Genomic DNA, 50216 nt, shown 5'->3' with positions numbered 1-50216 from the left:
CCCTGAGCACGGACAGCCAGACACGGGTGACCCGCTATCAGTACGATGCCCGGGGCCAGACCATTCGCCAATCCCAGCGTCTGATGGTGGGCAATACCGAAACCTGGATCACGGAGACCTATGCTTATGACCACCAGGGTAACCGGATTGCGGTGACCGATGCCCGGGGCAACACCACGACCTTTGCCTATGATGACAACAACCGCCTGATCACCAAACTAACCCCCAGAGACTCGGTGGATGATGGTCAGGTGGCGGCTGCAGACCGTCAAGGCTATGTGATCCGCTACCGCTATGACAGCTTCGATAACCTGCTGAGCGAAACCCATTACACTACGGCGGTCTCTGTCTATGAGAAAACCGCGGCGGATTATGTCAGCAGTGGTGTCACCCTGAACAACGATGCCCAGGGCGGAGATCGCACCACCCGTTATGAATACGATGCGCTGAACCGTCAGGTACGTATTTATACCCCGGAGGTGAACGGCGAGACCCTGGTGACCCGCAAGGATTACGACCGCTTCGGCAACGTGGTGCAACTGGTCAGCGGGGAAGGGCTGAGCAATGCCCAGATCAGCACGTTCGAATTCGACGAACTGAACCGGGTGGTTCTGGAAACCAAAGCGGCCGGGACCGCTGAGGCCAGCACCACCGGCTATGAATACAACGGCTTTGGTCAGATCACCCGGGTGATTGATCCACGTTATTATGAATTGACTACGAACCTGTCAGAGTGGACTAAAGAAGAGCTACTTCGTCTGCGGACACTGGCGTTGAACTATGAGAATGGGCAAGATGGTTTGTGGTTTTCTCATCAGGCCAGCTGGCTTCCTAAGTATGCTGTTACCTTGAAAAACCTGCTACCGGACTCTTTACCAAGAAGCTCGCAAGCGGAGGTGCTGAAGGATATCTTCAGCGCCACCCAGGACTTTGATCGTCGCGGTCTCAAGATCAGTGAAACCGATGGAGAAGGCTACACGACCACCAGTGACTACGATGCGTTCGGTAACCTGATTCAATCCACCGATGCCGAAGGCCATACCGGCCACTTCTTCTACGATGCCCTCAATCGCCTGACTCTGCAGGTGGATCCGGCAGGCTATGTGCAGAGCTATGCCTACAACGCCAGTGGTCAGGTAGTGTCGAAAACCGCCTGGAATACCCCGATCAGCACCAATCTGAGCGGCAAGACCCTGGCCCAGGTGCAAAGCCTGCTGGTTAGTGATGCCAGCCATGACCGTCAAACGGCCAGCGTGTTCGACACCCTGGGCCGGGTGGTGGAAGAACAGGCCCAGAAAACCAGCAGCACCGTGGTCAGCGATCAGTTTACCTACGATGCGGCCGGTAACCGCCTGAGCTGGACCAACCGGGAAAACCAGGTGACCCAGTACCAGTACGATGCCCTGGGCCGTCGCACGGCGACGATTCAGCCCAGCACCACCGTGGTGTTCAATTCCGACATCAATAACACCGCCGAACGCCAACTGGCTGAACAGGTGCGCTACGATGCCTTTGGCAACAAAGTGGCGGTCACCGAAGGCAGTTACTGGGATGCGTCCAGCCAGAACTTCAAGACCATCAGCGGTCAGACCCGGACTACAGAGTTTGTGTTCGACAAACTGAACCGGGAAGTGGCGGTATATTCCGACAAAACCGACTTTGCCTACTACAGCAGCACCGGTAGCCTGAGAAGCTACAGCAATGTGCGTCAGGTGACCTCGCGGGAATTTGACCTGTTCGGCAATCGTCTGGTGGAAGTGGTCAGAGCTTATGAGACTGATGAAAACGGGACTCTGACCACCGCGCTGGACCCGAAACTGAAACAGCTCTTCAGCTACGATGCCCTGAACCGATTAACGGCTCAGGTGAATACGACCGGTGGAGTGACCACCTATGCCTACGACGATCAGGGCAATCGCATTCTGGAACGTCAGTACGGGGAGGAACTCGCTAGCGTCAGCACCAATTTGTTGGCCGACTTCTTAAGTCAGGAAACCGACGACTATCGGGAACTGATCTCAGTCTATGACCTGAATAATCGGGTGATTGAAACCCGCACCCGAGAAGAGGTGCACTTTGATTTGGCGCTTGACGTACAGGACCTGTCTGAGCGGGCGAAAGGCGTCCAAAGCTCAGGTGAGTCAGAGGAACAAACTGGAGGCCTCTACAGCACAGCATATACACTACCGGAGGCCATCAGTACCTTTAAGCTGTATGACAAAAATGGGCAACTGATAGCCGAAAAAGACAGCCGGGGGGAAAACGGTAATATCATTCGCTATTTCTATGACCAGCGTGGAGAGAGAATTGCGCAGTTGGACGCCGGAGTTTCCCGCTTCAATAAAATAACCAACGGAAGCGGTGAAGAAGTGCTTGAGTTAAGCCGTCACCATGCGCTGACGACCTGGAAGGTTAATGGTTTTGGGCAGATCACGGAAGAATACCGTTATGCTTATGAGGCCAGGAATCCGTCTACAACCGACACGTTAGAAACACTGAAAGCTGATATTGCTACCCTGCGCTCAGCGGCTGAAGATAAAGCGTTGACTCTGGCTAGCCAGGATTTAGCCGATCTGGCCAATGAAGATGTCCTGGCCAGTCAGGTGCAGGCCGATCGTCGCACTGTGGCGGAGTATGACCAACTGGGTCGTAAGATCCGGGACATTGTCTATAACGTGACAGATTACAGCCTGAGTGGCAACGCCCCGGTGAAGACCAGTGCGTCCACCCGCACCACCGAATACACCTACGATGATCTCGACCGTCTTCGCACCACCATTGCGCCAGGGGATGGAGCGGTGCTGGGGCGTACTACCGAAATCCGCTATGACGAGTTGGGCCGGGTGAGCACAGAACTCGGTCAACAGTTTACTGATTATCGCGGTCAGTGTCCGGGCCATGACCACCTACGGCTACGATGCCCTGGGACGGGCGGTCAGTACCACTCGCCACGGTTCAGTGGATACCGAAGACCAGACCCGGAAAGTGGTATACAACCTGCTGGGCTATGTGCAGTCCGAGGAAGATGCCACCGGTGCGGTGACCCACTACAAGACCGACCTCTTCGGCAACAGTGTGGAGAAACAGTGGACTCAGACCCAGGCGGACAACACCGCAACCTCCTACAGCTACCAGTACTGGTATGACGCCCAGAACCGGGAAGTCAAACATGTGGACACCACAGGATTGAGCCACGAAACCCGTTACAACGGTTATGGGGATATCGAGGCCAAAGGGGTCAATGGTCAGTACCAGGAACAGTACAAATACGACAAAGTTGGTCGTCTGTTCAGCACCAACAAAGAAACCGGTGCCCCTCAACTGTATCTGTATGACCAGAACGGCAATGCCACAGCGGAATTTATTCTGGTTAGCGAGGATCTGGTTGACGATCAAGGTAATCCATTGAATGTTGATTTCAGTGCGATTAACGCACCTGCCGATCTAAAAGGCATGTCAGCATTAAATTCCCAGATGAAAGTCAGTATTTACGATGAGCGTAACCGCCTGACGAATGTCTTCGAGGCCCCTCACGATTATCAGCAACTGAATGCAGATATTATAGAAAGCATTACAGATACAGGCTGGGTGTCTGAGATTGATTATGATAACTGGTCACTAACCACGTCGGATGTAGAGTCGATGACCTTTACCAATGGGAATGGAGTCCCGGTGTTCGAAGGCGAAGACAATCCAAACCCTATTTCCACGAGTGAAAACAGTCCGACTACTTCCGGTTATACCTACGTGTCTGCTCTTCCATCGACAACCTCCTCTTATGAGCCGCAGGACTTCAACAGTTTTTCGTTGAGTGAAGTTCAGGAAGCACTTGATTTAGCTGAGGGGCTAACCGATGTGGATGCATTCTACTCAGATATCACTCTGACAAGTGACAATAATAGCTATAGTTCTGCCTGGAAACGAGAAAAGTTGGTTTATTCTGGAGAGGATGAGAATGCCAACGAAACTCTGTTCACTAAGACTATCGTACGGGTTTGGCGAGAGCATGATGCAACGAGTGGAAAATACTATATCTACAGAGATATTGAGAAACAGGCATATGCATTTACAGCTGACAACATTCCAAGCGCCGATGAAATTCAAGATGTGTCTTTCGAAACCATTGAGAACGATGAAAGTACAGGTAGCGATGACATAAGTATTGTAACCCTCACATCCACCAAGGATGGGGTCATTGAGGTTGAAGGTGGGCCGATAGTTACACATGAGATGCAGCGTGCATTTGTGCAGGTTAAAAACGCTCAGACATACGCTAAGGTAGGTGCAGGAGAGTCTGGTTCTGGTACGGTGTCTTCACTTGGTCGAGGTTCTGTTTCTGTTAATGTAGCTAAAAAGAATATTGGCGTTCCACCTAGAGCGGATAGTGACGATCGATGGGATAACACATATTTTCATGTAGAGATGAGTTTTAAAGTTAATATCCCACAAGAATTGCAAGACCTGGGTATCCCCCTGGAAGTAAGCGTCTACGGCGGGCATTATTCCAGTCGAGAGTATATGGATTCTGAGCCAGTTTCTGCTGGGACAGATTTGACTGAAATAAAAGTCACGAATTCTGTGCATTACTCTAGAGGAGCGTACTACTACCAGATAATGATTCGTGTGCCATCTTTAGGAAATAAGCTCGTATTTGATAAAACGCATTCGATAAGTCATATCTGGAGTCCTGATAGCACTACAACAATTAACGGAACAACAACGTCGGGATTTGTTGTCATTGAGGAAAAAAGCACTAGTCCTGATGAAAAGATCTATGCAACGTCTGGAGGAATCGATTTAAGCGCTGCTACGAGAAAGGGAGTGCGCTACATTCTCGCTGTAAGTGACGGTACTCATAAGATTAACTATAAAACACTCAATTTCGGTGGTGCTTTATTAAACGATGCCAAGGCAACAGTCAAAGTCGGGTTGGGTGTTAGCACTAAAGCTTCCGCAAGTAACTATGAATATAAAGCGAGTTACAGTAATACCCATACTCGTGAAGTTTCGCAAGGTGTATACAGTTCTGACCCAGAACAAGGAACTTTGGACGATGCATGGAAAGTGGAGAATGATTTACAACGGACTGTAACCCAAGCGTACACAGCGAGTTATTTATTGGGAATACATAATAGTCGATACATGATTCACCGCAGTCAGCGTTATAACGCTTTTGGTGAAGTTATTGCGGAAATTGATGGAAATGGAAATGAGAGGCACTTGTTCTATGACACACTAGGACGCGTGACTCATAGAGTGGACCCTAAAGTTGAGGTGGCCCTGGATTATGCCTCAGCGGACGGAAATCTAAAAGAAATCGAGGCTCATCCGATTACCCGGTATTACTACAATGCTCAGGGGGAGACGGTGGCGACTGATGACGCTAATAGCTATCTTAATGCTCAGGGTGAGGACTATTCATCAAAATGGGACATGGGAGCTTTTTATCGCACTCAGACTTTTAATGGGGGATTGTTGACTAGTGAGAGTGATGCTTTAGGTAACACGACAACCCATAAGTATGATGCTTTAGGTAACCGGCGGGTGATGGTTCGTGCAGACGGTCAGTATCAAAGCTATACCTATGATATGGCCAACCGTCTAACCGAAAGTCGATATTTCGCTTCATTGTCGACATATGCAACAGGAACTCGGGAAGCGGCCTACTCCTTTGATGCCTACAGTTATGATGAGCTGGGGAACCGTCTCACCCATACAAACGTTCTTGATAATGTTGAAAAGTACAGATATGACGGTGAAGGTCGGGTTATCAAGCATACAAGTTTTGGCAATCGTGATGTCAGTTATAGATACGAGTACGATGAGAGCATTGGTGTAAATCTGGGTGGGTTCATTAAAGAGACGACAACCGGTTTAAACACCGAGACTGACGGAAGCTATAAGGCTGGTTATGAATTGCGTGATGAAGTGGATTACTTCGGCCGTATCCGGAAACATAGGGATTTAGGCGGACATTGGTTTACGTATGAATACAATCAAGCGGGTTGGTTAACATCACAGTCAGGAACAACTGCTTTCTCGTATGGCGAAAGCGAGATTCCCAGCAGTATAGGATTTAGGGAAGAGTTACGTGATCGGCAAAGCCAAAATATAAAATATGAGTACTACGCTAATGGGCGTATTCGTCGTATTAGTGATGAAGGTATTAATAGCTATGCTGATTTTAGGTATGACGCTAATGGAAATGTAGTCGATGAGACCTATAGTGACGGCTCATTTACTAGCTCAGATACGTCAGTTCCATATCAAAATGTGCATGCGACTTATGATGCATTGGGTCGCGTTAAAACCATAAAGGACTCTGATCAGTACGAATTAGTGTATTCCTATGACGCAGTGGGTAACCGGCGGCGTGTTTGGACCAAGTATGACAACTACGTCATATCGGAAAATCAGCGAGATCAGAATTCTCAGGAGCAGGATTTCTACTACAGCTATGATATGGAAAGCCGCTTTACGGTCACCATGGGAGAGCTGAATGATAGTGGCGTCATAGATGAAGGTCATACCGGATATAGTCTGAAGTATGATGTTATGGGCAATAGGAAAGGTAGTAAAAGTGCTCATCTGGGATCAGATGGCCAGGCCAAGGTTGTAGATGAAAAGTATTACTATGATGACTATGGGCGACTGGAGTCAGTATGGCTTTACGATAGTAATTATGAGAATAAAACTGGTACCGGTATTCAATATAACGCCAATGGTGACTTTATTGGAAAAGGATTTATTCAAGTTGCCTATCGTAAAAACGATGAGTTAGGTCGCACCACAGAGCATTACATCTATGACTACCGGCAAGAAAGCTCTGAGCAATATATACGTAGTAAGAAAATATATAGCTATGATGCAGATAACCAGGTAATTGTAGAAAAGACCTATAAACAAGAGGAAACGGAAGAAGAGTCAGTTTTAACAGGCACATTAAAATATGCATATCTTAATGACGGAATGACTCTAAAACAGACGAGACAATATGTTTCAGGCTCCGATGTAGAAGATATAAATGCAGCGGATGTTACAACAGACTACTTCTACAATACGGCTGATCGATTTGATAGTTATAAGGCAAGTAAAGTGGTGGTTACCGGAAGCCTGGAGGGGCAAGATCCTGGTACTTCATACTATGCCTATAATTCAAATGGACATAACTTATTTGTTCACGATTACGCAGCGAAGCGTTCGCTGACTTATATCAATAATCATCGAGGACAGATTATCCAGCGTGATGAGGTCGATTGGACTCCAAATGATGAGAATAAGCCGATCCGGCGTAAGTTCTATTATTTGGATGGGATCGTTCGCGGGGATATGGGTAATGACAACGTCCCTTCTCGCACTGATTATGTTCAATATTTAGCCAGCGAAGGTGATCAGAGCTATGTCGTTGGGTCTTGGACTTACACTACCCGGTCAGGCAATGGAGATAATCCTCGGTATAACACTCGAACGAGCGATATTGTAGAAAAGATCGGTTATTCGCGAATGAAGCGAATAATTCCCGTAACATCAGCGGACTTCGATCAGAACTTTCAGCCCATCAACCCTGATTATCCTGGCAAAGCTTCTGGCTATTACACCACCGCAGAGGGCGACACTCTTCAGGCGATTGCCGCCAGCCAGTGGGGAGACAGCAGTCTGTGGTACATGCTGGCCGATGCCAATGGATTATCCGGTGCCGAGACGCTGACAGCCGGCTTGAATCTGGTGATCCCGAATGTGGTGACCAACGTTCACAACAATGCGGGGACTTTCCGGCCGTATGATCCGGGCTTGGCGATTGGGGATACTACGCCGACTTTGCCAGAGCCGCCACCGCCGCCCAATGGTGGTAAGTGTGGTGGGGCTGGGATGATTGTGATGGTTGTTGCCATTGCTGTGACAGCAATTGTGGCACCTTATGCAGCCGGAGCGATTGCCAATTCAGCTAGCGCAACGGTGTCTTTAACTGCTGGAACTGGAATTGCGGGAACAGCTGGTCTCGGTACTCTAGGGGCTGGTACGTCGATTGCTGCTTCGGCAGCAGGATATGCTTCTGTGGCAGCTGGTGGATTTATTGGCGGTCTTGTCGGCAGTACAGCGTCACAGTTAGTTGCCAAAGGGTTGGGAGTTCAGGATCACTTTTCTCTGCGAAGTGCCATCAGGGGTGGTTTAACTTCTGCCGCGACAATGGCAGTGGGGGCATATACGAATAACGCCGTCGCAGCGGCAAAAGCAGTGGACGCAGACGCGATTAAGAACGCAGGTAAGTTGGCTGAACTTGGTAAATGGACAAGAACAGCAGCCAATGCCATCACTACAGCAACGGCGGTAGGAGCGAACTATCTTGCTGGTGGGATTACCAACACACCAAGATCATTCCGCTGGCGTGATGTTGCTACCTCGTTCCTGTCTACTACCGCTTCCACGGGGTTAGGTGAAGGGTTCACTGGCAATGCGTTGCTGGATGGTGGACTCAGAGGCGCTTTGAACTCCTCATATTCGTCACTGAGGAATGGCAGTCTGGGAAGTGAGACAATTCACGGAATTGCTGCGGGTACGCTGAGTGAAGGGATTCGAGTGGCAGTATACGATAGTGAGGACTATCGCCCGGATTATGTGAGTATGATGGCTGGCGTGCTGGGGAATACGATTGGATCACTAGCCTTGGCGGGGATTGCTGGGGGGAGTGGGCGGAGTAATGCTCGGACTGTTGAACAGGAAGAAATGGGAAGCCCTGTGCCAATGGTAGGAGAAGATCGTGTCATTGGCAATGGCTCATCTTTTGAAACTGCAGGCTGGACTTTAGATAAGGTTTCAAGTGAACCTCAGGTGGGGGAGCTCTATTTAGAGGCTGTAGAATATGCTTCGATGAATAATGAAGAAGGGGGGCACAAACTTCTCGGGTTATATGAACAGTATGGAGATCAGTTTATTGAGGCCTTAGAATCAGGAGGTGGCGGACAGTTTGGGAAATATTATTCTATTCCTAAAGACCGAGTTCTCATTTTGCTAGGGAGTGTAGGAGCTATGCTGGATGGAAGTCCTGAGGTGTTAAGGAACTTACATAGTGAGTTGCAAGGCTTAGCAAAACTCAGTGGCGATAAATCATATTCCTATATGGCAAACCATGCCACCTTAGGAATTGAAGATATGCGTAGTGTTTTTCACTATTCTGCTCCTAGGATATTAGAGCTGGAGTCTATGATTGTTGATGGGACTGCTGGATTGATTGGGCATCAATCAATTTCAAGGATTGGAGCAATCGGAACTAATAGCAATGTTCCAAACAGTGCGGTCTCTGATGAAATTGCAGCACTTCATCGAATAAAAGCAAATTCCGAAAGTAACCTAACTTTGAATCAGCGTATAAATCTCAAAGGGGCTGTTATTGATGAATATGCATCTTTGACTGAGGGATTGAGCATTCGCCAAACCCGTAAACAAGTTGGTCCAGTCTTAGCGGGTGTAATGGATTCGAAAACAGGAGACGTTTTCTTTGGTTTGAACTCTGGGCCTGGCGGAAAACTTCCTGACAATCTTACGCCGTTATTGAGTGATCGAATTCCTGATGCTAGTAAAATTGACTACATTAAAACTCAGGGAGCTGGAAGTCATGCTGAGATTCACGCGCTTAATGATGCATTCATAGCTCGCCCCAACGCTGATATTTCAGATTTTCTTCTCTATACCATCAATTCTGGGCAAAAAGGATCAGCGGCCAAGTTTGGAACCCCTGTGCCTAGATGCCCGCATTGCGAATTTATTACTGATGGTGTGCAATATTTTCCAGAGCCCTTGAAATATGGTAAATAATTATGAGTGCTGATGATCAAGAAAGGGTCGATGAGGAATTATTTGACTCAGATGGTGATTTAACTACCTATAAAGGTTCACCCTTTACGGGAGTTGGTTTTGACCCCTTTCCAGATGGGGAGGGGATTGAGTATGAGACCGAATACAAGGACGGCCTCCCAAATGGCTTAGCGAGAAAGTGGTATTCGTTAGGCCGACTTGCTTTTGAGGTTGAATGTAAAAATGGGTTGACTCACGGGAAAGAGACTTATTGGTACGAGAATGGGAATATGAAGTCAGAATCATTTTTTGAGTACGGTATTAAAACCTCTTCACGGAGCTGGAGCGAAAGCGGTGAGCTAATAGAGGAATTCTCCATTGATGTCGGCTCAACAAATTACAAGTTGTTGCAAGAACGTAGAAAGGAGGAGCCGTGACGTGGCCTAATAGAACTGACCAACCCAGTTAAGAACAGAAAAAGGACATCCACAAACCAATTGACTACGCTGTACTCAACTTGTAGTCTTTTGGCTGTTTAAATATCCAGTATTAAGGTTCAAGGATGACCCGTGCCAGAAAGGAACTCATTTCCCTCTCCGATACTCGTTATTATCATTGTGTTGCCCGTTGTGTTCGTCGTGCTTTCCTTTGTGGTCAGGATGAATTCTCAGGGCAATGCTATGAACATCGTCGCCAATGGATAGTCGACAGGCTCTTCTTTTTATCAGAGGTCTTTGCAATTGATGTGGCCGCCTATGCGGTGATGAGCAATCATTATCATGTAGTCCTGAGTGTGGATGTTGATCGGGTTAAGAGCTGGACGGATGATGAGGTAATTGAACGTTGGTGTCGTCTGTTTGGTGGTCATCCATTGATCGCCCGATATCGAAAAGGCGAAAAACTTGATAAAGGTGCTTTGTTAAAGATCGCGGAAATTGTGACTGAATGGCGAGAGCGTTTAACGTCCATTAGCTGGTTCATGCGTTGCCTGAATGAATATATTGCGCGCAAAGCAAACGCGGAAGACGGATGCAAAGGTCGTTTTTGGGAGGGACGATTCAAGTCTCAGGCATTGCTGGATGAAGCAGCACTGTTGACCTGCATGACTTATGTCGATCTTAATCCCATTCGTGCCGGTATCGCAAAGTTGCCGGAAACCTCTGATTACACGTCGGTCCAGGAACGAATCGAAGATCTTCGAACGTCGAAGAAACAATCCCGCTTAGTTCAATTGATAGGCAATGAGCGAAAAGATTCGGAAGGCAATGGCATATTCTTTCATCTGCAAGATTATCTTGAACTGGTTGATTGGACGGGCAGGGCAATTCGAGAAGACAAGCGCGGTGCCATTCCTGACCATGTACTACCGATTCTGAGGAGGCTTAACATTGATCCGTCGGAATGGACTGAAAGTATCAAATATTTCAGTTGCAGATTTCCACGGCTGGCCGGCAGGCTGGATCGATTGGAAAAAGCCGTCGCGCAGCTCGGACAGCGTTGGTGCCAGGGACGAATCCATTCTCAAAAACTATATCTGACTTAGCCATCATTTCAATCTCGTTTTGGCATATCAACTGAAAAGTTGAGACATGCATGTGCCGAAATCTCACAAACCTACACTCATTTGCCGTATTGAGCGCAGTTGTTGATCATCAAAATGGTTAATTGTTGGCGGGAATGCCGCGATAATCATCGTGGTATTTCAATAAGTTGATTCCTGCTCAGGGAATTTAGGTGGGTGTCCTTTTTCTGTTTTTCTGGTTTAAGTTAAAAACGTTACCCAAGGCATCGAATTCTGGGCCTGGAGCACGATACCCGTCAATGGCGGATAATGTCGTGATAAGCTATCCATAAATGGCGATAAGCCTATGTAGTCGATGGAGTTAGTATAAGAGTGGCTAGACCCGAAATTTATGTCAGCACAGATGTTGAAGCCGATGGACCCATTCCCGGACCACATTCAATGTTAAGCTTTGCCTCTGCAGCCTATACGGCAGATAAACAATTGGTTAGTACATTCTCTGCGAATCTGAAAACACTGCCAAATGCAGAAGCTCACCCTGACACCCAAGCCTGGTGGGAAAAGAATCCTGAAGCCTGGAGCTTATGTCGAAAAGACCTTCAGCCACCGGAGCAGGCAATGACTGATTATGTCACTTGGCTGAAACAGTTGCCCGGGAAACCTGTATTTGTGGGTTATCCAGCCGCTTATGACTTTATGTTCGTTTACTGGTACTTGATGCAATTTGCAGGAGAGAGCCCATTTTCACACTCGGCTCTGGATATTAAGACCTTTGCGATGGCGGTGCTTAATACAGAGTTTCGTGGAACGACCAAACGAAAAATGCCAAAATGCTGGTTTGATCCTCTACCTCATACCCACGTAGCGCTTGATGATGCCCTAGAACAGGGGGCGATGTTTTGTAATATGTTGGGGGAGCGTGGTAAGTCGTCCCAGAGATGAATCTGACTGTGGGAGCTTAACGGCGAACTGTTTATGAGACTATTTTGTTTTTTAGTTGTTATGGTGATTGTATTTGGGGTGGGATTCTTGCTTTATCCCAGAATTATAGATTGTCGTTCTCTGAGTTTAGAGGAGGAGGCGGAGATCAATATTAAAATTTACAAGAACGTTGTTGAAGATATAAAAAAAGATATCGGACATTACCCTGAATCGCGGTATGGTCTGAAAATGGTTTATCAGAACCTGTCTGGAGATGATAATTGGAGAGGGCTCTATCTTGGGAGAGTCGTTGAGCCTCTGGATGGATGGGGGAACAATTTAATATACCGGTACCCTGCCAAGTGTTTTCATTATGAAGAAAGTTACGAATTATATTCAACTGGGGAAAATGGTGTTGATGAATGCCAAAGTGGCGATGATGTGACTTTTGAATAGATTGTTGATATTTGCAATTCTTGCTGAGAATAATGCCCCTGTGCAGCAGAGGAAGGACATATCTAAACACGATCCCGGCAATCGTCATTGTTCTTGACACTGGGTAGGCATCCCTATATGTCCTTTTAGTCTATACATCCAATCGATTAACTTGGTCGTAACTAAGTGCTGGCAACCGCGTCTTATGCAGGGTTGTAAGGCGGCCAGCAGTAGTCGCGTGCAGTCTTATGTACGTTTGGCAGCTAGGCCTGTTCATTACACATACTGAGTATAATCAGCACAATGAACGCACTAATTGATTTTCGACATCTTTTTCGAAACGCCGATCCTTTCGCTATTTTAGAATTGGTGTTCAGCCAATGTTATGATGCGGTTGTGATCACACGAGCCGATCCAGAGAATCATGAAATTGTTTATGCGAATCCTTGCTTTTGCAGGATGACAGGTTACGAACTGAATGAGCTTAAAGGCAAGCAAACCTCGATTCTAAAAGGACCAAAAACAAACCCCAGCGTCATAGAGCGGCTTAAACAAAACCTCAGAGACCATACTCCATTTAAAGGTAGCGCGGTCAACTACCGTAAAGATAAAACTGAATATCACGTGGAGTGGAATATACATTACATTACCGATACGGAAGGAAATCCGCAGTATTATATTTCCATTCAGCGTGATTTGACGAGCCTGAAATCTACGCTTTCGCGCTTAAAAGCCTCTAACGACCAATTCAAAGTTTTTTTAAAAAATCTGACCGAAGAGAGGCCATCAGCAGAAAAAATTAACGAGCTAAAGGAGAAGGCCAGTTCGCAGCTTGTTGATGACGCAGGATTGTTTTCCGGCGCCTTAAGAAGTGCGTCCAGAAAAGAGCATTTTGATGACACCGAGCTATTTGGTTTTGAGGATGGCGAAAAAGGTGTTTTACCGTCGACAGAACACAAAGCGGCGATGTCAGCTTGGGATTACGCTGAAAAAGTGTGTCTCTCAGATTATGAGCTGGATAACTTGTCTACCATCATCAACGATCTTTCAACATCGATTGCTTTGCTTGGTGTTACGCAAAATACATCGTCGGCTATATCGAGCATTACGGCGGATTTTCAAGAACTCGCGAATGCTTTATTTTTCGTAGAAGAATTCGTGGAGTTATCAACAGTATTCAGCGAACTCTCGTTGCAATTGACCAGGCATGATGTCCAGAATAAAGAGCTGCCGGAATTTATGATCACGGTTTTTGAAACCCTGGTGAAAGAACTAAAAAACTGGTTTAACTCAGTGTTTGTTGAGAAAACATCCGAGAATATTCACGCGGAAGATGCTAGCTTGCTCGCGTCGGCAAAACAAATCCTGGAATTTGTAAAGCTCATGTGAGTTAGGAAAGAATAAGGACATCCATTGAGTGGTAGTGCCTGAGCGTAGGAATGTAAAAGAGGGGTCCCACAAACCAATTGGTTAAGCTATAGTCAGCTTGTGGTCTTTTGTCTGTCTGAATGTCCAGTGTTAAGGTTCAAGGATGATCCGCGCCACAAAGGAACACATTTTCCTCTCCGATACCCGCTATTATCATGGAATTTAGGTGGATGTCCTGCATTCGTGCATTCGCTTGATGCCCCACACTCGCTGGCCAAACCCCCCGTCTGTATTCAGGTTTCACTCGTCCTACATCTATTCTGGAATACAAATTTTATACTTGTCCAATGGCCTAAATTGCGGGTGTGATGTTGGTTGTATTAACTTGTGGGTGTCCCAAATCACCCTTGGAGATGATTGAATAAAGATGAAACAGTATTATGGTCTTTTGCTCATATTAGTATTTGTTGGTGGCTTCTCCTATGCGGAAGAGGAGAGCGTCAGGTTTACTTATTCAACAGCTTTGACTGGTGATGAAATTCCGGTGGATGACATGGATGCAGAGGACTTTCATTTATTACTCAAGTCCTATGATCTAATGGCAGGAGAGCCTTGTATGGAAGAAAAAGCAAAACATCATTTGGAAAGCGATGATGTCAAAAAGGTAGCTGCTTTATACAGGAAAGCTCTGCTTGAGTGCCAATGTGACCCGGTTGTATGGGAAGGCCTGAAAATGATGAGCGCGGTGATTGGCAGACATCCGAACTGGGATGGGCAAAGGTTGATCTTACAAAAGCCAGACAATGAGGAAATAGTTTTAGATAATAATTTATATCAAGAAATGCAGGGTGCGTTGAATTCAATGTGTCCTCGAGAATAGAGAATAAGGACATCCATTGATTGGCTCCTCAGGATCAAGCGAGAAAGAGGATGGCCGATATCAATGGATGTCCCAAATCACCCCAAGTCTGACACGAAACGCACTCCAGATGGATTTCCAAGATGCACTAGAATGCTTTTGCTGATTTCAATACAGAAAACAATCAGCGTCACTACAAGTAAATCTTGGTCTATAGGGGAAGATGCATGTTCAGTCATGTCATGATTGGTTCGAATAATATCGAGCGCTCGAAGCGTTTTTACGATGCTGTGCTTGGAACTCTCGGAGCAAGTGAGCCTCTGAAACTTCAAGCGAATTCTGGTCATACAAGAATTTTTTACCGGCATGAGGGAAATACATTCTGTGTTACTGAGCCAATCAACGATGAAATGGCGACGTTTGCCAATGGTGGCACTATCGGTTTTAAGTGCGCCTCACCTGAGCAGGTTCAAGAGTTTCATGACATTGCGGTTTCAAACGGTGGTGAGTCAATCGAAGAAAAGCCAGGGATACGTGAAAGTAGTTTTGGCAATTTGTACATAGCCTATGTCCGTGATCCCGACGGTAATAAACTTTGTGCTATTTATCGCGTTAAGTAGAGGTCTTGATTCGGTGGCTTTGAAGCTTGTTCAAGGATTGTGGCGAGTCGAGAGAAGCTGGATATCGGTGTCAGGCTTAATTTTCAGAGCCTGACACCGGGTGTCGAAGTCATGCTAGGAGCGAGCGAACCAGGCTTGATCCAGGTTCGTCATTTTGGCAACTTCATGATGCAGTTTATGGGGAAGTGGTAATTCAACAGCGCAGTAAACCGCAATTGCAAGAAAGATCCCGCTGGCCCACCAATTCTGGATGCTGACAGGTTTCAGGGCTGTGCCGAAGGATCGTTTAATTTCCATGTCTGAAAGGTTCACCGCATAGCATTCGTCAAGGATCAGATGAACGAGGTAACCGGCGAATACCATGCCACCGAGTGCCCATGCGAAGTCGATACCTTGTTCAATGAAGCGCCAACATAGAAATGCGGAGCCCAGTCCAAAGCATACTGCCGCCAATAGTGAGTGGAACGAGCCACGGTGCTCTGTCAGGTAGGCGAAAATCTCCAACACTCCGATGCGTATGGTGAGAAATGCCGCCAGCATAGCACCCCATAGATAAAGCAACGGCAGATTCGGGAATGTGAAAAGTACCGCGAAAGATGCGATGACTCCAAGTGCGCTAAACATCCCTTTGAGAATAGCGGTGGTATCCGCATCCAGATCTGGTGCCAAGCCTGCAATCGTGCCTGCCACCCATAAGGCCATACCCTGTCCTGGGGTAAACAGGCCGGTCATGAGTAATGTTGAAGTCAGCACGCCGGAAGCGGCGGCACCTCCCACAAGATGTGTATTAAAATTAGCCATTTAGCGATCTTTTCCTTCTTCTGGCCGGCCATGCTATAACAAAATAGGGTGAAAGGTCATATTAAAAACGGTTAGCTGAATGGCGCCTGACCATACGTCTGTCTTTACGCCTGACTTTATGTCTGACTTTGCGTCGGCCTATATCTCAAAGGTGTTTTAATAACGAAATATTATAGTGGCCTCAAAGATTTTGTCTGATGCCAACACCGGCTTGCCAAACTTCCTTGAACGCGTATATTCACTCCCTGGACAAGTCTTTTTATATGTACAGGAAGTATCATTTTATGCAGCCTTCTTTGCACTGGTGGACCGTTAATCCAGAGCATCGCGCAGAATCCATTCTGTTTATACACGGTGGTCCGGGAAGTCATTCCCAGTATTTTAAACAATGGGTTCTTCAGCATGAACGTTTTACCCGGAACTATGGTTGGGTGTCCTATGATCAACGGGGATGCGGTTATTCAGAATCGGCGGACCAATACAGCCATGCCCGGAATGTGGATGATTGTCTCTCGATGCTGGATAGATTGGCGACGGAAGGGGTTGTCATAACTGCGATTGCAGCTCACAGCTATGGGGCAAAGCTGATTTACGATGTTTTACAGGTGAATCCGGGGATTGATCAGAGTATCGTTTTACTCGGGCGTTCGTTGAGGGCGGATATTCCTGCCAAGAGGAACTTTATGATCGATATGATCCTCTTGAAGTTATTCCAGACTGAGGACTATAAAAGCCTGACATTGACGGCCGACTATGATGTCAATGATCCTGCCAGTCTATGGGATATCAAGCAAAAGTTAAGAGAAACTCTGACGAATCGGGATATTCGAGGCCTGTTTAACTGGCATAACCTGGCAGCGATGGATAAGTTGGAAAACATCAGAGCTCAATGCAGCGTTTCAGATAATGATGACGTGTTCAAAGCCGTGGTGGGCAGTATTCATCAAAAGGCTGCCATTGTGCCAGACTATGATTTTGGGGGGCTGAGGCAGCGGGTTCTGCATATTATGGGAAGCAGTGATTTTGTCATGGCCGGAGATCTTTTTGTACCGGAAGATCGGCATAACTATAGGTCCCGTGTGTTTTCCCATTCCGGTCACTATCCCCATTTTGAAGAGCCCGATAGATTTATTGAGACTGTGGAAGCGTTTCTATTATCCCCCGATGCGGACTGATTGATGACACGGACTGTTTGGTGGCAGGCACAAATCAACTTGTACCAGTTGATTTGTCAGACAATATTAGATGAGAAAAACAGATGCTGAGTGAAGAACAAAAACAACAGTTTGAAGAAATGGGATATCTGCTGCTGGCTGATATGGTCACTGAAAGAGAGCGTCTGGCGCTCATTGAGCGGGCATATCAATTTATCGAGGAAGATGATCTCAGCCAGGCAGGTCAGTTTTCCACTACAGATCGTTCCCGAATTGATAACCGTTATTTCCTGGGGTCAGCGGAAACGATTCGATGCTTTTTCGAAGAAGAGGCTTTCGATGAAGGTGGAGAGTTAAGGCAAGCCCGATCCCAGTCCATTAACAAGATTGGGCACGCGTTACATGATCTCGATCCTCTTTATAGGCAATTCGCCAGGCGTCGTGAATTCGGTGCTGTTGCTAGAGACCTCGGAATCTCGCAACCGTCGCTCTATCAGACCATGGTGATCTTCAAGCAACCGAGAATTGGGGGCGAGGTTACTTGGCATCAGGACGCCACTTTCTTTTATACCGAGCCTACCAGTGTGGTGACCTATTGGTTCGCTCTGGAGGATGCCACGCTGGAAAATGGGTGTCTCTGGCTTGAACCTGGTGGGCACAAGGGCCCTCTTCGTGAGCGTTATTTCTGTGAGCAGGGGCTCCTGCGTATGGAGCCTCTTAGCGACCTGCCATGGCCGACCGAGAATGGACAAGCCATGCCGGTAAAGGCGGGCAGCCTACTGGTATTTCACGGCCATCTTCCCCATTACAGTGCGCCTAATCGATCTGACCGATCCCGAATCGCGTTGACGTTTCATGTGGTCGACGCTGCCAGTGAGTATGCAGAGGAGAACTGGCTACAACGTCCAGGTCTCGGTCATTTTGTGATGTCTTCCGATTGAGCACATTGATGTTATTGATGAAATATTTGTCAGTTTGTGACGATGGGCCTCAGGAATTGCTATCTTACGGCGTATGAACTTGTAAAAGGTTAAACAAACTTTTTGAATACCTCCGGCACCAGTGTCGACGGCTTCAGGATGGGTTCATCCGGCAAGTCGTAAACTGAGGTTTTCTCGATACATGGTAGGAGCATGCAGCAGTCCCAATTTCCCGTCATTCTGGCCGGGCCGATATTACGACGAATCACCCCTGAGCGCGTAACAATCTGGTTGGCCTCATCTTGTCCGATTCACATCAAGCTGTCGCTGCATCCTGAAGAGGGCACAGAGTCGGTGCCAGCGCCAGGGCACCAGCAGTCGTTTTCAACTGACGAACTCTGCAAACACTCGACTGTGCTAAAAGCCGGTCAGTCCCTTTATTTTTATCTGCTCGACATACCGGTTAACCAGCCGTTACCCCGTGATGCCTGGATTGGATATGATCTGCAGATCAGTACTGGTAAATCAGATGGGGAAGAAGGAAGCAGTAATTGGAAGAGCTGGCGGGAATGGGCCCCGGATATTTGTTATCCCGGTCGTACCATGCCCGGGTTTGTCATTCGTTCGAGCCTGGATCGTATACTTCATGGCTCCTGTCGTAAGCCGCATCACCCCGGAGGCGATGGTCTGGTAAGGGCAGATCAGGTGGTCTCGGAACAACTTGGTAATCCTGCGCAGTGGCCTTCTGCGCTGGTGATGACCGGTGATCAGATTTATGCGGACGATGTAGCCGGCCCCATGCTGGTGGCTATTCACCGTCTGATTGCGCAGCTTGGGTTACCCAGTGAGCACTTGCAGAAATGTGAAGTGGAAGAGTCTGACCTGATTCATGGTGCGAAGGCCAATTATTATCAGCGCGAATCATTGTTGCCAAAGACAGAAGCCGGAAACAATATCAAGGATTTGATCTTTGGCGGAGCGCGTAAACCGGTTTTCACTTCTGTCAATGCTCACAACCATCTGATAACGCTGGCGGAAGTGCTGGGGATGTATCTGTTGGTGTGGTCCCCGGCGTGCTGGGCGTTCACGGATATGACTCCCCCCGAGTCTCTGACGCAGGAAGCCCGGGATTTGTATCTGCGCGAGCTTGCCGTGATTGAGCAGTTTCAGACATACCTGGATGTCGTGCGGAGGGTAATGGCTCATTTGCCTGTGGCGATGATATTTGATGATCATGACATTACTGATGATTGGAATTTGACGGCTGGTTGGGAGCAGGTTGCCTATGGCCATCCGTTGTCCCGCCGAATCATCGGTAATGCACTGTTCGGGTATCTGATCTGTCAGGGGCTGGGAAATGCCCCTGAGAACTTCCCGGCGGAAATGATGGAGCATGCCCAGTCAGCTTTGCTGAATCCCGGGACGGAGCATCATGATAACTTTATCGATGAGCTCTATCGCTTTTCCCACTGGCACTATATCTGGGATACAGAGCCTGCTCTGATCGTGATGGATACCCGGACGCATCGCTGGCGTTCGGAAAGAAGCCTGAATCAACCTTCAGGTTTGATGGATTGGGAAGCGCTGACGGAACTGCAACAGGAATTGCTGGATCATAAAGCGGTTGTGCTGGTGTCTCCGGCGCCCATGTTTGGGGTGAAACTCATTGAAACCATTCAGAGAGTGTTTACCTGGTTCGGACACCCGCTGGTGGTGGATGCCGAAAACTGGATGGCGCACTCCGGGGCGGCCTATGCACTGATGAACCTCTTCCGACATTCCCGTACTCCCCAGCAATTCATTATCCTGTCCGGTGATGTACATTACTCGTTTGTCTATGATATCGAGCTACGTGGTCATACCCGCGGACCGGATATCTGGCAAATTACCAGTAGTGGGATTCGTAACGAATTTCCCAAATGGTTGCTGGAAGTGTTTGACCGTCTGAACCGCTGGTTATACGCGCCTTGGTCACCTTTAAACTGGTTTACCAAGCGACGCGGGATGCGGGTGATTCCCCATAAACCCGTTCCCGCTGCCGCAGGGGAGAGGCTGGTGAACGCCTCAGGGATCGGCTGGGTGGAGCTGAAGCCTGATGGCAGTCCTGGCAAGGCCGTGCAGCTCTGCGCTGATGGTCAGGACATAACGTTCAGATTGCATGAGGAGGAAGCTCGCTGGGAGTAGCCTCGGGTCATCGTGCAATCGTTATTTGTAGCCCTTTTCCCGGACACATAATGCCTGACTGCCTACGTTACATCCTCGATAGCACATGACTTCCCCGTTGCTGTTAGCTGCTGCACCGCCGTCGATTTCTTTGGAGCAGTATACTTCGCCGTTAGAGTTTTTGGCACAATGGCCGACACCGCAAACCACTTCTCCGTACTGGTTTTTCAGGATACCCCCGTTTTTATTACTGGCGCAGAAAATTTGTCCCGTTGAGGTAATTTCACAGGACCCCGGACCACAGTACACATCGCCGTTTGAATCTTTCAAACAGTCCGCGTGCAAGTGTCCAGAGGCGACAATCAAGAGAATCTGACATATGCGCTTCATCATTTGCTGTCCCTTCCGGTGTTCGTTATTGCTGAGGAGAAGACTCTTCACAACCCGCAATTTTCACATAGAACGGACACATCCTTAAAGGGCAGCCCCGCTTAAAAAAGGGGGGCGAATGCGAAAACTCTAAAGGGCAGAACGGGAGGTATTTTGTTTTGAATTCCCTCTGAAGGCGCTGGTAAACGCTTCTGAACGTAGCTTCCTGGCTTTTTTCAGATAATACTCAATGTCGATAGCCCCATGGCTGTCTCGCTTGATTTCTGGTTGATGATCGTTTGATTGCTGAGGGCTCTCAATCCGCTGAGGGCTCTCTACTCGCTGAGGGCTCTGAAGCTTTTCGAGATGACTCTGTGAAATGCACATGGCTTTAGACTCCTGGTAATTTTCTATTGCGAATCTACTCTCCTCAAAACATAATAAAAAACGAATTATATTTATGTGATGGTTCAATAAATGTGAATTATAAGGCCGATCTTTCCACTGAGTTGTTGTTCACTTTCATTCACGTTGTAGAGCAGGGCGGTATTAATCGTACGGCTGAACGACTGCATAAAACCCAGTCCGCTGTCAGTATGCAGATGCAGCGGCTGGAAGAACGAGTGGGGCAGAAGCTGTTCTATCAAAGCGGTCGACGAAAATTGCTGACACCTGCCGGCGAAACCATGCTGGTATATGCACGTAAGTTGCTGGATCTCCAGAGTGAAGCTTTGACTGCCCTTCAGGGAACGGCATTGGAGGGGGAGTTGAATATTGGTGTATCCCACTCTCTGGTGGAGAGTAATCTTACCCATGAGCTCACCGTGTTTGCCCGCCAATACCCCAAAATTCTATTGTCCGTGAAAAGTGGAGAAAGCCGGGAGCTGGAAGCCGCTTTTGGTCGTGGGGAGTATGATTATGTCATTTATCTCACCCGAGAGTCTGTTGGTTCTGGTGATATTCTGGGGGCCTACCAGATGTATTGGCATGCCAGCCCTGATTTTGACTGGCAGCAGGGACAAATGCTTCCTATTGCCAGCTTCAGTGCAACATGTGTGTTTCGCCAGATATGCGTCGAAGTTCTGCGGCAGGCGAATTTGCCCTGGCGTGAGGTATATCGAACCAGTAGTTTGTCCGCCCTGATCAGTGCCGTGGAAGGCGGACTTGGAGTGACCGCGCGCACGGCGCATGCTGCGCGAGGCAAAACCCGAATACTGGGAGCCGAGGCAGGATTGCCGGCGCTGCCGGAAGTCTTTGTTGCAAACCGGTATCGCAAGTCTTCGGTGCTTGCCGGTTTGATTGCAGAGTGGATTCAGAACAGGCCTCCGGTTGTGGCCTGAACTGATATTGAAAACGACCTGATTCAGTATTGAAACGGCTGGTATTTAATGACATCGGTTCGTGGGTAAACCCCCTGAATCTGAGTATCCGTCTCCGGCAGAGTTTCAGCCCAACGGTAGAGAATTCGAAACTGTTCTGATTGAGGTGAATGGGTGGATAGTGCCGGAATAATCCAGTCCTGATCTTTGACCATATCAAATCCCCAGTTCATGAGGAGGTCATAGGCAATGCGGGTCACCCGGGACCATAGATGCGCTCTTTCAAGGGCATTGACGGGCTCATCAACAGACAGCATGGGGCAGCCGTCCAGTAATTCCTGGATGCGTTTATAGGGCGTGCCGAAGTGATGGAGTGCATAGCGATCAACGATCAGGACATCAGCATGAGGCACCGCAAAAGCTTCTCTTGCCAGGGTGGGGTACGTTTTATGGTTGGTGTGTAAAGGAGGTGGAATCATCACGCCGTCAAAGCCGTATTCAAACGGGTGTGTCATCTTTAAGGCATTTGTATCCATACCCGCGATGAGAATCTGTTGATCGGGGTATTGGTTCCATAACCTGTTGATCAGGTCAGCATCTGCCTGTCCGTCGCCGCATCCAATGGAAAAGTAGATCAGAGGATTACCGGGGGTGATCAGGTCGGCGGCCATATCGATCAGTGCCTCAGAAGTCTGTTGGTTGACTTTGGGATCATTGGTCTCCAAAACAAACTCACACATCAGGATGGCATCATCAGAGTGTATTTGTCCCTGGGATATCAAGGTTTGAAGTGCCCTCATCAAATGCCGGACGATAATCTCATTGATATCAAGATCAATAATGTCGCAGAGGTCTCGAAGTGACAATTTTGAAGTGCGTTGCCAGGGCAGGACGTCTCCCGGCACCAGGCGCTGTATTTCATTCAGTACCAGAAGCGTCTGCTTCCAGATACCGGTTCTGTCGGGGTGAATATGCAGGTCAAATACTTCTGTGCAGATGTCGTATTTCAGGTCTTCCAATGAAATATTGGACAGCAGCCGTTGTAATGCCTGATGCCGGATAAGATCGCCTTCTTCCTGTTTCGGTTTTTGTTCCTTTTCATGAGAATGCTCCGTGTTCTGGCTGGCAATGGTATCTCCCAATAGATCTCGAATCGCTTCTTCGATTGACCGTTCATGGTGATATAGGTCCGAAATTCTCTCGCCTTCCATGGGGAAAAAGGAGGGTTTCCCATCCCTGTAGTTTGAATCAAGCGGCTGGGGATTCGGGCCTTTTTCGGAAAAAGGCATTTCCGGCGAGAAAGCCCGGTAAGAATGGGTAATGCTCTGGCTAAAGGTTTCCTGGAATGTGGGCGTTGATGGGTAAAACCTGTTAAGGACGTCATTGCCCAGGGCTCTCAGACGGTTGTGCTGTGCATAGGGTCTTGCCATCAGTGTTTGAACACTGGGGAGGGCTGACAAAGGTAAACGTGCCGATGTCAGTATTTTGCAGCTGATATTCTCCAATTGTTGGAGGAGATATCTGTCCTGGGAATCCCCGACAAGAATAAAGTGTTGCAGATGGGCGGTGATTTCCTCCGTTAGCAAAGGTTGGGGAAGGCATTTCCAGACGGTAATTTTGTAGTCTGGGAATAATAGATCCCGGGCGATGATATTGACATAGGGCATCGTTGGATCTTTGGCTTTCGGCAATGGAGTTTCACTGGAGGATTGATCCGTATTTCGGGTCCCGGAAGGTACCACCAGGTAGATTTGTGTTTGTTCCCTGATATGTGAACAAGTGCTTTGTAGTCGCTCTCTGAGCGCCTGACCGGGCTCTGCTGTCTGTTGTAGTATTCCTCCCAGGAAAATGACGGCTTTCCTGCCGTCATCAGTAATTTGAGTGGGCTCTACTGAAGTTGCGACCCCTTGATCTGAGAGTTCGTAGTATCGAATCATGACCGTCATTCCCTGTAGTCATTGTTGTTTTTTTGTTTGAGCGCCTGATGAGTTCCAGGCGCTGTTGGTTAGTTGTCACCTTACGGACTCATGTTACTGTACTAGTCAATATAAGGAGCGGGGCGACCACCATTGTAATAACTGTATAACCGTGGCAGATGATGCCTCGCACTGGTCGTCATTGGTTGATACGGATTGAAAGCCTGACCGGGAGCACCTTCCAGGTAGTCCCTGATACCAAACAGATAGTGTTGATTGAGAAGATGTCCCCAGGCGGCAAGCCCCGTCTTTTCAAACAGTGGGCCGTCAATCTTGATCAGGGACGGGTCGCTTTCTCGTAATGGTGACAAAACCCCAAGACGGGCGACCAGGTCAAACTGATTGGCAAAGTTTTCAATATAGGGCAGGCCGATAGTATCCCCATGATGGTTTTTGACTTCGGCGACGTAGGTCATCCTGTCAGCGCAATTGGCAAAGGTATATACCTCGAGCTTACTCAATAAGCGGGTGAGATACGTCTGCAGATCAGTATTGGATTTTTCCAGAATATCCCCCCGCAACAAAACCTCCAGTGCCAGTTCATCAATGAACTGCAAATCGAGGGTGGGGAGGCTGCCCGGATCCTTATGCAGTTGATTGACGTGTCTTAGAGCTTTGCCTAGTGCGCGAAGTACATTGGCTGCGATGATGGTGCCCTGAGAGTGACAGATCACCACCACTTTATCTTTATCCGGCGCTTTGAGTGCTTCCAGAATGGCGAGAGTGGCTTTGATGGTGGGTTCTGTCATGGTCTGGTATTTGGACAAGCTGGGGTCCGTCTTGAAGGTTTTTCCTATGGCGGCTTGCAAAAGGTCCAGGATCAGAGAATCAGTTTCATTGTGCACAACCGTTAAAGGTCGGTTGAACAATTTGCTCAGCAGCACCGAATTCATGCGGGCAACAGGTTCATTGGTCGCAACACCGTTGATAAAAAACCAGTGTTCGTTGGCAAAGGAGTTATCACTGGCAAACGGATCTGGTTGCTGAAAATAATTACTTGGGCGCCAGAATAAATGCTGAACCAGAGGTGGGGCAAAGGTTCTGAACCAGCGATTGGGGGCGTGTGAAAAGGCGGGGACGGTCACGTCCACCAGATAGTCGGTTGTCCGTAGCGGGCGCCACAGGTCCAATATATTAAACTCAGATTCCGTCTGGTGTGGAGGAAGCCAACTCATCACTGGCCCGAAGATGGACTGAATGTAAAGCGGAGGAAAGAATTTCAGTGCCTCAAGGACAATACTCAAGAGTTGCTCGTAGCCGTTTGTTGGTGGCGGGCTTACGACACTGAACGTTTTGGGGCTGAGTGATCTGAGCGCTGGCGTGTCGGGCTTTTGATCGCTTCTCTGCTCACTTTTTAGAGCATTTTTCTGTTCATTTTCCTGCTCTTTATCCGGGGCAGGATTCAGTTGATGGGTATCGATATTGGCATTGGCAGACATAATGAAACTCCTTTTCAAATAAACCAGGAGACAGACTCCAGCATGTGCGCCGAATAAAGCGTTATGCCATCCTCATCTGTCCCCGTTCTATTTCCCCCTCGTGTCAAATTTTCGCTCGTGATAGAGGCTTTCAGGCCTTTTTGCTTTTATCGCGCGTCTTATAGTGTTTTCAGATATTCCAGCAGCTCTCGCCGATGGGATTCTTTCATTTCCCCGGCACCGTATTCGTGTCCGCTGTTGGAGTTACCCTTCAGGGTTGTGTCATATTTGAAATTCCTGATAACGGTCCCATCAGCTAATGTGGTGGTGGGGACAGAGACATAGCCGACATTCTTGACATCCAGCTCCCGGTTCCCGAGATAGAAGGTTTTTGACCGCTTATCTGCGGGCAACAGCAGCTCGTACAGGCTGGGGACTGATCCATTGTGCAAATACGGAGCTGTTGCCCAGATGCCACCCAGAGGCCGTGCTTTATAGGTTCCTTCACTTAACGGAAAGTCGTTCCCGCATCCGGTGGGACCGGAAGCCGGCAACTTGAATTGGCTAAGGATGTCCTTGATTTTCTCATAGTGCTCTTTTTCTGAATGCAGTTCTGTGGTGTAGTCTACCGCAATCGCATCGAGAGAGGCGGCAGGTTGGTCAATGAGACCACCAATGGTCGCGTTGACCAGAGGTTCGAGTCCAGAGGTTCTGGCAGGAATCGGGTCACCGATCAGTCCCATCGCTTTTCGGCCTTGATATTTGCCTGCGTCATAGCACTTCATCATGTTGGTCCATTCCAGGGGATCGGTGCCAACGTCACTGATAGGGGTGAGGACAGCCGTGTAGATATTGGGCTCATCTTTACGGCTAACGACCTGATGGCATGAGGCGCAATATTGGTCGTAAAGCAGTTCGCCACGTATCACCATCTCAGGGTCAACTGGTGGCAGGTATTCCGTTGGCCATTGGGGAGACTCCAGTAGCGCCACCCAGGCCTCCAGATCACCCAGTCCCTGAACATCGAATGATGATTGATAACGGAAAGTTTTTTTGTTGTCGGGAATATCGATCTGTCCGTAAACCCCCAGTACCTCGCCGGCATTGCGGACCAATGCACCAAAATCGAAGGGGCCGTTGGGAGCAAATCCGGTCCATTGAACGACATTGGACTGCTGAGTGCCCCACAGGAAGGGATAGCTGACTGGAGCATCGGCAGGGTGTCCGTTGTTGGGCATGTCATTGAAATGCACCATGACCTGATTGAATATCTGGCCGATAGCATCCACCCGGCCGTATCCATAATCCGGTTGGTTGGGCGCCGAATGGTTGATTAAGTTGCGGGTTCCCAACTCTTCGGTCTGGGCCAGTAGTTCGCTGCGCAGATCTTCTTTCTGTTGTTTGCTGGGATGTTTGCCAAGAATATTTTTGGCAAACCGCTCAAACTTGGCCTCGTCCTGATAAGTGCGGCTAAGCGCACGTACCAATTCAAAATTAAACCCTTGTACGTTACCTAAGGTTGGCCCGCCATCTATGCGGATTTTCTGTCCCTGGTAACTGACTTCTGCAGTGTGGCAGGCGGCACAGGTGAACCCCATCCATTCTTTGCCGTCACTGCCGGTGTTTTTGACAAATCCTACTGGAAGACCGTCGGGGTTCCAGGATTTCAGTTTACTGGAGGGAAGATAGCGCAGTTTTTCGATATGGGCGTCGTCACGAAACAGAGTCTGGCTGTCGGCCTGTTCCAGAACCAGAAACCAATTATAGGGAAGTATTCTGGAGCCCTGTGCTGTGAAATAAAAGCCTAGCTGGGTGTCATCAGTCCAGCCTTGTTCCAGGTTAATGACATTCCCCTTGGCACCGGGAACGGGATCCCCTTCAGTAATTTCTGTACCCTGCTGCTGCAGGGCACAGGCGACTGTCATACCCGATAGCACGACGGCTGTCACAAACATCCTGTTGTCCATAGTGGCCATAGCCTTGATCCTTTTTCCTTTTGGCGAGTGTCCTTATAGCGAGAACTCGAACGGAAACTCTCATCGGTGATACAGCCACGAAGTACTACAGAGAGCACACTGACCACTAATGCAGGCCAGTGTGTCACCTAAATATAGTTGCCGCTCTGGGGCTCTGCCAGAAGTATTTCAGTGTTCACGAAATTGTCATCGGACCTCTCCCGATATCGGTTGCGATCCAGCAATATCAAGGCTGCTGGAAGCGTTATCAATGTCAGCAAGGTGCCCACCAGTACACCAGCGCCAAGCGAAACCGCAATGGGAACCAGCCACAGGGCTTCCGGATCGGTTTCCCATAGCAGTGGCATAACGCCCGCAAAAGTGGTGACCGAGGTTAGTAGAACAGGACGAAAGCGTTGCAGGCAGGCATTAATAATGGCGTCATTAACCGGCTTACCTTTCTCCAGGTCTTCCCGATGGGCGTCAACCAGCAGCAGGCCATTATTGATAAGAACACCCATGAGTCCCACTAACCCGAACAGGGAAATCAGGCTGAGTGGAATACCGATGATCCAGTGGCCCAGAACCGCCCCTACAATCCCTAGAGGCGCAAGTGCCAGTATGACCAGAGGAAATCGATAGGACCGCATTGGGACTGCCATCAGCGCAAAGATAACAAACAGGGCGAGCAGGGCCCCTGATAACAGGCTGGCCAATGATTCTGCTGATTCCTTGACCTCCCCTTCAATACTGTAGACCACACCGGGGTAATGAGCAGAAAGGGGGGATAACAGGTTTTCTTCAACCATGCCGACGACCTCATCTGGGGCAAGAGGGGCTACAGTTCCCGCATAGATGGTGAGTGAACGTCTTGCGTCGATTCTTAATATGCTTGTGTCATTTTGCACATACTCGATGGTGGCAATGGTGGATAAGGGGGCAAAAGCGCCGTTGGGAAGGGCGACCACCATTTCCCTGAGGTCGGTAAGCGTATTCCGGTGGTCTTTAGGGAAACTGACCATGACGCGCCACTCTTGTTGATTGTTTTGAATACGTTGTGCCTCGATACCATAAAAAGACGCACGTACCTGTTCACTCAGCCAACGTTGTGTGACTCCGGCAGATTTGCCTTCAGCGGTCACCTTAAGTATCAGATCACGGGATTGGGAGGTTGAGCTGTCGCGAACGTCGATCACCCCGTTCATTTCTGCCAGATAGCCTTTTATATGGCTGGCCGCCGCTTCCAGTTGTGTGATGTTGTCTCCTGACAGCTGTATCGCAACCTGCTCATCGTCACCGGGGCTGCTGGAAATCAATACAGATTCCACTGCCGGAAGCTTCGGGAGGTGTGCTCGCCAAGTCTGTGCAACTTCATGAGCGTCAAAGGGGGCGTTTTCCACTGCAGCGATTTCAATCGTAAAGTGAACAGATTGATTGTCGGTATCGACACTATGACGATGAATCGGGTCATAATCCAATTGGTATTGCTGCTTTATTGCATCCCCCGTCTGGAACAGGGAGGTTTCCAGGCGCTGTGAGACAAGATCCCGTTGAGTCGGTGACAGGTTCGGATTCAACTGAAAGGTGCCGGATATCTCGTAATCGGCAATGTCAGGAAGGACGGATGTCTTGACCAGACCTGTCATTACCATGACGAGGGTTAACGTGAATATTCCCGCTGCTGCCGTCAGCACCTTCCAAGGGTGTTGCAGTACCCAGACGAGTACCGGAAAGTAGGTTCCTTGACGCAAACCGGTCAGGCCTTTACTTGCTTTGCCCTGAATCTTCTGTCCAATGCCTGACATACTTCTGGACAACGAATTTCCTGGTTGACGGGGAGGGCGCCGGAGGTGGCCAGGTAGGATTAATTTGGATTCCAGAAGCGAGGCCAGCAAACAGCAGATCACGACAATCCCCAGGCTGCCCATGCGGCTACCCATTTCGCCCTCAGTCAAGGTCAGGGGGAAAAATGCCGCGATGGTGGTTAACGCGCCGAATGTGGCAGGTAACGCCACTTTATTGGCACCGAGGGCAATATTTTCCAGGGAGTGACCGTGGTTTTCCGTTTGATTGTGAATGCTTTCTCCAATCACCAGAGCGTCATCCACAATCAGTCCGATGGCAATCAAAAAGCCGAACAGAGTGATGGCATTCAGGCTGATATCCAGACCGCTGAAATAAAGTAAAGCCATTGCGCCGACAATAGAGACCGGAATGCCTACGGCAGTCCAGAATGCCACCCGCCAGTGAATAAACATCCCCATGATCAGACAGATCAGCAAGAATCCGGTGATGCCGTTTTTCAGGAGCAACGCGCTGCGGGAAGTGAATTCACGTGATTCATCCATCCAGGCCTGCACCTGTAAGCGATCCCCCAGTTGTTGCTGATAGGATTCCAGCATGCCTGTGACTTCCTGACTGACGGCAGCCAGTGAAACACCCTTTTCCCGGCGGACATCCAGCGTCATGGCGGGAATTCCGTTGAATCGGGACAGTGAAAACTCCTTCACAGGTTCAATTCTGACCTCTGCCAGGTCCTGGATAGCCAGGTGTCTGCCATCTGGTAGAAATTTGACCGGGATGCGCCGGAAGTCCTCAATATCCAACGCCTGAGCGGCAGTGCGGAGTTGCAGACGGCCGTTGGTGGTTGATATGTCGCCAGTAGAAAGGTTCAGAGAGTGATTGTTAATGGCTGAGGCAATCTCTTCCAGTGTCAGGCCGTATTCGTTCAACCTGGATGGTTTTGTCGTGATCGATACCTGCATGTCCGGGAGGTGCTGAATTCGCGCGTAACTGACGCCCGACAATGCACTCAGCGCCTTTTCCAGTTTTTGGCCCTGATTCAGTAATGCCTGCAATGGGAGATTCCCATATAGACTGACGATCATCATGGGGTCTGTTGGTTCCGGTGCTGAAAACACAGGTCTTTCCGCATAGGCTGGAAAGCTGTCGATGGCATCTACCCGGGATTTGATCAGGTTCAACATCCTGTCCTGACTGACCTTAGAGGTCAGTTCTATCGTTATGGCTGCCCGATCCCGTTCTGCTGTCGCGAGAATTCGCTTAATTCCCTCCAGTCCTGCCAATGCCTGTTCCACTTTGAGCACGACTAACTGCTCTACTTCGTGAGGGGAGGCGCCGCGAATATCGACAGTTATTTCAATTTGGCTTGGAGCGAACGGCGGAAATACCTCCTGATTGAGTGAGGTAAGAGCCGTCATGCCGGAGAGCAATACGATCATCAGCAAAAGGGCTCCGGCGACCGGGTGATATATAAACCAACTGACGATACCAGAAGGCGGACCTGAAGGGCGTTGGCTTTTATCGGGGGTAAAGGGCTTATTCATTCTGGTCTCCGTTAACCTCTGCCAGTGAGCTGGAAAGAGCCGAATAGGCGGGTGCTCCGTCCCAGAGCTGCCCGGTATCCTGGATGACTACTTCCAGTTCCGGTCCATTGTCGACATAGCCGGGAAGAGAGAGATAAACGTAACCAGCGTTTTGATATTTGATGTTTGCCGTCACTTCTTTGAGATAACCCTGATTCAGGATAAAGAAAGAATTTCTTTGGGACAGGGCTGATTCAGGCAGGGCGTACAGAGATTGAAAATCACCAAGGGCAATCGTCGCGGAGACAAAGGTACCGGGACGCAGAGGTGGTGTCGCGCTGAATGGCTGTCGGTATACCGTGTAGGCGTGCAACTGGCGGCTATCGTTGTCGACCACCGGTGCCAGCGCCAGGCCATGAGTTTGCCAGCGGGGGGTGTGAGAGTCTTCCCGGCCAGGGCTAAGCGATACTTCGATTTGACTCATTGCTTCAACGGATGTCAGGAGGTTGGCCTGATGCTGTGCCAGCGTCAGTTTGATTCGGACCTGATCGTCGCTGATCAGACGACCCAGGGATGCTCCTGTGGTTGCCCAGTCTCCGATGCTAATGTGGCGCTGGGTAATCCAACCAGTAAAAGGTGCCCGGACTTCTGTGGCCTGTAAATCAGATCTGGCTTTTCGTACTTTGGCCTGAGCGCTTTTTACACGGGCTTTTGCTGCTTCCAACTGAGGCTCCTGAACCGCCAGGGGAGAGGGAGGCGAAGTGTTGGTTGCATACCAGTCTTCACGGGCGCTATCACTGGTGGCTTGCTGTTGCTGCAGTGCCAGTCTGGCGACAGCCAGATCACTTAAGGCTTCGCTTAACATCCGTTGATATTCGGTTTTATCCAGGCGGACCAGAAGTTCACCCTTTTCGACGTGGACACCTGGTTCAAAAGAGGGAGTAAGTTCCGTCGCGGCAGCCGCTATACGGCTGGCGATCATGCTGGACTGAAAAGCTTCAACCACCCCGTATGCCTCCAACTGCCGTTGATGTGGCTGTAAGGTGATGGTCTGGGTTCGAACTTCCTGTCCTGCCGGTTGTTGTGATGGCTGTAGGTTTTCCGCGGTGGCTTCGAATCCTGTCAGCGTCAACAGAAAGAATGCAGCCAGGGAATGACATTTGATTCTCGACATAAAGCGATCAGCTCCTGTGAGTGTTTTAATTCTCGGAATAGATTGAGTTCTTGAAAGAGTTTGCGCTCTAGAGAAAGTTTGCGTTCCCGTGTTCATGATGAAACCTTCTCCGGCATACTGGGGCGGCCCAAAGCGAGCTGCAGCGCCACCCAGTTGCGAAGACGATCAGCATGTTTGCTGACGCTTTGCTGACTCAGTTCAATGGCACGGCGTTGCGAGCCCAGATAATCCCTGAGAGTGATCAGGCCGCGCTGGTAGTCTCGCTTATCGATATTGGCCGCATGGATGGCGGCCTCCTGCGCGCGCTTTAAGGCCTGCCATTCACGCTGGAGTTGCTGTTCGTTATGAATCGTTTGCTCGACTTCAAAAAAAGCATTGAGCAGGGTGTGGGTATAACGCCAGTAACTCTGATCCGCCTGGGATCGCGCCTGGTCCTTGTTGGCCAGGAGTGCGCGTCTGTCAAAGAGAGTTTGGAACAAGCTGGCAGAGGCCGTAATACTGGATTCTTTTTGGCCAAGGCTGCTGAGATCGCCGGTCAAGGCTTGCGGAATAAGGTTCAGACTTAGTCGGGGAAACAGGTCTGCATAAGCCGCAAAGGCAGCAGCATCGCTGGCTGCCAGTTCTGCCTGAGCCATCAGGATATCCGGTCGATGCATCATGATGTCGGCAGGAGAGTCCATCGCGGCAGCCATCGGGACTTGTGGCAAAGTCGTTGGCGGGACAGCAGAAAGACCATGTCTGTCTGCTGTCGGATACTGCCCCAGAATCACCTGAATGCTTCTGAGACTCTCTCCAAGCTGTCTCCGGGTTTTCTCCAGTGCTGACTCGGCGAGGGCCAGGTCTGTCAGAGTATTTTGTAGATCTCCAGTATTTGCCTGCCCTCGTGAGACATCTCTTCTGACGGAACGCTCGACATCTGCCCAGTTATCCCGGGCGTTTTGTTGCAGTTGTTCCAGTAAGGACAGTTCAGCGATAGTGATCCATGCCTGGGCAACCTGAGCTGACAGTGAAAAAGCCAGATACTGAAACTCATGTTCCGCGCTGATACTCTGCCATCGGGCTTGTTCCTCCAGGGCGTCCTGCTTACCCCAGAGATCAAGTTCCCAGCTCACATTCAATTGCAGCGACCAGCCTTCTGAATCGCTGCCGCGATCACCGGACAGGCTTCGGCTTTTTTCGACACCGATTTGCGAGACCGTCTGCACCCCTCCTGAAGCTTGAACCCGACGCAGTTGGTAACCGGCAACACGAAGTTTTTCTCGGGCAGCAAGAAGGTTGAGATTGTTTTGCAGGGCGATAGTGATCCACTGTTCAAGCTGTCGGGAACCAAATTGCGTCACCCAACCGATGGCCGGGTTCTTTGCTCCCTGGATATCGGGAACCTGCCATTGGGGCTCAATCCTGAAAGGCAGCTGTCCGCTATCGTGCAGTTGGGGCGCAGTCGTGCATCCCGTGATTAACCCCAGGCTGGTCAGAATGACAGCCTTCAGAGATATTGGTTCAGAAAGCATATCCAACCCCGACCAGGACTGACGTTTCATGGCCCTCATCGACTAGAGGGCTGTCTTCAATTGCGTTGTCCAGCAGAGTATGGGAAATCTGCCCCATGACACTCCAGGATTGTGACAAGCGCCAGATTGCGGTGACTTCGGCTGCATAATCCACGCCGGAGCCTGCTTCATAAGCGGGTCGGAACCCAGTCGCGAGCTCCTCATCTATACCGAAGTAATACTGGTTGAAGTTTGAGCTGTGATAGGTGGCGGATATCGATGGGGTAACCATGACCGTCTGCGAGGGGTGAAAATCCTGGCTGAGGCCGATTTCCGTACTAAAGCCGGAATGGCTGTCTCCTGCGTCGGCGAGTACAGTGGTTGAAAGATCTGCCCATGACAGGCGGTAGTTCAGTGTAAGGCCTGCTTCGACGGCTGTTTTGCGATCTTCCAGGCCGTCGTAGAGACGACTGTTGTTTTCAGTGTCATCTTTGTCGTACCCCCGACCCGGGCTGACCTGCAGAATCGGGGAAACTTCCAGTGAATCTGAGCGATAGGCGTAGTAACCCAAAGTGAGTCCCTGCATCCAGAAATTTCCGACTTCACCGGATACCAGAGGAACAGGTTCCACCCCCGTGGACTGATCCTTATAGATGCCAGTGTCATACATCGCGCCAAGACCGACAATCCATGGTTGCCTGGAATCTTCCTCAATAGACTTGAATTCTCCTGACCGGGTCATCACGGCTTCATAGGTTTCACCTCCTGACTCAAACTCCACTTCATAGAGTTCGCCGTCTTCACCTGGTATTTCCCGAATCTCTGTAATCACTGCATCAGGGTATTTCACAGTAATTTTTGAATTTGCCTGATCAGAGGAGAGTGCCGAGGCATTCGCTGCGACGAGAAGCTGGCTACATAGGAAGGCTGACAGGTGGATATTCGGAAGAGAAAAATTCAAACAACCAATGGATTTCATAAAATGCTCCTGAAGGATTTAGTCCGTTCGATCCAATCGTTTTGAACGATTGGTGGGAGCATTGTCTGAGAGAGAATGTGATGACCGCGTCACTGCTGTGTGACGCGGATGTGAAATTCAGAAAAAATTGCGAGTGTTGGCGTTTTGCTAGGGGGTTGCCTGAAAATACAGCGTTATCCGGGTGCCGCCACTTTGCCGGGGTTGAATGTCCAATTGCCAGTCTCGTAACTGGCAGATACGACGGACAATATTCAGACCCAGTCCCATGCCTTCGGGAGGTACTTGACTCTCCCTGGCGCCGGATATCAAGTCGGAAGGAAACCCTTTGCCGGTATCCTGAATCGTGACGTGTTGACCATCGGCACAAATCTCGACGGAACCTTCGTGTGTATACTGAAAAGCATTGCGTAACAGATTGTTGAGAACAATTGACAGCAATTGGACCGGCTGCTCAACCTGGATGTTTTCCGGCGTACGGTTTATGCAGGCTATGGGTTTGTCCCGGAGCAGGTAGGCGTTCTTGTCCAGGGCAGACTGAGCCAGTGCGTGCAAGTGACAGAGTTCTGCAGGTTCTTTATGACTTTCCTCTTTCCCCAGTAGCATGAAGCTCTCAATCAGATGAGTCATGTCTTTATTGGCGCGGCTTGCCCGCAACAACAGATTCCGTAATTTTTCGTTATCCTCGGTCATTGGAAGAGCAAGCTCCAATGCCATGCGACTGCTGGTAACAGGCGTGCGTAGTTCGTGGCTGGCATCGCGCGCGAAGGCTTTTTCGCGATCAACGAAACGTTCAATGCGCCTCAGCATGGCGTTGATCCGATCGGCCAGAAAACCGACTTCATCAGGGTAGTAGTGGCCTTTCAATACTGGTTTATGCTCAATCGTTGCTGAGTCGACATCCTGGCTGAAATGAGTGAGAGGGGCGACCACACGACGGGCGATTCCCAAGCCGGTTATCACCGCGATGATCAGGGTAAAGGCGATGCTGATTCCCAGTAGGGATATGGAGCCAAAACCCGCATAAGTGGATTGCCGGTCGAAACCGCTGATATCCACCAGATAATAGAAGTTGACTTTATTCCGGGGGCTTTTCAATGGATTCCGAACGACATGGATTTTCCTGTTCTGAGATCCCAGTTCAAAGATGGTAAAGCCTTGCTCTGTATCGCTGGTATTTTCGGTCAGCGATAAATCCTCAAGCGTCATATCTTCCTGAAAAGAGGGGGAAGGGCCAGGGAAAAGAGCAAGGTCGGAATATAGAAAGTCGACAAATTGCCTGTCAGTTCCTGCAAAGGTCCATTCATTGGCAGCAAGGACCCCCTGGGGGTGTTCGTTGATATAAGCTTCTGCGCGATGGCTGGTTTCCCTGGCAATATGCCAGTTAAACAGCTCGTCATCATTGATCTGTGCCACGAACAGAACCAGCAGGCTGTAGCTGACAATGACAATCAGGGCGAAAATGACGCAACTGGCCAGAATACGAAACCGCAGACTCTGCAGAAAATTCATTTGTCGACCATCCTGAAGCCATGGCCCTGCACCGTGTGTATCAGAGGCTTATTGAACGGTCGGTCGATCAGTTGCCTTAACTTGTAGATATGACTGCGTAATGAGTCGCTATCCGGGAGAGTGTCCCCCCATACTTCATGAGCCAACTGATCCCGGGATACCAGGTTGGGAGAGTGCTGCATCAGGGTTTGCAGGAGCTTGAAGGTAATGGGGGCCAGTTCAATCTCTTTGCCCTCCCGAATTACTTCATGCGTGTCCAGATTGATCTGCAGATCGCCCAGTGCGAGGACATTTGTGTTTCCGCCATAGTAACGTCTTGCGATGGCCTGCAGTCGGGCGTATAGCTCTTGTAGTTCAAAGGGCTTTACCAGGTAATCATCTGCGCCGCTGGCAAATCCCTCCAGCTTGTCTTCCAAAGTATCCCTGGCGGTCAGGAACAACACCGGACGCGAGTCCTTTTTATCCTGACGGAGCGTTTTGCAGAGTTCGAGCCCGTTCATTCCCGGCATTGCGATGTCAAAAATATAGAGATCGTATTCATAGCTGACTGCCTGGTGAAGGCCGGACAGGCCGTTATAGGCAAAATCGCATTCGCATCCCTGCGCTTCCAGATATTCCGCAATACTTGCTGCAATGTCCTCGTTGTCTTCTACCACCAATACTCGCATGTGTTCAGATCCGGTCTTTTCGTGATGATGGAAACAGATTACCTCAAGTGGCGTGAAATTGGTGTGAAACGTGCCGCCTGAGTATTAAAGGGCAAGAGTGAAAGGTGACTTTTTGTATCAATGTGAAGCCTAACCCTGCGGGTAGCAACTGAAAGCAGGGCTGCCCGGTATTCATTCTGAATGACGGAACTTCACACCCTCGCGCCGCAATTGATCTGTTTTCAGGATCTACCTGTGCATCAGATAAAGCGTCGACAGACCCTAACTTGATCACATTTTTTTTAACACAAATAAATTAACTTTGATTGTTCGCGGCGAACGGGCTAGTTTTACTTCTCTCGCCCGTTTGTACAGATGGTAGTCGATATCTCTATCAGCATCTAAGGAGGATAACCCTTATCACAGCGGGTGAGGAGAATGGAAACAGGATGCCGCACTGGCGGTGTCCGGGAGCCATACCCTGGTTCCAGTCACATGGGTTTTCCTATCCGGAGAGTCCTGGTGAACTAATATAACAAGGAGACATCATGAAGATATCCAAATACCTCCCGCTATCTGCGGTTGTCCTTTCCAGCCTGATCCCGGCACTGACATATGCAGATCCAGTTTCCAAACAGGAAACGATCCAGCTCCTGGAGCAGGAAAAAAACAGCAACGAAATTTACCGGGCCTATTTTCCGAATAGAGAAATCGCGCGCAAGGCCGCCATCAGTTTTCACGGTCAGATGCTGGAGTCTCACTATGATGACGGCTATCTGGTGATGGAGCTGTCCTCTGAAGATATGGAAAAATTGGAGCCTTTCGGTTTCCGCTTTGAAGTTGCTTACGACTTCATGGAGCAAAGGAATCAGCTGCTGGAACAGATGCAGAATCGCCTGGAGCAGAGTATCGACGCCCCACAGGCAATGAGCTCGGATATCAGTATAAACGGTATTCCGGGTTATGAATGTTATGAGACGGTGGAAGAAACCTTTGCTGTCGCGGAAGGCATGGCACAGGACCACCCGGATCTTGCGGAATGGATCGATGTGGGGAATTCCTGGGAGAAAACTCAGGGGAACGGCGGCTTTGACATTTATGTATTGAAGCTGACCAACAAGAATACCTCTGGTGATAAACCTATTCTCTTCATCAATAGTGCGATTCACGCACGGGAATATACAACAGCACCCCTGACACTCGAATTTGCCCGCTGGCTGGTAAATGGATACGGCAATGATGCAGACGCCACCTGGATCATGGATAACCATGAAGTGCACCTGATGCTGCAGACCAATCCGGATGGCAGAAAACGCGCAGAGACCGGATTGTCCTGGCGGAAAAACACCAACCAGAATTATTGCGGCGCGACCAGCAACAGCCGTGGTGCTGACCTGAACCGTAACTTTACCTTCAGTTGGAACTCGACCAACGGTAACGGTTCCAGTGGAAGCGAATGTAACGCCACCTACCGTGGTCCCAGCGCTGCTTCTGAACCAGAAGTACAGGCACTGGAAGCTTATGCCCGCAGTATCTGGCCTGATCGCAGAGGTACCGGCCGCAATGATGCTGCGCCGGAAGACACTACCGGTATCCACCTGGATATTCACAGCTACAGTGAACTGGTGTTATGGCCTTGGGGTGATACCAACCAGACGGCGCCTAACGGGACGGCCATGCAGACCCTGGGGCGTAAGTTTGCTTACTACAACGGCTATACGCCTCAGCAATCCATCGGTTTGTATCCCACCGACGGCACCAGTGACAGCATCAGCTACGGTGAGTTAGGGGTTCCTGCCTTTACATTTGAGCTGGGTACACAGTTCTTCCAGGGGTGTAGCACCTTCGAGAACACCATTAAGCCGGATAACCTGCCGGCACTGATCTATGCCGCCAAAGTGGTTCGTGCGCCCTACATCATGCCCGGCGGACCGGATATAACAGAGCTGGCCCTGAGCGATGGAGCCTCCAGTACCGGTGTTGAACCCGGTACGCCGGTCACATTGAGCGCAACAGCTACGGACACCCGTTTCAACAACAGCAATGGTTCCGAGAGTACTCAGAACATTGCCGCAGCGGAATACTATGTTGATGAGGCGCCATGGGACGAGGGCGCAACAGCTATTGCTCTGTCAGCGGCTGACGGCAGCTACAATAATAAATCGGAAGGTGTTCAGGGTGTCATTGACACTACCGGTTGGTCTGAAGGCAAACACATGATTTATGTGCGTAGCCGTGATGCTGACGGTGTGTGGGGGGCTGTATCCGCCATATTCCTGGTGATCGATAACAATCCTGAACCACCCACCAATTATTGCTCTGCCGGTGGAAACAATGCGTCTGAAGAATGGATAGGTGGAGTTTCTCTGGGTGATTACAGCCGTTCCTCCGGTTCCAGCAAATACAGTGATTTTACCGAAACGGTGACTGGTGAAGTGGTCCCGGCCGTGCGTGGAGGTAACTCTGTAACCTTGACGCCGCAATTCTCCGGCAGTAGCTATAACGAGTACTGGAAAGTCTGGATCGACCTCAACAAGGACGGTGACTTTGAGGATGCCGGTGAGGAAGTCTTCACTTCTGGTGGCGCCAGTTCTTCTGAGGTGACCGGTACTCTGAGCATTCCTGCCAATGCAGACCTGGGCAAAACCACCATGCGGGTGGCTATGCGTTACAACGCAGCACCTACACCTTGTGGCACCTTTAACTACGGTGAGGTGGAAGACTACACGGTGGAAATTGGTGAGGGTGATGGCGGCGGAAATCCGGATACCTATGAGAACAACACCGAGTTTGCTATTCCGGATAATAACTCCACCGGTGTAACGAGCCCGATTGAGGTCTCCCGCACTGGTGCGTCCGGCACAGTGAGTGTATCAATCGATATCACCCACACATATAAAGGTGATCTGATTGTCGACATGCTGCACCCCGACGGTACCAGCTACAATCTCCACAACCGCTCAGGTGGTTCTGCCAATGATATCAAGGAAACCTTTTCGGTTTCTGTTGGTACCAAGGACTCTGCAGGCCAGTGGCAGCTGCGTGTAAGGGATCTTGCCAGACAGGACACCGGATCGTTGAATCAGTGGAGCATAACGTTTGAGTAAAATGATGGCTGGGTAATACGCACTCAGCTTAGCAATAAAAAAGGCCGGTTTTCCGGCCTTTTTCTTTTTTATCTCTATTCTATTGAGGATGAAGATAGCGAAGATGTCTGGGTATAGCTTATGGCTTAGCCGTCACACCCGCCGCCATCACCACCGAAACCTCCATCGTTACCATTTAAATGGCCGAAGAAGCCCCCGCTGTATCCACTGCCAACAGGTCCGCCACGACTCGCTTTGGCATTACCTGCAACCGGTGTCTATTTGGCTTCAGGTAATCCTTGTATATCGCAGCATTTTATACGTAATGGATCGTTTTGGGTAATTGGGCGCTCGGTTGACTTCTAAGTGCCGCCTTATCGGGCATCACCGACCAATTCGGTTGCCACCTGTTTCCAGAGATTGCGTCGCTTCCACCACCACTTTAACAGTCGGGTGCGGGACCAGAAGTAGTAAATAATCATAATGGCGGATAATGACGTACCGGTCCATTTGAGAAGGTCTGGAAGCGTCAGTTGGAGTAGTGGTGAGGTGGGTTCTCCCTGGACGTACATAAAATAGTAAATCGGGTGTAGCAGTAAATAGCCCCAAAGCATCCACGTTAGCAGTGAAATGGCCCCGTCACGCAACAGGAGGCTGGTGTTTCGCCTGGAGGGTTGGGTATAGATCAACGGGGTTTCAGTCGATTCAGCCACGAAATGTTTCTCCTCTATCCGGACTTTCCCAAACGGCAGGTTGATTGGGTTTTTTAAATAAGGCTTTGGGTACGGCAACAGTGATGGTGGCGATATTGAGAATCCAGTAAAACAGGGGATACCAGATGCACCACAGAAAGTTTTTCAGAAGACCTTGATCGTAATGGCGGTCTATCAGAATGCTGACCAGAAACTGGGCGAGGCAAAGAAAAATCATCAACACTGCGCAGATCTCGAAAGTCAGCGTCTGTTCTGTGGTTGGCAAATCGGAAATCGTTACGATGCGCCAAACGAGAATCGCGATCACGCTATAGCTCCAATACACGCTGACCAGATAATCCAGAAGCAGTGGCCAGAATCGTAGTTTGCCCTGATACAGGCAACGCCAGCCGTATTTGAGGCTGACTTCTGCACCGCCCTGAGCCCAGCGTAGTCTTTGTTTGTACAATCCTCGAATCGTCTCGGGCATCAGTACCCAACAGCGGGCCATGGGTTCATAACGGATATTCCAGCCGGCCATCTGTAACCGCCAACTGACATCGATATCTTCCGTCACCATGTCCGTGCGCCAGCCCCCGATGTCCTCTAAAGCTGATTTACGAAAAGCGCAAACCACTCCGGAAATCGCAAACAAGGTGCCGTAGATTCGCTGGGCTCTTTTGATCAGTCCGATAATGGACGAGAACTCACCGGTCTGAATGCGCCCCACCATGGTGGTACGGGTTCTGACTCGGGGGTTGCCGGTGACTGCGCCAACGCCGTTCTCGCTGAGTAAGTGGCGTACCATCCACACGAGAGCATTGCAGTCGAGGAGGGCATCGCCATCGATGCATACGATACACTCGCCATTGGCATACTCCAGGGCGTGGTTAAGAGCGGAGGCCTTGCCCTGGTTCTGCTGATGAATCACCTTGAGCCGGGCGTGTGCTTTTGCGAGTCGATCCAGACGCGCACCGGTATCATCTTTACTACCGTCATTAATGGCCAGAATTTCAAAGTTCGGATAATCCTGTTTCAGCAGGCTGTGAATCGTGTCCTCGATATTTGGGCCTTCGTTGTAACAGGGCACCATGACTGAGATCAGAGGGTAGTGTCGCAGGGTCAGTTTGTGGTCCGGGTATTTCTTCAGGTAGTGGTATTCCCAGTGGAAAAAGTAATAGATGCCGCCTGTTATCCAGACAAGCGCCATGACACTGGGGTACAGATAAATACCGATCAACAGTAAGTCCATCGTCATTTGGGGGCTCCCAGTGATGAGTTGATGGAAAGAGCCGGTTTAATGACATTGATATTGGGCACGCCGGAAATAAAGTCATCCGGGTAGTACCCAAAGCTCTCGATGCCTTCTTCACTGATAACCTGCATCTGTCTTTTGAGTACGTGATCGGGTATGGGTTTATTGGTGCGCCAGTCAGTTGCCTGCAGCTCAAAGACCAGTTTTTCCGGACCGATTCTTTCAAGCGCTTTTCTGGAAATCTTACGCAGCCAGTGTTCTGGATTGTTTTGTTGTTCCATGAAGGGCATTGCCATGACGGCTACATCGTCATAAGCCTCTGCGAAAGCTTCAAGATTCTGCGCATACCAGGTTTCGCTTTCGGGATTCAGGACCGGTTGAGCGTAAATATTTCGGGCCAGCTTCAGGCGTTGACCATCACTGGCAAAATAGCGGTTGCTTCTGGCGGCAAGACGCCGGGTAATGTAGATCAGATAGTCTGTTTTCAGTTGACTCCAGCGTTTGAGTTTGGATTTGTCTTTCCGGATATCCTCGATGGACAGGCCCAGGTCCCAGGCGTTGTATTGTTTCAAGGCTTCAGGCGTTGACCATCACTGGCAAAATAGCGGTTGCTTCTGGCGGCAAGACGCCGGGTAATGTAGATCAGATAGTCTGTTTTCAGTTGACTCCAGCGTTTGAGTTTGGATTTGTCTTTCCGGATATCCTCGATGGACAGGCCCAGGTCCCAGGCGTTGTATTGTTTCAAGGCTTCAGGCGAAGCATCTTCGTAGTCGCCCAGAAAGGCATCGTCATGGAACAGAATGCCGTGAAATTTGCCGTAAAAGCCGAGATCCTCATAAATGTTACCGATAATCCGGATGTTCCTTTCGTAAAAAGGCGAGAGCCTGAGATAGTGCTCCGGTGCAGGCTTACCTGTACGAATATCTGTGACGTAGCGGTAACCTTCGCCAAGATCAAAGGCCAGAACCGGCATCCAGGCATATATTTTGACTCCCGCACGTGAGCGTAGCTGCCAGGCCACTCGATTAAAAATGTCGGCACGAACCGGTAGATGCCGGTTGGGGAAGTACAGGGCATCAGCGACACCGTTGCCATCAGGATCGGCAAAAGCCTGGAGATACACCGTATTGATCTGGTATTTGCTCACTCTTTCGATCAAGCGGTCAATATTGGCCTGCTGTGCTTTCGGATCAGGATCATAGACATAGTCCAGATCCACATGGAGCACTCTTCTGGGGGCAGGTGTTTTGGGTTCCCCGCGAAGAATTCTGTCAAAGTGGCTCAGGCTGATTTCCTGGTCCATCAGGTACCTGAGCAGATGATCTCCTGAATCGGTCACCAGGTTATAACCTTCATCCAGGGAAAAGGTGTAGTGGAAACCCTCGTCCTGGGCAATTCTTATCGCTTGCTGACTATAGGCACCGTATGGCCAGACCAGAAGTCGCGGTTCTTTCAATCCGTGGGTTTTCATTTGTCGGCGGGTACTTCTGAAATCCTCTCTCAGACGCTGTTCATATGCCTTAGGGCTCTCGTAATCACCGTTCTTGTCACCGCCACTTGTGACCGCCTTAAATTCCGGACTGACCGCCGCCGGTTGTTCATTGGCAAACGGGTTGGCGTTGATACCGTAGTGAAGATTGAAGGTATGGGAGGCAAACTCGATCAGGCCGGAGGCTTCCATCTCCCGGATTTGAGCCCAATTGAGAAAGTGCTTTCGGTCCAGATTCGTCTTGCCGTACTGGACTTCCTTACCGGGTTCGGCTTCAAGCCATTTTCCTACCAGGGCAATAACTGCCGGATACTGATAGAGCTTCAGGAGTGGAAAGGCGGTGGTGTAAAAAGATTCATAACCGTCATCAAAGGTCAGCAGAACGGCATTCTCAGGTAATTTGGATTTGCCGGCTTTGGCGTCAAGAATCTGCTGGAAACTGACCGGGTGATAGTTGTTTTGTTTGATCCAGTTGAGTTGTTCGACAAATCTGTCGCGGCTCACCGTATTGGCAAAAATTCGCCTGGCTGGCTGCAGATTGACGTCATAAAGGTCGTGGTAGGCCAGGACCACGTAACTGTTTTCCGGCCTCGCCAGGACGGATGTTGAGATCAACACCTGGCTTATCAGAACTATCATGAAAACTGCGTATCTCACTGGACAAACCTCAACTCAAAACTGGCGAATATCGATAAGCCGTGTTCCGGCTCCCCATCGTAGATTGATTTGTTATGGCCGGCTCCGACTGTAAAGCTGAGTTGGTCTTTCCAGCGCCATTTCTGGCTGTACTCAAGTTGCCATCCGAGTTCAGGGGAATATCCGGACTGATGGTATTGACCGAGGCTGGTATTCAGGCTTTGGTCCAGATCCCAGTGGTCGGAAAGCTTCAGGCGGTAGTGATGACGCAACGCCAGTTGGTAATGGCGGTCTGACAGTGGGTTGAAATAACTGACAGGCACCGGATCATTTTCACTGCCAGTGACACTGAGTATGCCGGACAGCTTGTAGCGGGGCGTCTGCCATAATGATTTATCCAGCCAGATGTTGAAGGCCTTGCGGTCATTGCCGTCAGTCAATCTGTTGTGCAGAACATGGCCTCCCCAGGACAGGCCTGAATCGGGTTTGTGCAGAAATCCGATACTCCACTGGCGCATATAGCTGTGGTTGTAGAGGCTTCTCAGAGGTGTGTCCGGGGGGTTGTAACGGTAACCTGTTTTGAGACTGAAATCGTCACTGAGGGTCCAGTTCAATGAACTCCAGAAATACTGTTTATCGTTGAGTTCTCCGCCGGCCCCCCCCCCTCGATATCCAGGCTCAGTGGGTACCAGCTTAACTCCGCCCCAAGACCGGTGTAGCGGGCATAAAGGTCTCGGTTGTCCCACTCACCATAGAGTCGCTGATCATGGGCATACAATCGCTGGCCTTCCCAGCGTGAAGAGTAGAAGCGGGTTTCATGACGCCAGTCTTCGGAGTTTTGAGTCTGGGCCGGAGCATCGTTTTCAGTCCGCATGCGACTGATTTCGGTAACTAGGAATGGTGCTGTGGCTTCCTTCCAGCGTTGATTAATGTTTCTTTGGTCTGCAGCAGGGTAGGTAGCGTTCAGTTTCTGTCGCTGTTCATTCAGCCCTCTCCAGTCCCCTTTTTCCAACTGGGTGATCCAGAGGCTTCTCTGTGCTGGAGCCCGGGATGTCCCGTGTAACATTGATTCCGCGCGCTGGTAGCTTTTCTCGGCAGCGGTAAAGTCCCCTTGCCAGCGCTCCACATTTCCCCGGTCCATCCAAAGCCAGGGATTGCCGGGGGCCTCTATCAACGCGGATCTGAATTCAGCTTCTGCTGTATCCAGATCCCCACTCCAGGCGATATGCAGAATACTTTGTTCCCGCAGTTGCTGATAGGTTTCATTGTTCAGCCGGAAACTGCCGGTAAAGTCCCAGCGTTTGGTGGGTTCAGATTCCAGAAGCCGGTTCAGTAAAGCGGTTCCGGCTTCATACTGCTCAGCGTCCATATGGGCATAGTAAAGTTTACGTCCCAGAAGCGGGTCCTGAGTGGCTGCATACAACCGTGAATAGATATCGACCGCTCCGAAGGGTTTGCGAGTGGCAATCAGCAGGTCGGCTTTGGCCTCTTCCACATAGGGCGGTATATTCTCCAGGGGCTCCAGTTCAGGAAGCCGAGCAGTTGCTTCTTCATACCTTTTGGCTGAGACCAGTCCATAGAATATATCCAGAATAAGATTACGGGACAGCGGGTGATCTTCTGGGACGGTGTCGGCGAGATCCTGTAGTTGTTGGATGCCCTGGTTCAGAACATTTGTTCGATAAGACTTGATGCCACTGCGAATGTTCAGAGTTGCCTGGTAATACTCAAGCCAGTAGTAATCGATGTCGGTGAACCACTCAGGGTGTTCCCTGGCGATGTTCTTCGCTGCAGCGCTGGCGCCGAGATCTAACGCTGTTTTGTAGAGCCGCAAGCCAATATCCCGATTGTCGGAGTACTTATAATAGTCCTGCAGAACACCCAACTCTCCGACCTTGTCGTTGAGTACAGTCATGATGTAGAGCTCATTTTCAAACCGCTCCACACCGGCGGGGGTTAATTCCCGATAGTTGGCAATGGCCTTCTGGGCATTGATATCCTCGCCAATTTCCGCATTGACCAGGGCAAGGCCCAGCCAGCCGTCGGCATTGTCAGGGTTTTTATTGTTCAGTTGAGTGTAAAACTCTGCTGCGGTTTCGAAATCCTGGCGGTTACGGTGACCCTTGGCGAGAACTTCCAGGCTATCCTCTGTCAGTGTTTTCATATCACAGGGGAAGCAAAGAGACAGTGCACTGCCGACAGTACCGTTCCAGCTGTGTAAAGCAATCAGGTCATTTAGTACCTTGCTGTCTTCAGTCTTCTGGTAAAGGCGTGTCATCTCCTGGACGGCCTGCTGAAGGTTTCCGTTTCTGGCGGCAATGACCAATTGCTCACGCTGCTGATCGATCACTGTCTGACTATTTGGATCTACAGCAGATGATTGCGACTCATCGACAGGTGTTGCCAGAACGGGAGAGGTGCAGGGACAGAGTGCCTGCCAGCAGATATGCAATACTGCGCGCAGACGTAAGCCTGCGGGGGGCCGTATGAAACTTGCTCATCTTTTTGTTGGCCCATTAAGCGTTATTTCCATCTAAACGCTAGAACCTGTATGCAGGTCCTAAATAGGAAATGAACCGTTTACTGCCTACGATCCTTTCGCTAGAAGATAGAGATGTCTATTAAAGTTATTCAGCTCTTGCCCAACAGAAGCCCCGGTGCTTTTCGTGGATAAATGGCTTATATGGCTGGTGTCGATGGCCGGCGATGTCTGGCTTTTCTGCCGGCTTAAATAATCCTTTGCCGGTCGCTTGTTACGCAGCGGTATTTAATCTCAATTCATATTTGAAAAAAATAGTCTGTGATGGGTATAACAAAATGACTAAGAGGCTAGATAAAAAATACTCCCTGTATCACCCTTTTGGATAGCGGGACTATCCTTAACTTTTATTTAGTGATGGAGTTCAGGGATGATTGCTCTTCACCGGCCGCCCTTTCATTACTACGATATCCCTCAACATGGGGAACTGGACTAACCTGCCAGGACATGCTTTGATACCGGCCTTATCGCTTTTTCCTGTCTGCTTTCTGTTATCTTCAGGTGAACAATGAGTTGGTATCTGTTGGTTAAAACTCTACACATACTGAGTGCCACAGTGCTATTCGGTACCGGGCTTGGTATTGCCTTTTTCATGTTTCGTTCCATGTGGAGTAAGGACATTCAGCAAAAGCTATATGCTGTGCAAAGTACTGTTCTGGCCGATTATCTGTTTACCTTGCCTGCTGTTGTTGTACAACCGGTTTCCGGTGCCTGGCTGGTCTGGTACCTGGGGTTTGACTGGATGAGCCCCTGGTTGATGATGACATATGCTCTATATGCCCTTGCTGGGGCTTATTGGATTCCCGTTGTATGGATTCAGATTCAATTAAGAAAACTCGTGGAAGAAAGTGCTCGGACAGGGGAGCAGCTTCCTGTTCGTTACCATCGTCTGTTCAGATTATGGGTGCTTCTTGGATGGCCGGCGTTTACTTCTTTGGTGATTATTTTCTACCTGATGGTGGCCAAGTCTGTTTAAGGTAAAACAGACTTCCCTCTGTCGTTGTCCTTGGTCCCCTGCTAGGGCGGACATGGATACCTACGCACCAGAAGCCTGATCTTCATCGATAGGGACGGACGTCAGGGTTGCTGTCATGAAGAGCTGGCCTGCATGCAATATTGCCACTCCCCATAGTCGTTATGCTTTCTCTGTTGTTTTTACGCTATCGACTAAATCGATATAATGCTTATTCGGTATTATTAACTTAGGCGGAGGGGCGCTTGGGAAGGTGCCAATCCGATGGTAGACTCAAGTCTTATCCTTCCTGGAAGTGATCTCCTGATATGTCCAAACGAATTCTGATTATAGGCGGATACGGCAACTTTGGTCGTTTTATCAGTCGTATGCTGGCCAGAGAACCGGATCTGCAACTGATTATTGCCGGTCGAAATTTACAAAAGGCGCAACAACAGGTAACCCGGCTGGGCTCTTTTCATCGTTCATCCCCTCCGCCTGAAGCTGCCTATATTGATATCCACCGGAATCTGGCCGAAGCTTTGAAAACGATCGCCCCGGATGTTGTTATTCATACGTCCGGCCCTTATCAGTCTCAGGGTTATGGTGTCGCGGAAGCCTGTATCGAACAAGGATGTCATTATATCGATCTGGCTGATGCCCGAGAGTTTGTGGCGAATATTGACCAGCTGGATTCTCAGGCCAGAGAGAGTGGTGTGCTCGTGTGCAGTGGCGCAAGCTCGGTACCGACACTGACCAGTGGAATTATCGATGCCTACAGGGAACGATTTAAGGTGCTCGAGGAGGTGGATTACGCAATCGCGACTGCCCAGTTGACCAATCAAGGCCTTGCGACCACGTCTGCAGTATTGAGTTATGCGGGTAAACCTTTTCAGACAATAAGGGACGGGATCAGCACCACGGTGTATGGCTGGTTAGGACTGAGAAAGCGCTCATTCTGGGGATTGAATCAAAGGCTGCTCGGAAACTGTGATATCCCGGATCTGGCCATATTTCCAAGGCACTATCCTTCCTTGAAAACGGTCAGGTTTCAGGCAGGTATGGAACTCAGGTTTCTTCATCTGATTTTGTTTACCCTGTCCTGGTTAGTCAAATCCCGTCTGTTTCCGCCCATACAACCGCTTGCTCCTTATCTGTTGAAAATATCCCGCTTATTTGATCCTTTGGGAAATGACGATACCGGTTTTTATATGGAGATGAAGGGAAAGGATGAGCAGGGAAAACCCAAGCAGATTCTGTTTGAAATCCTCGCTCGACATGGCGATGGTTTGTATATTCCGAGTATTCCTTCGATTCTGATGGCGATAAAGCTTGCCAGGGGAGAAGTGACGCAGCGTGGAGCGATGCCCTGTATTGGTCTTATCCCTCTGGAGGAATATTTGGCAGTACTGCGCGAGTTTGATATTCAATGGCGCGTAACACCTGATCAATGAGCTCCTCTGAATTTTTTGCATCCAATACACTGTAATGCTGGAGTCAGTGATGACCCTGGTGGGTTTGCCTCTGATGTTGTGGTTGAAAAATGTGCAGTTGGAGGCGAGGCTTCTATACTGTTTAGTGAGGCCTGAAGCGCATCTAAAAGGCCTTTGAAACAACAGGGTCTCAAGGCAATGAGCCTGAGAGGAGGATGAGGCTCAACGTCGGGAGATCATTTCAACACATGCTTGGTGATTCAGGTGCCCGAATTGGTGTTCTGCGCAGCATGTAAGCGTATATTCCGCGTTGTACGGCTGTACATGATCTGCATGATTGGCCTGACTCCAGTGTCACTGCTATCTCATAATATCCTGGCCGAATCTCTCGAAGACCCTTCGGAGGAACTGCAGCTCTATATTTCCGAGTATCCCCCGTTCTGCTTCACTGAGAATAATGAATCCAAGGGTCTTGCCGTCGATGTGGTGCGTGAGATCATGAACGATCTGCAAGTTGACTTCCCAATTCGATCGGTTCCATGGAAACGAGCATTGATGAATATATCCGGCGAACAGAGTGCCGGACTTTTCACGATTACACGTACTGTAAAACGCGACCCGCAATTCAAATGGGTAGGGCCGATCGCTGTGTCTAATCTGGTGTTTTTTGCCAGGCATGATTCAGAGATAAAGATCAATGATTTGGCCGATGCCAGACAAGTAGGAAGAGTGGGGACGGCACAAGGCTATTCCGCAGAGAGATATTTGTTGGGGCAGGGATTTAAAAACCTTGTCAGTAATGCCGGTAGCGATAAAACCAATCCGACAAAACTGGTAAAAGGGTATCTGGACTTATGGGTCTCGGTGGACGTGGTTGGTTATTACCTGGCGGCGCAGGAGAGGGTCAAAGCCAGGGAGCTGAAAATTGTCTATGAAATCAGTCAGCAACCCAAATATATCGCCTTCTCTCTGGCAACGCCTGATGAATTGGTGATGAGCTGGCAGTCAGCTTTGGACCATATGAAAGCGGATGGCAGAATGGGGCTCATCAAACAGCGTTGGATGAGCCGATGAGTTCTCTTCTGTCGTTGCTCAAGTTTTACTTTAAGCCACCCGACTTAGTTAACCAGAGCAATATAGCTCTTCGGCATAAAGGTCTCTGGCGATGCTTCCAGGATATCGTGCCGGTAGTGGTCAGGGTAGGGCTCTTCCAGGAAGGAACCTTGCTGCTGATAGGGGAAGATTTCGTCCAGACGTTTGATTTGTTGTTGGTCTATCCGTCTGAACAAGTGTGTCCGCGTCACATCTGAGGGGCTTTTAAGCCCAGCTGAAGAGCTGATATCCACAGCAGCATGGACGGTCTCCTTGTGAAAGCGGGCAACCCGCTGTGCTTTGTCTTCCACATGCAAACCTTCAC

35 protein-coding genes and 1 pseudogene (1 of these 36 only partly in view) are annotated in these 50216 nt (G+C 49.6%); 17 read left to right on the top strand and 19 right to left on the bottom strand.

What is annotated here, in order from left to right; genetic code table 11:
* The 9 genes and pseudogenes from F566_RS36365 to F566_RS0117925 all read left to right on the top strand — a co-directional run.
* A pseudogene (locus F566_RS36365) lies at positions 1-3146 on the top strand (LysM peptidoglycan-binding domain-containing protein); the annotation flags it as partial.
* Positions 3040-9813 carry a YwqJ-related putative deaminase gene (locus F566_RS0117960; RefSeq protein WP_169334451.1) on the top strand — a complete coding sequence of 2258 codons (6774 nt, stop codon included), beginning with the start codon at positions 3040-3042 and terminating at the stop codon, positions 9811-9813. The pseudogene F566_RS36365 and the gene F566_RS0117960, both read left to right, overlap by 107 nt.
* 2 nt (positions 9814-9815) lie before the next feature.
* Entirely contained in the window at positions 9816-10229 is a 414-nt protein-coding gene (locus F566_RS0117955) for a toxin-antitoxin system YwqK family antitoxin (RefSeq protein ID WP_020408405.1), read from the top strand.
* A 125-nt stretch (positions 10230-10354) separates the two neighbouring features.
* Positions 10355-11335 (top strand): hypothetical protein, encoded by a 981-nt coding sequence (locus F566_RS0117950; protein WP_020408404.1) that lies wholly within the window; start codon positions 10355-10357, stop codon positions 11333-11335.
* Between the two features lie 351 nt (positions 11336-11686).
* Positions 11687-12256 carry a 3'-5' exonuclease family protein gene (locus tag F566_RS0117945; RefSeq protein ID WP_020408403.1) on the top strand — a complete coding sequence of 190 codons (570 nt, stop codon included), beginning with the start codon at positions 11687-11689 and terminating at the stop codon, positions 12254-12256.
* Positions 12257-12289: 33 nt separating this feature from the next.
* On the top strand, positions 12290-12691 hold the full coding sequence (locus F566_RS0117940) for a type II secretion system protein GspG (protein ID WP_020408402.1): 402 nt from the start codon (positions 12290-12292) through the stop codon (positions 12689-12691).
* A gap of 282 nt (positions 12692-12973) precedes the next feature.
* On the top strand, positions 12974-14059 hold the full coding sequence (locus tag F566_RS35590; RefSeq protein WP_020408401.1) for a PAS domain-containing protein: 1086 nt from the start codon (positions 12974-12976) through the stop codon (positions 14057-14059).
* Between the two features lie 406 nt (positions 14060-14465).
* The gene (locus tag F566_RS0117930) at positions 14466-14918 is read left to right on the top strand and encodes a hypothetical protein (protein ID WP_020408400.1); all 453 of its coding nucleotides are present in this window, start codon (positions 14466-14468) and stop codon (positions 14916-14918) included.
* 206 nt (positions 14919-15124) lie between these two features.
* Positions 15125-15517: a VOC family protein gene (locus tag F566_RS0117925; RefSeq protein WP_020408399.1), complete on the top strand. Its 393-nt coding sequence runs from the start codon at positions 15125-15127 to the stop codon at positions 15515-15517.
* Positions 15518-15631: 114 nt separating this feature from the next.
* Here the strand turns inward: F566_RS0117925 and F566_RS0117920 are convergent, their stop codons facing one another.
* A complete protein-coding gene (locus F566_RS0117920) occupies positions 15632-16318 on the bottom strand; it encodes a metal-dependent hydrolase (RefSeq protein ID WP_020408398.1) in 687 nt (228 codons plus the stop codon).
* Positions 16319-16602: 284 nt separating this feature from the next.
* Between F566_RS0117920 and F566_RS0117915 the strand changes: the two genes are divergently transcribed.
* The 3 genes from F566_RS0117915 (at position 16603) to F566_RS0117905 (ending at position 20576) form a co-directional block, all read left to right on the top strand.
* Positions 16603-17493: an alpha/beta fold hydrolase gene (locus tag F566_RS0117915; RefSeq protein WP_020408397.1), complete on the top strand. Its 891-nt coding sequence runs from the start codon at positions 16603-16605 to the stop codon at positions 17491-17493.
* Between the two features lie 83 nt (positions 17494-17576).
* On the top strand, positions 17577-18413 hold the full coding sequence (locus tag F566_RS0117910; RefSeq protein WP_020408396.1) for a phytanoyl-CoA dioxygenase family protein: 837 nt from the start codon (positions 17577-17579) through the stop codon (positions 18411-18413).
* A gap of 192 nt (positions 18414-18605) precedes the next feature.
* Positions 18606-20576: an alkaline phosphatase D family protein gene (locus tag F566_RS0117905; RefSeq protein ID WP_020408395.1), complete on the top strand. Its 1971-nt coding sequence runs from the start codon at positions 18606-18608 to the stop codon at positions 20574-20576.
* Positions 20577-20597: 21 nt separating this feature from the next.
* Here the strand turns inward: F566_RS0117905 and F566_RS0117900 are convergent, their stop codons facing one another.
* Together F566_RS0117900 and F566_RS0117895 are read right to left on the bottom strand one after the other, a co-directional pair.
* Positions 20598-20948, bottom strand: a complete 351-nt coding sequence (locus F566_RS0117900) for a hypothetical protein (RefSeq protein WP_020408394.1) — start codon at positions 20946-20948, stop codon at positions 20598-20600.
* 126 nt (positions 20949-21074) lie between these two features.
* The gene (locus F566_RS0117895; RefSeq protein WP_020408393.1) at positions 21075-21311 is read right to left on the bottom strand and encodes a hypothetical protein; all 237 of its coding nucleotides are present in this window, start codon (positions 21309-21311) and stop codon (positions 21075-21077) included.
* A 92-nt stretch (positions 21312-21403) separates the two neighbouring features.
* On the opposite strand from F566_RS0117895, the gene F566_RS0117890 reads away from it, so the two are divergent.
* Positions 21404-22264 carry a LysR substrate-binding domain-containing protein gene (locus F566_RS0117890; protein WP_020408392.1) on the top strand — a complete coding sequence of 287 codons (861 nt, stop codon included), beginning with the start codon at positions 21404-21406 and terminating at the stop codon, positions 22262-22264.
* 23 nt (positions 22265-22287) lie between these two features.
* Here F566_RS0117890 and F566_RS0117885 read toward each other — a convergent pair whose 3' ends face one another.
* From F566_RS0117885 to F566_RS0117845, 9 genes are all read right to left on the bottom strand, one after another.
* Entirely contained in the window at positions 22288-24180 is a 1893-nt protein-coding gene (locus F566_RS0117885) for a hypothetical protein (protein WP_020408391.1), read from the bottom strand.
* A gap of 101 nt (positions 24181-24281) precedes the next feature.
* Positions 24282-25658 (bottom strand): lipase family protein, encoded by a 1377-nt coding sequence (locus F566_RS0117880; RefSeq protein ID WP_020408390.1) that lies wholly within the window; start codon positions 25656-25658, stop codon positions 24282-24284.
* 158 nt (positions 25659-25816) lie between these two features.
* Positions 25817-27613, bottom strand: a complete 1797-nt coding sequence (locus F566_RS0117875; protein ID WP_020408389.1) for a di-heme-cytochrome C peroxidase — start codon at positions 27611-27613, stop codon at positions 25817-25819.
* A 128-nt stretch (positions 27614-27741) separates the two neighbouring features.
* Entirely contained in the window at positions 27742-30939 is a 3198-nt protein-coding gene (locus F566_RS0117870; RefSeq protein WP_020408388.1) for an efflux RND transporter permease subunit, read from the bottom strand.
* Positions 30932-32092 (bottom strand): efflux RND transporter periplasmic adaptor subunit, encoded by a 1161-nt coding sequence (locus F566_RS0117865; protein WP_020408387.1) that lies wholly within the window; start codon positions 32090-32092, stop codon positions 30932-30934. The genes F566_RS0117870 and F566_RS0117865 overlap by 8 nt, the downstream gene beginning before the upstream one ends.
* Positions 32093-32184: 92 nt before the next feature.
* On the bottom strand, positions 32185-33633 hold the full coding sequence (locus F566_RS0117860; protein ID WP_169334450.1) for a TolC family protein: 1449 nt from the start codon (positions 33631-33633) through the stop codon (positions 32185-32187).
* Complete coding sequence (locus tag F566_RS35585; protein WP_020408385.1) at positions 33593-34561, bottom strand: MipA/OmpV family protein; 969 nt, start codon at positions 34559-34561, stop codon at positions 33593-33595. Before F566_RS35585 ends, F566_RS0117860 begins: the two co-directional genes overlap by 41 nt.
* A gap of 147 nt (positions 34562-34708) precedes the next feature.
* Positions 34709-36070 carry a sensor histidine kinase gene (locus tag F566_RS0117850; protein WP_020408384.1) on the bottom strand — a complete coding sequence of 454 codons (1362 nt, stop codon included), beginning with the start codon at positions 36068-36070 and terminating at the stop codon, positions 34709-34711.
* The gene (locus F566_RS0117845; protein ID WP_020408383.1) at positions 36067-36738 is read right to left on the bottom strand and encodes a response regulator transcription factor; all 672 of its coding nucleotides are present in this window, start codon (positions 36736-36738) and stop codon (positions 36067-36069) included. Before F566_RS0117845 ends, F566_RS0117850 begins: the two co-directional genes overlap by 4 nt.
* A gap of 527 nt (positions 36739-37265) precedes the next feature.
* Here F566_RS0117845 and F566_RS0117840 point away from each other — a divergent pair.
* Positions 37266-39824 (top strand): M14 family zinc carboxypeptidase, encoded by a 2559-nt coding sequence (locus F566_RS0117840; RefSeq protein WP_020408382.1) that lies wholly within the window; start codon positions 37266-37268, stop codon positions 39822-39824.
* Positions 39825-40177: 353 nt separating this feature from the next.
* On the opposite strand, the gene F566_RS0117835 is transcribed toward F566_RS0117840, so the two are convergent.
* From F566_RS0117835 to pgaA, 6 genes are read right to left on the bottom strand one after another with little or no spacing between them, the layout of a single operon-like run.
* Positions 40178-40516, bottom strand: a complete 339-nt coding sequence (locus tag F566_RS0117835) for a hypothetical protein (RefSeq protein WP_020408381.1) — start codon at positions 40514-40516, stop codon at positions 40178-40180.
* The gene (gene pgaC / locus F566_RS0117830) at positions 40509-41753 is read right to left on the bottom strand and encodes a poly-beta-1,6-N-acetyl-D-glucosamine synthase (protein ID WP_020408380.1); all 1245 of its coding nucleotides are present in this window, start codon (positions 41751-41753) and stop codon (positions 40509-40511) included. The genes F566_RS0117835 and pgaC overlap by 8 nt, the downstream gene beginning before the upstream one ends.
* Positions 41750-42322 (bottom strand): poly-beta-1,6-N-acetyl-D-glucosamine N-deacetylase PgaB, encoded by a 573-nt coding sequence (locus F566_RS33320; protein ID WP_033416482.1) that lies wholly within the window; start codon positions 42320-42322, stop codon positions 41750-41752. The genes pgaC and F566_RS33320 overlap by 4 nt, the downstream gene beginning before the upstream one ends.
* Positions 42319-43878, bottom strand: coding sequence for a poly-beta-1,6-N-acetyl-D-glucosamine N-deacetylase PgaB (gene pgaB / locus F566_RS33315; RefSeq protein ID WP_083921122.1), 1560 nt, complete (start codon positions 43876-43878; stop codon positions 42319-42321). Before pgaB ends, F566_RS33320 begins: the two co-directional genes overlap by 4 nt.
* Positions 43879-43892: 14 nt before the next feature.
* A complete protein-coding gene (locus F566_RS0117820) occupies positions 43893-44489 on the bottom strand; it encodes a PgaA family protein (protein ID WP_026180109.1) in 597 nt (198 codons plus the stop codon).
* Positions 44486-46327 (bottom strand): poly-beta-1,6 N-acetyl-D-glucosamine export porin PgaA, encoded by a 1842-nt coding sequence (gene pgaA / locus F566_RS0117815; RefSeq protein WP_157496863.1) that lies wholly within the window; start codon positions 46325-46327, stop codon positions 44486-44488. The genes F566_RS0117820 and pgaA overlap by 4 nt, the downstream gene beginning before the upstream one ends.
* 595 nt (positions 46328-46922) lie before the next feature.
* Here pgaA and F566_RS0117810 point away from each other — a divergent pair.
* The 3 genes from F566_RS0117810 to F566_RS0117800 all read left to right on the top strand — a co-directional run bounded on the left by F566_RS0117810 (position 46923) and on the right by F566_RS0117800 (position 49873).
* Entirely contained in the window at positions 46923-47390 is a 468-nt protein-coding gene (locus tag F566_RS0117810) for a DUF2269 family protein (protein ID WP_020408379.1), read from the top strand.
* Positions 47391-47695: 305 nt separating this feature from the next.
* Positions 47696-48820 (top strand): saccharopine dehydrogenase family protein, encoded by a 1125-nt coding sequence (locus tag F566_RS0117805; RefSeq protein WP_020408378.1) that lies wholly within the window; start codon positions 47696-47698, stop codon positions 48818-48820.
* 243 nt (positions 48821-49063) lie between these two features.
* On the top strand, positions 49064-49873 hold the full coding sequence (locus tag F566_RS0117800; RefSeq protein WP_157496861.1) for a substrate-binding periplasmic protein: 810 nt from the start codon (positions 49064-49066) through the stop codon (positions 49871-49873).
* 44 nt (positions 49874-49917) lie between these two features.
* On the opposite strand, the gene F566_RS0117795 is transcribed toward F566_RS0117800, so the two are convergent.
* Positions 49918-50216, bottom strand: partial view of an FMN-binding glutamate synthase family protein gene (locus F566_RS0117795; RefSeq protein ID WP_026180107.1) — the final stretch only. It continues 1312 nt past the right edge of the window; 299 of the gene's 1611 nt are visible here — the last part of the coding sequence; its start codon lies off the right edge, out of view; it ends in the stop codon at positions 49918-49920.

Source organism: Hahella ganghwensis DSM 17046 (genome assembly GCF_000376785.1).
GTDB classification, from domain to species: Bacteria; Pseudomonadota; Gammaproteobacteria; order Pseudomonadales; family Oleiphilaceae; genus Hahella; species Hahella ganghwensis.
The sequence above is the reverse complement of the archived record's forward strand: the minus strand, read 5'-3'. Positions and strand labels throughout refer to the sequence as shown.

Coding starts and splice junctions, on each gene's coding strand:
- F566_RS0117810 (WP_020408379.1), top strand. CDS start 46,923: ATGAGTTGGTATCTGTTGGTTAAAACTCTACACATACTGAGTGCCACA.
- F566_RS0117920 (WP_020408398.1), bottom strand. CDS start 16,318: ATGGCTAATTTTAATACACATCTTGTGGGAGGTGCCGCCGCTTCCGGC.
- F566_RS0117870 (WP_020408388.1), bottom strand. CDS start 30,939: ATGAATAAGCCCTTTACCCCCGATAAAAGCCAACGCCCTTCAGGTCCG.
- F566_RS0117915 (WP_020408397.1), top strand. CDS start 16,603: ATGCAGCCTTCTTTGCACTGGTGGACCGTTAATCCAGAGCATCGCGCA.
- F566_RS0117840 (WP_020408382.1), top strand. CDS start 37,266: ATGAAGATATCCAAATACCTCCCGCTATCTGCGGTTGTCCTTTCCAGC.
- F566_RS0117910 (WP_020408396.1), top strand. CDS start 17,577: ATGCTGAGTGAAGAACAAAAACAACAGTTTGAAGAAATGGGATATCTG.
- pgaC (WP_020408380.1), bottom strand. CDS start 41,753: ATGACGATGGACTTACTGTTGATCGGTATTTATCTGTACCCCAGTGTC.
- F566_RS0117875 (WP_020408389.1), bottom strand. CDS start 27,613: ATGGCCACTATGGACAACAGGATGTTTGTGACAGCCGTCGTGCTATCG.
- F566_RS0117905 (WP_020408395.1), top strand. CDS start 18,606: ATGCAGCAGTCCCAATTTCCCGTCATTCTGGCCGGGCCGATATTACGA.
- F566_RS0117850 (WP_020408384.1), bottom strand. CDS start 36,070: ATGAATTTTCTGCAGAGTCTGCGGTTTCGTATTCTGGCCAGTTGCGTC.
- F566_RS0117950 (WP_020408404.1), top strand. CDS start 10,355: ATGACCCGTGCCAGAAAGGAACTCATTTCCCTCTCCGATACTCGTTAT.
- F566_RS0117845 (WP_020408383.1), bottom strand. CDS start 36,738: ATGCGAGTATTGGTGGTAGAAGACAACGAGGACATTGCAGCAAGTATT.
- F566_RS0117930 (WP_020408400.1), top strand. CDS start 14,466: ATGAAACAGTATTATGGTCTTTTGCTCATATTAGTATTTGTTGGTGGC.
- F566_RS0117900 (WP_020408394.1), bottom strand. CDS start 20,948: ATGATGAAGCGCATATGTCAGATTCTCTTGATTGTCGCCTCTGGACAC.
- F566_RS0117955 (WP_020408405.1), top strand. CDS start 9,816: ATGAGTGCTGATGATCAAGAAAGGGTCGATGAGGAATTATTTGACTCA.
- F566_RS35585 (WP_020408385.1), bottom strand. CDS start 34,561: ATGAAATCCATTGGTTGTTTGAATTTTTCTCTTCCGAATATCCACCTG.
- F566_RS0117895 (WP_020408393.1), bottom strand. CDS start 21,311: ATGTGCATTTCACAGAGTCATCTCGAAAAGCTTCAGAGCCCTCAGCGA.
- F566_RS0117865 (WP_020408387.1), bottom strand. CDS start 32,092: ATGTCGAGAATCAAATGTCATTCCCTGGCTGCATTCTTTCTGTTGACG.
- F566_RS0117885 (WP_020408391.1), bottom strand. CDS start 24,180: ATGATTCGATACTACGAACTCTCAGATCAAGGGGTCGCAACTTCAGTA.
- F566_RS0117805 (WP_020408378.1), top strand. CDS start 47,696: ATGTCCAAACGAATTCTGATTATAGGCGGATACGGCAACTTTGGTCGT.
- pgaB (WP_083921122.1), bottom strand. CDS start 43,878: ATGATAGTTCTGATAAGCCAGGTGTTGATCTCAACATCCGTCCTGGCG.
- F566_RS0117940 (WP_020408402.1), top strand. CDS start 12,290: ATGAGACTATTTTGTTTTTTAGTTGTTATGGTGATTGTATTTGGGGTG.
- F566_RS0117880 (WP_020408390.1), bottom strand. CDS start 25,658: ATGTCTGCCAATGCCAATATCGATACCCATCAACTGAATCCTGCCCCG.
- F566_RS0117925 (WP_020408399.1), top strand. CDS start 15,125: ATGTTCAGTCATGTCATGATTGGTTCGAATAATATCGAGCGCTCGAAG.
- F566_RS35590 (WP_020408401.1), top strand. CDS start 12,974: ATGAACGCACTAATTGATTTTCGACATCTTTTTCGAAACGCCGATCCT.
- F566_RS0117860 (WP_169334450.1), bottom strand. CDS start 33,633: ATGAAACGTCAGTCCTGGTCGGGGTTGGATATGCTTTCTGAACCAATA.